The 42962-nt window shown below is 66.0% G+C and carries 37 protein-coding genes; 19 read left to right on the forward strand and 18 right to left on the reverse strand.

From position 1 onward, the window contains the following. Positions 1–24: 24 nt before the first annotated feature. The gene (locus tag SGR02S_RS09010; RefSeq protein WP_067108234.1) at positions 25–822 is read right to left on the reverse strand and encodes a response regulator; all 798 of its coding nucleotides are present in this window, start codon (positions 820–822) and stop codon (positions 25–27) included. A gap of 210 nt (positions 823–1032) precedes the next feature. Between SGR02S_RS09010 and SGR02S_RS09015 the strand changes: the two genes are divergently transcribed. Both SGR02S_RS09015 and SGR02S_RS09020 read left to right on the forward strand, forming a co-directional pair. After that, positions 1033–2571, forward strand: a complete 1539-nt coding sequence (locus SGR02S_RS09015) for a sensor histidine kinase (RefSeq protein ID WP_082797062.1) — start codon at positions 1033–1035, stop codon at positions 2569–2571. Positions 2572–2885: 314 nt separating this feature from the next. Next, positions 2886–4754 carry an arylsulfatase gene (locus tag SGR02S_RS09020; RefSeq protein WP_255211430.1) on the forward strand — a complete coding sequence of 623 codons (1869 nt, stop codon included), beginning with the start codon at positions 2886–2888 and terminating at the stop codon, positions 4752–4754. Here the strand turns inward: SGR02S_RS09020 and SGR02S_RS09025 are convergent. Further along, positions 4674–5627 carry a formylglycine-generating enzyme family protein gene (locus tag SGR02S_RS09025; RefSeq protein WP_067108235.1) on the reverse strand — a complete coding sequence of 318 codons (954 nt, stop codon included), beginning with the start codon at positions 5625–5627 and terminating at the stop codon, positions 4674–4676. The genes SGR02S_RS09020 and SGR02S_RS09025 overlap by 81 nt on opposite strands. After that, entirely contained in the window at positions 5624–6256 is a 633-nt protein-coding gene (locus SGR02S_RS09030) for a TetR/AcrR family transcriptional regulator (RefSeq protein WP_067108236.1), read from the reverse strand. Before SGR02S_RS09030 ends, SGR02S_RS09025 begins: the two co-directional genes overlap by 4 nt. Before the next feature lie 127 nt (positions 6257–6383). Between SGR02S_RS09030 and SGR02S_RS09035 the strand changes: the two genes are divergently transcribed. Both SGR02S_RS09035 and SGR02S_RS09040 read left to right on the forward strand, forming a co-directional pair. Continuing rightward, the gene (locus SGR02S_RS09035; protein WP_067108237.1) at positions 6384–7028 is read left to right on the forward strand and encodes a hypothetical protein; all 645 of its coding nucleotides are present in this window, start codon (positions 6384–6386) and stop codon (positions 7026–7028) included. Positions 7029–7042: 14 nt separating this feature from the next. Next, entirely contained in the window at positions 7043–8677 is a 1635-nt protein-coding gene (locus SGR02S_RS09040) for a sulfatase-like hydrolase/transferase (protein WP_067108238.1), read from the forward strand. Between the two features lie 12 nt (positions 8678–8689). On the opposite strand, the gene SGR02S_RS09045 is transcribed toward SGR02S_RS09040, so the two are convergent. After that, positions 8690–9304, reverse strand: a complete 615-nt coding sequence (locus SGR02S_RS09045) for a TetR/AcrR family transcriptional regulator (protein ID WP_067108239.1) — start codon at positions 9302–9304, stop codon at positions 8690–8692. A gap of 226 nt (positions 9305–9530) precedes the next feature. Here SGR02S_RS09045 and SGR02S_RS09050 point away from each other — a divergent pair, with 226 nt between their 5' ends. Genes SGR02S_RS09050 through SGR02S_RS09065 form a run of 4 tightly spaced genes read left to right on the forward strand, consistent with a single transcriptional unit; the run spans position 9531 to position 14896 of the window. Further along, positions 9531–11861 (forward strand): TonB-dependent receptor, encoded by a 2331-nt coding sequence (locus SGR02S_RS09050; protein ID WP_082797064.1) that lies wholly within the window; start codon positions 9531–9533, stop codon positions 11859–11861. Further along, a complete protein-coding gene (locus tag SGR02S_RS09055; protein WP_156483025.1) occupies positions 11861–12211 on the forward strand; it encodes a c-type cytochrome in 351 nt (116 codons plus the stop codon). Before SGR02S_RS09050 ends, SGR02S_RS09055 begins: the two co-directional genes overlap by 1 nt. Then, positions 12211–13626, forward strand: coding sequence for a D-arabinono-1,4-lactone oxidase (locus tag SGR02S_RS09060; RefSeq protein WP_067108248.1), 1416 nt, complete (start codon positions 12211–12213; stop codon positions 13624–13626). Before SGR02S_RS09055 ends, SGR02S_RS09060 begins: the two co-directional genes overlap by 1 nt. Beyond that, positions 13619–14896: an alanine racemase gene (locus SGR02S_RS09065; RefSeq protein ID WP_067108252.1), complete on the forward strand. Its 1278-nt coding sequence runs from the start codon at positions 13619–13621 to the stop codon at positions 14894–14896. The genes SGR02S_RS09060 and SGR02S_RS09065 overlap by 8 nt, the downstream gene beginning before the upstream one ends. A 143-nt stretch (positions 14897–15039) precedes the next feature. Here SGR02S_RS09065 and SGR02S_RS09070 read toward each other — a convergent pair whose 3' ends face one another. The 14 genes from SGR02S_RS09070 to SGR02S_RS09135 all read right to left on the reverse strand — a co-directional run bounded on the left by SGR02S_RS09070 (position 15040) and on the right by SGR02S_RS09135 (position 29977). Continuing rightward, on the reverse strand, positions 15040–16317 hold the full coding sequence (locus tag SGR02S_RS09070) for a M20/M25/M40 family metallo-hydrolase (RefSeq protein ID WP_067108255.1): 1278 nt from the start codon (positions 16315–16317) through the stop codon (positions 15040–15042). 149 nt (positions 16318–16466) lie between these two features. Then, positions 16467–17654, reverse strand: coding sequence for an acyl-CoA dehydrogenase family protein (locus SGR02S_RS09075; protein WP_067108258.1), 1188 nt, complete (start codon positions 17652–17654; stop codon positions 16467–16469). After that, entirely contained in the window at positions 17651–18712 is a 1062-nt protein-coding gene (locus tag SGR02S_RS09080) for an acyl-CoA dehydrogenase family protein (RefSeq protein WP_067108260.1), read from the reverse strand. Before SGR02S_RS09080 ends, SGR02S_RS09075 begins: the two co-directional genes overlap by 4 nt. Beyond that, a complete protein-coding gene (locus SGR02S_RS09085; protein WP_255211431.1) occupies positions 18709–20313 on the reverse strand; it encodes an AMP-binding protein in 1605 nt (534 codons plus the stop codon). Before SGR02S_RS09085 ends, SGR02S_RS09080 begins: the two co-directional genes overlap by 4 nt. Before the next feature lie 28 nt (positions 20314–20341). Next, on the reverse strand, positions 20342–21475 hold the full coding sequence (locus SGR02S_RS09090) for a nitronate monooxygenase (RefSeq protein ID WP_067108263.1): 1134 nt from the start codon (positions 21473–21475) through the stop codon (positions 20342–20344). Positions 21476–21534: 59 nt separating this feature from the next. Beyond that, complete coding sequence (locus SGR02S_RS09095; RefSeq protein WP_169799663.1) at positions 21535–21930, reverse strand: MarR family winged helix-turn-helix transcriptional regulator; 396 nt, start codon at positions 21928–21930, stop codon at positions 21535–21537. 127 nt (positions 21931–22057) lie between these two features. Continuing rightward, on the reverse strand, positions 22058–23266 hold the full coding sequence (locus tag SGR02S_RS09100) for an NnrS family protein (RefSeq protein WP_218000124.1): 1209 nt from the start codon (positions 23264–23266) through the stop codon (positions 22058–22060). 214 nt (positions 23267–23480) lie between these two features. After that, entirely contained in the window at positions 23481–24338 is an 858-nt protein-coding gene (locus SGR02S_RS09105; protein WP_067108269.1) for an SMP-30/gluconolactonase/LRE family protein, read from the reverse strand. Further along, positions 24311–25126 carry a meso-2,3-butanediol dehydrogenase gene (budC, locus tag SGR02S_RS09110; RefSeq protein ID WP_067108272.1) on the reverse strand — a complete coding sequence of 272 codons (816 nt, stop codon included), beginning with the start codon at positions 25124–25126 and terminating at the stop codon, positions 24311–24313. Before budC ends, SGR02S_RS09105 begins: the two co-directional genes overlap by 28 nt. Before the next feature lie 5 nt (positions 25127–25131). Beyond that, positions 25132–26130, reverse strand: coding sequence for a transketolase family protein (locus SGR02S_RS09115; RefSeq protein ID WP_076074233.1), 999 nt, complete (start codon positions 26128–26130; stop codon positions 25132–25134). After that, positions 26127–26981, reverse strand: a complete 855-nt coding sequence (locus SGR02S_RS09120) for a transketolase (RefSeq protein WP_199775056.1) — start codon at positions 26979–26981, stop codon at positions 26127–26129. Before SGR02S_RS09120 ends, SGR02S_RS09115 begins: the two co-directional genes overlap by 4 nt. A gap of 25 nt (positions 26982–27006) precedes the next feature. Then, positions 27007–27792 carry an SDR family NAD(P)-dependent oxidoreductase gene (locus tag SGR02S_RS09125; protein WP_067108275.1) on the reverse strand — a complete coding sequence of 262 codons (786 nt, stop codon included), beginning with the start codon at positions 27790–27792 and terminating at the stop codon, positions 27007–27009. Positions 27793–27854: 62 nt separating this feature from the next. Next, on the reverse strand, positions 27855–29162 hold the full coding sequence (locus tag SGR02S_RS09130; protein WP_067108278.1) for a cytochrome P450: 1308 nt from the start codon (positions 29160–29162) through the stop codon (positions 27855–27857). 155 nt (positions 29163–29317) lie between these two features. After that, positions 29318–29977 (reverse strand): TetR family transcriptional regulator, encoded by a 660-nt coding sequence (locus SGR02S_RS09135; RefSeq protein WP_067108281.1) that lies wholly within the window; start codon positions 29975–29977, stop codon positions 29318–29320. A gap of 175 nt (positions 29978–30152) precedes the next feature. Between SGR02S_RS09135 and SGR02S_RS09140 the strand changes: the two genes are divergently transcribed. The 11 genes from SGR02S_RS09140 to SGR02S_RS09190 are packed head-to-tail and all read left to right on the forward strand — an operon-like array spanning position 30153 to position 42959. Then, positions 30153–32567: a TonB-dependent receptor gene (locus tag SGR02S_RS09140; RefSeq protein WP_067108283.1), complete on the forward strand. Its 2415-nt coding sequence runs from the start codon at positions 30153–30155 to the stop codon at positions 32565–32567. Positions 32568–32614: 47 nt separating this feature from the next. Then, entirely contained in the window at positions 32615–33742 is a 1128-nt protein-coding gene (locus SGR02S_RS09145) for an NAD(P)-dependent alcohol dehydrogenase (RefSeq protein ID WP_067108285.1), read from the forward strand. Next, the gene (locus tag SGR02S_RS09150) at positions 33735–35168 is read left to right on the forward strand and encodes an aldehyde dehydrogenase family protein (RefSeq protein ID WP_067108287.1); all 1434 of its coding nucleotides are present in this window, start codon (positions 33735–33737) and stop codon (positions 35166–35168) included. The genes SGR02S_RS09145 and SGR02S_RS09150 overlap by 8 nt, the downstream gene beginning before the upstream one ends. Further along, positions 35165–35977, forward strand: coding sequence for an enoyl-CoA hydratase-related protein (locus tag SGR02S_RS09155; protein WP_067108289.1), 813 nt, complete (start codon positions 35165–35167; stop codon positions 35975–35977). The genes SGR02S_RS09150 and SGR02S_RS09155 overlap by 4 nt, the downstream gene beginning before the upstream one ends. Then, positions 35974–36762: an enoyl-CoA hydratase/isomerase family protein gene (locus SGR02S_RS09160; protein WP_067108291.1), complete on the forward strand. Its 789-nt coding sequence runs from the start codon at positions 35974–35976 to the stop codon at positions 36760–36762. Before SGR02S_RS09155 ends, SGR02S_RS09160 begins: the two co-directional genes overlap by 4 nt. Next, positions 36759–37574, forward strand: a complete 816-nt coding sequence (locus SGR02S_RS09165; RefSeq protein ID WP_067108293.1) for a VOC family protein — start codon at positions 36759–36761, stop codon at positions 37572–37574. The genes SGR02S_RS09160 and SGR02S_RS09165 overlap by 4 nt, the downstream gene beginning before the upstream one ends. A gap of 1 nt (position 37575) precedes the next feature. After that, positions 37576–39123, forward strand: coding sequence for an acyl-CoA synthetase (locus SGR02S_RS09170; protein ID WP_067108296.1), 1548 nt, complete (start codon positions 37576–37578; stop codon positions 39121–39123). Positions 39124–39126: 3 nt separating this feature from the next. After that, the gene (locus SGR02S_RS09175) at positions 39127–40227 is read left to right on the forward strand and encodes a phosphotransferase family protein (protein ID WP_255211432.1); all 1101 of its coding nucleotides are present in this window, start codon (positions 39127–39129) and stop codon (positions 40225–40227) included. A 56-nt stretch (positions 40228–40283) separates the two neighbouring features. Beyond that, positions 40284–41564, forward strand: a complete 1281-nt coding sequence (locus SGR02S_RS09180; RefSeq protein WP_156483027.1) for an acyl-CoA dehydrogenase family protein — start codon at positions 40284–40286, stop codon at positions 41562–41564. Then, entirely contained in the window at positions 41564–41857 is a 294-nt protein-coding gene (locus SGR02S_RS09185; RefSeq protein WP_067108298.1) for a putative quinol monooxygenase, read from the forward strand. The genes SGR02S_RS09180 and SGR02S_RS09185 overlap by 1 nt, the downstream gene beginning before the upstream one ends. A gap of 37 nt (positions 41858–41894) precedes the next feature. Further along, positions 41895–42959 carry a zinc-binding dehydrogenase gene (locus SGR02S_RS09190; RefSeq protein WP_067108300.1) on the forward strand — a complete coding sequence of 355 codons (1065 nt, stop codon included), beginning with the start codon at positions 41895–41897 and terminating at the stop codon, positions 42957–42959. Positions 42960–42962: the final 3 nt, after the last annotated feature.

Consider the following 42962-nt stretch of genomic DNA (forward strand, 5'->3'; position numbering starts at 1 on the left):
TTGCAAGATGAATCCCCACACGCCTTAGGCCGCGAGTTGCGGCGTGAAGAGTAGGCTCTGGCTGATCGCGGCGCGCACCGTATTCTCGCGGAAGGGCTTGGAGATCAGGAAGGTCGGTTCGATGCGGTTGCCGGTGAGCAGCCGTTCGGGAAAGGCGGTGATGAAGATCGCCGGAACCGGCGCGATCGCCAATATGTCCTGCACCGCATCGATCCCCGAGGACCCGTCGGCAAGCTGGATGTCGGCGAGCACCAGCCCCGCCTCGCTGCGCTCGAACGCCGCGACGGCGTCGTCGTGGGTCGTCGCGATCCCGGCGACCCGATGGCCGAGGTCGCGGACGATCTGCTCCAGCTCCATCGCGATCAGCGGCTCGTCCTCGATGATCAGGACCGAGGTGCGCGATTCGCGGTCGAGGTCGGCGACCGCTTCGTCGAGCAGGCTTTCGACCGTCGCGACGTCGGTGCCGGTGACGATCGCCGCCTCTTCGACCGAAAATCCCTCGAGCGCCGTCAGCAGCAGAATCTGGCGCCCCAGCGGCGTGATGCGCGCGAGGCGGCGATTGGCGGCGCGAACGAGCGGGTCCTCCGCGGCGTCGCCGTCGACCTCGCCATCCTCGATGAAGGCGCTTTCCCAGATGCGGTGGAAGCAGCGATAAAGGTCGATGCGGATGCCCTGGCCCGACCGGATTTCGTCGGGCGCGGCGACGATGACTTCCAGCAAGGTATGGACGAAATGGTCGCCATGCGACTGGCTGCCGGTGAGCGCGCGCGCATAGCGGCGCAGGAAGGGCAGGTGCCCACGGATTTCTTCGCCCAATGGCATGTTGGAAGCTCCCTCTTTGAGCGAGTCATACGCGGCTCGCCCGCGCAGGTTCCGCTTTTCGCGCGCAAAAAAGCATGGCGCCGCGCTGCAACTTGTCGCGTCGCGATGCGTAGACATAGCCGGGACGCGACATGGGTTCGGCGCAAGCGGGTGAATTTGCGACCTTTTTGCGATTTCGGACCCCCAGGCTTTGATTTGGGAACCGGATTCATGGCAAAGCGGCCCGGGGTGACAAACGGCGCGGACACGCCGGATCGCAGCAAGGGACAGGCATTGGCCGACGGTGGGGACAGCGAGGCAGTGCGCGACGAACGTCGCCGGCTCGACACATTGCGCGAATATCACATTCTCGATAGCGGCCCCGACCCCGCTTTCGACCGGGTGACGAAGCTGGTCGCCGACCTGTTCGACGCGCCGATCGCGCTGGTCTCGCTGCTCGACGACCGCCGGCAATGGTTCAAGTCGGCGCACGGGCTCGACCTCGCCGAAATCCCGAGCGACATCGGCTTCTGCCGTCATGTCGTCGCCGACCAGCAGGCGCTGATTGTTCCCGACGCGGCGCTCGACCCGCGCTTCCGCGACGATCCGCTCGTCACCGGCGAGCCCGGCATCCGCTTCTATGCCGGTGTGCCCTTGCTGGCCCATAACGGGGTCGCGCTTGGAACGCTGTGCATCATCGACCGCAAGCCGCGCCCTGCGCTCGACGCGCGTTTGCTCGGCCGGCTGCGCGATTTCGCGGCGATCATCATGGCCGAGGCCGAACTGCGCCGCACCGCCGCCGAGCGCGACGCGGCGCGCCGCATGCTCGAACGCGCGCTCGATTTCTCGTGCATTGCCACCTGGCAGCTCGATGCGCGCACCGACCAGCTGCGCTGGCGCGGCGCGACCGCCGAGCTGTGGGGGGCCGATTTCCAGACCGCGCTGTCGACCGGCGAGGGATTCTTCGCCCGGGTCCATCCCGACGACCGCGCGGCGGCGCGCCGCGTTCTCGACGAATCGATCGACACCGGCGATCCCTATGCGACCGAATATCGTATCTGCCATCCCGAGCGCGGGGTGCGCTGGATCGCGGCGCGCGGCGACTGGGACGTGCGGGCGGACGATGCGATGCTGACCGGGATCAGCGTCGACATCACCGAACAGAAAAGCCGGCAGGAAAACGCCAACCTGCTGATGCGCGAGCTTCATCACCGGATGCGGAACCTGTTCGCGACGGTCGGGGCGATCATCTCGCTGACGCGCCAGTCGGCGCGCGACGTCGACGATTATGTCGACCGGATCAGCAGCCGGCTCGACGCGCTCAACCGGGCGCAGAATGTGCTGCTGGGCGCCAATTTCATGACCGGGTCGATGCATGCGCTGCTGCGCGAGGTAGAGGCATCCTTTCCGCGCATCCGCTGGTCCGGACCCGATCTGCTTCTCCCCGAAAATGCGCTGGTGGCGATGGCGCTGCTGTTCAACGAACTGGCGACGAACGCCGCAAAACATGGCGCGCTGTCGGCCGAAAAGGGCCGCGTCGATATCGAATGGACGCAGGACGACGAGGACGCCGACCCGCGCCTGCTGCGCCTGACCTGGACCGAATCGGGCGGCGTGGGCGCCGTCGCCCCGCCCGAACGGACGAGCTTCGGCACGCTGCTTATGGAACGCAGCGTGCGCAACAATCTGGGCGGCACGATCGAGCGTCGCTGGGAACCCGGCGGCCTGATATGCGAGATCACGCTGCCGGCGCGGTGGCGCGAGGCATAGAAATCGTCGGCTGAATTACCGACTTTCCCCGTCCGGAATGGAAGTAACGCGTTTGCTCTCTATGTTTTGTCACCCTGAACTTGTTTCAGGGTCCGCGGTCTGCCCTTGAATAGAAGGCAGCGCAGTAGGGAAGGCCGGGCCATGGATGCTGAAACAAGTTCAGCATGACGACGGGAGGATAAGCGTGCGGAAACCGAATCTCCGCTAGCCCTAACCCACGTCGCTCCATCTGCACCTCCATCTTGCGACGCCCCCTTGCGCATGCGTCGATATATTGGCATGGATAGTGCCAATATAACAGCAGGGAGGGAGCGATGGCTGTGCGCGTGGAAACCGGCGGGGGGCCGGACCGCATGGCCGTCGTTCGCCGCGCCGGACTTTTGGCTGCCGGCGCCCTGCTCGCGGCGGTGCCGGCTGCGGCGCAGCGTGCCCCGGCACCGCCGCGCCATCCCAATATCGTCATCCTGCTCGCCGACGACTGGGGCTTTTCGGACGTCGGATCGTTCGGCGCCGGCTATGCGACGCCGAACATCGATGCGCTCGCGAAGGCGGGGGTGCGCTTTTCCAACTTCCATGCCGCGGGCTCCTGTTCGCCGACGCGCGCGATGCTCCAGACCGGGGTGATGAATCACCGCGCCGGGCTCGGCAATATGCCCGAGACGATCCCCGACGCGCATCGCGGCAAGCCCGGATACGACACGGTGATGAATCACAGCGTCGTCACCATCGCGCAGATGCTGAAGGCGGCGGGCTATCGCACGTACCTGACCGGCAAATGGCATTTGGGCAGCGACGCGACGCGGCTGCCCGAGGCACGCGGGTACGACCGCGCCTTCAGTCTCGCCGATGCGGGCGCCGACAATTTCGACCAGCGCCCGATCGAGGGAATGTACGACAAGGCGAACTGGACCGACAACGGCAAGCCCGGCAAGCTGCCCAAGGATTATTATTCGTCGCGTTTCGTCGTGCAGACGATGATCGATTATATCGAGGCCGACCGCGTGAGCGGCAAGCCCTTCCTCGCCTCGGTCAACTTCCTGGCCAACCATATCCCGGTGCAGGCGCCCGACAGCGACATCGCGCGCTATGCGGGTCTGTATCGCGACGGCTGGACGGCGCTGCGCGAGGCGCGGGCCCGGCGTGCCGCCGCACTCGGCATCGTGCCCGCGGGCGCGCCGATGGTGACGATGGCGACCACCCGCGACTGGAAGGCGCTCGACGCCGACGAGCGCAGGGCGGCGACGCGCACGATGCAGGCCTATGCCGGCATGGCGACCGCGATGGACCGCGAGATCGGTCGCCTCGTCGCGCATCTGAAGGCGAGCGGCGATTACGACAACACGATCTTCGTCTTCCTGTCGGACAACGGACCCGAACCGCTCGATCCCTATAACCGGCTGCGCAACCGGCTGTTCCTGGGGATGGAATATGACACGTCGATCGCGAACATCGGCCGTCGGCACAGCTTTGCCGCCATCGGTCCCGGCTGGGCGAGCGCGGCGGCGTCGCCGCTGTCGGGCTACAAGTTCAGTGCGACCGAGGGGGGGCTGCGCGTGCCGCTCATCATCGCTTGGCCCGGCCATCCGCAGGTCCGTGGGGGCGCGATCAGCGACGGGCTGGCGCACGTCACCGACATCGTGCCGACGCTGACCGAACTCGCCGGCGTCCCGGCGCATGGCGGGACATGGGAAGGCCGGCGGGTCGAACCGCTGGCCGGACGCAGCCTGGTTCCGGTGCTCGCCGGCGCGGCGGGCAGTGTCCATGGCGACACGCCGATCGGCTATGAACTGTCGGGCAATGCCGCCCTCTTCCGCGGCGATTACAAGCTGGTGCGCAACCTGCCGCCGACCGGCAACGGGCGCTGGCAATTGTTCGACATCCGCACCGACCCCGGCGAGACGCGCGACCTGTCGCGGACGATGCCCGACCGCTTCGCCGCGATGCGCGCCGATTACGCGGCCTTCGCCAAGGCGAACGGGGTGCTCGAAATGCCGGCGGGCTACACCGCCGACGATCAGATCAACCTCTATGCGTGGCGCAAGCAGGGGCGCAAGCGCGCGATCCAGGCGGCACTGGTGCTCGGGGGCGCGCTCGTCGCTTTCTCAGCGCTGGGCTGGCTGCTGGTCCGGCGGCGGCGGGCGCGTCGTGTCGATCAGGCGAAAGCCGATGTGATCGGTGCCTAGCGAGCGTTCCTGAAACTGGCGCGCCGCGGGGCGGTAGCGCGCGCAATAATTGGCCGCGCACAGGAAACTGCCGCCCTTGATCACATTGCGGTCGGGATCGGGGCGGTCGGTGTCGAGAGCGCTGGTCGTCCATTCCCAGACATTGCCGATCAGGTCGTGGACCCCGTGGCTGTCGGCGGGAAAGCAGGCGACTGGCGCCCGGCCCCTGAAACCGTCGGTGCCGAGATCGCGGACCGGAAACACCCCCTGATAATAGTTGGCGAGCGGCCGGCCGTCGGCATCGACCGGCACGTCGCGCGGTGCGCCGCCCGTCGCCGCCGCCAGTTCCCATTGCTCCTCGCTCGGCAGCGCCTTGCCCCTCCAGCGCGCATAGGCGAGGGCATCGTCGTAGCCGACCTGCACCACCGGGTCGCGGTCGCGATCGGCGATGCCCGTCTTCGGCCCTTCGGGATGGCGCCACTCGGCCCCGACCACCCAGCGCCACCAATTGGGGTTGCCGTCGGTCGGCGCCGCGAACACCGCCGAACCGGGAACCAGCATTTCGGGCGGCGCGCCGGGCAGCCTGGGCGGGTCCTTCTCGGCCAGCGTCTTGTAGCCGGTGGCCTTCACGAATTCGGCGAATTCGGCGTTGGTGACTTCGTGCGTCGCCATCCAGAAGCCCTTGACCGTCACGGTGCGCGCCGGCGCCTCCTCGGGCAGCGTCGCGTCGGCGCCCATCGTGAAGGTGGCGCCGGGAATCCAGACGTAATCGGCCGCAGGCATCGCAGGACATTCGGGCGGCTGCGCCTCGGCGAGTTGTTCCGCTTTCGGCTTGCCGCAGGCGGCGAGCACGGCCAGCGCGCCGAGCGACAGCAGCGCGGCGCGGCCGATCACCGGTTTTCTCCCGCGGGAGCGGCGGCGAGCAGCGCCTCGACCATATGCGCCATCACCGTTCCCGCCTCCTCGGCGGGCAGGCCCTGGTCGTGGCGCATCGCGCGCCAGGTCTGGAACGACAGCGCGGCGCACAGCGCCTCGCTCGCGATCCGGTCGGCGGCGACGGCGTCGGGCAGCAGACGGAGCACCAGTTCGCGCTCGACGGTGATCACCCGGCCATATTCGGCCATCAGGAACGGCGACTGATAGCGCTTGATGTTCGCGGCGAGGCGGAAGGGCAGCATCGTCTCGAACACCCGCACCCGGCGCCGGACCAGATCGCGGACATGCGCCCGCCAGTCCTCGCCGCGATAAGGCGCGGTGACGATCGGCATCACGCGCTCGGCAACGGTCGCCGAAATCTCGCTGTAGAGCGAATCCATGTCGTCGAAATGGCGGAACACGGTGCGCAGCCCGATCCCCGCTTCCTCGGCGACACGCGCCGCGCTCGGCATCAGGTCGCCGCCGGCGATCAGTTCCATCATCGCCTCGACGATGCGCTTGTGGCTCGACCGGCTGCGCTCGCGCCGCCCGTCGATGCGCTCCGGCCGCGCCGCCTTCGTCTCCCGCTTCTTCGTTCGCGTCGCCATGCCGCCTCCGCTGGCCCAGCTTGCCGCCGGGGTCAATGGGTGACGCCGAACCGTCTTGCGTCGCCATGAATATAATGACACATAGAGTGTCAATTGTTTCGGGGCAACCGAAGAGAGGGGAGAGGCGATGACCGGACCGGAGACGGCGCTGGCGGCGATCTGGGCGGGCGCGCTGCTCCTCTGGCTTGCCTTCCTGCTGTTCTACGACGGTATCCGCCGCCCGCTGCGCGGCGAGGAGATCGAGGCTTTCCTCGCGACGCTGGGGCCGCGCATGGCGGAAACCGGCAACGATGCCGAGCGGCTGCGCGCCTTTCTGGAAGCCGACGACGGCCGCGAATTCGTGATGGTCAACCTCGTGCGAACCCGGCCCGGCCTCGTCACCGACCCGGCGAGCGGCACGGCGCGCGAGGGCAGCGAGTGGCTGCGCCGCTATTCGCGGCCGTTCGTGCGCGGCCTGATCGCGCGCGGCGGTCATCCGCTGTTCGTCGGGCGCAAGGTCGGCGGCTATATTGACGCGTGGAATACGCCCGCCGATCCCGGCTGGTCGCTCGTCGGCACGATGCGCTATCGCAGTCGCCGCGATCTGGTCCGCATGGCGGCAGACCCCGCTTTCCGCGCCGCGCATCCGAACAAGACGCTGGGGATCGAATCGACCTTTTCCTTCCCGACACAGCGCCAGATCGGCTTTTGCGCCAGCCCGCGCGTCACCGTCGGGCTGGCGCTCGCGCTCGCGGCGGCCTTCGGCCACATCGCGGTTCTGACATTCGGATAGGTGGGGAGGGCAGGATGCGAAAGAGATGGGTGGCGCTCGGCGTGCTCGCGCTGGCGGGGGCGGGCGGTTATTGGGCGTTCGAGGCGAACAAGTTCCGCCTACCGGGGCTGATCCAGGACTGGCGGGACCCGGTGCAGCCCAATCGCGCGGTGTCGTGGCAGCAGGGGCCGGAGGCGCCGCCGGCAGGCGAGCGGCCCCCCAACATCATCCTGATCGTCGCCGACGACATGGGTTTCAACGACATCAGCCTCAACGGCGGCGGGGTCGCGGGCGGGATCGTCCGGACGCCGAACATCGACGCGATCGCGCGCGAGGGGTTGAATTTCACCACCGCCTATGCCGCCAACGCGACCTGTTCGCCGTCGCGCGCCGCGATGATGACCGGGCGCTATCCGACGCGGTTCGGCTTCGAATTCACCGCCGTTCCCACCGCTTTCGCGGAAAACCTCGCGCATGGCGACGGCGTCGGGCCGCTGAAGGCGATATTCCACAAGGATCTGATCACCGACGATATTCCCGACTATCCGGACATGGGCGTTCCGTCGGGCGAGGTGACGATCGCCGAGGCGGTGAAGGCGGCGGGCTATCACACCATCCATATCGGCAAGTGGCATCTGGGCGAATCGCCCGCGCTGCAGCCGCAGGCGCAGGGCTTCGACGAAAGCCTCGCGATCCTGGCCGGTGGGGCGAAGTTCCTGCCCGACGACGACCCCGATACGGTCAACGCCAAGCTGCCGTGGGACCCGATCGATCGGTTCATCTGGGCCAATCTGCGCCACGCCGTGACCTTCAACGGCAGCAAGCGCTTTCATCCCAACGGGCATATGACCGATTATTTCGCCGCCGAGGCCGAAAAGGCGATCGCGGCGAACCGCAACCGGCCCTTCTTCCTCTATCTCGCCTTCAATGCGCCGCACACGCCGTTGCAGGCGACGAAGGCGGACTATGCGAAGCTGCCGCAGATCAAGGACCACAAGACGCGCGTCTATGGCGCGATGATCGCGCAGCTCGACCGGCGCATCGGCGACGTGATGGCGGCGCTGAAGAAACAGGGGATCGACGACAACACGCTCGTCATCTTCACCAGCGACAATGGCGGCGCCTGGTACAACGGCATCCCGCGGCTCAACGCGCCCTATCGCGGGTGGAAGGCGACCTTCTTCGAGGGAGGCATCCGCACGCCGCTGTTCATGCGCTGGCCGGGGCATATCGCGCCGGGATCGACGCGCGCCGACATGACGGGGCATCTCGACCTCTTCGCGACCATCGCCGCGGCCGCGGGGGCGAAGCTGCCGTCCGACCGCATCATCGACAGCGAGGATATCCTGGCCGGGCCGGCGAAGCGGCAGGCGATGTATTGGCGGTCGGGCGCCTATCGCGCGGTGCGCATGGGCGACTGGAAGCTGCAGGTGACGAAGCGCCCCGAAAAGGCGCGCCTCTACAATCTGGCCGCCGACCCGACCGAACGGCACGACCTGTCGGCGCGCGAGCCGCAGCGCGTCGCGCAGCTTGCCGCGATGATCGCGCAGCAGAACAGGGACATGGCGAAGCCGATCTGGCCGGGGCTGATCGAAGGGCCGGTGCGGATCGACGTGCCGCTCGACGCGCCGTGGCGCGACGGGCAGGATTATGTCTATTGGACCAACTGAGGCCGGCGGGGATCAGTCGACGAGGTCGAGAATGACGAGCCTCTGCATCCGCGCCGTTTCGGCGAGGATGGCGTCGCGCGCGATTCCGCTTTCGGCGTGGAGCAATTCGGTCGCGACATAGCCGAACTCGACGAGCATGCGCATGCGCAGCCAGACTTCGTCGCGGGTTCGGTCGGGCAGGAACGGCTGGAAGCCGTCGGTCAGCCGGTCGGTGACATAGCGGTGCGATTTGATGCGGACATGTTCGAGCCGTGGGCTCGAATGCAGCGCGCGTTCGATCCAGACGCCCCCCGGTTCGGCCTCGGTGATCTCCGCCGTCTCGCGGAGCAGTTCCTCGTTATTCTCGGCATAGGCGTGAATGCCCGCGCTCGCGTAGCGGTCGAGCCAGCGGACCAGCGCCGCATTCTGGCGATCCATCAGGCGCTCGCCGAGCGCGACGATCACCTCGAACTTGTCGGCGAAGTAATAATAAAGCGCCGGCGGCGTGAGCCCGGCGCGCTCGCAGATCAAATTGGTCGAGATGCGGTCCATCCCGACCTCGGCCAGCAACTCGCCCGCCGTGTCGAGCAGCCGCTCGCGCGTCGATCGGCGGGGCCGTCCGGCCGCGTCCTGCCTTGGTATCGCCATTGCTCCCCGTATCTCCATCGCTCCCTGCGCGGCCGCATCGGCCTGGGTCCTGACCCGAGGGTTGACCGACCCATAACCCGTTCGCCCGCGCGCGCCAAATCGTCCGCACGGCAAAGCCGCCACTCCAGGAGACAACCGTATCGACCTGCGCACCGTGAATATTGACCCATTATAGCGATTGCTATAATATAGCGATAACTACATTGTCGTTCTCGGGAGGAATTCGATGGGTTTTCAGGGTAAGACGGGGCGTCGTGCGTTGTTGATGCTGACGGGTTGCGCGCTGGTCGTTCCGGCGATCGCATCAGCGCAGGACGCGGTGCCCGCCGACGAAGGCATCGGCGACATCGTCGTCACCGCGCAGCGGCGCGAGCAGAATCTTCAGGACGTTCCCGTTGCGGTCACCGCCTTTGCCGGCGACGCGCTGGCCGACCTTGGCATCCAGTCGAGTTCCGACATCGCCGGGGTGGTGCCAAACCTCGAGATCGGGCTTCCGGGCGGCGCGGGCAACCAGCCGCTCATCTATATTCGCGGCGTCGGGCTCAGCGATACCAACCGCAACAACTCGGGCCCGAACGGCGTCTATATGGACGAAGTCTATATCAGCTCGCCGAGCGCGCAGACCTTCCAGCTTTTCGATCTCGAGCGCGTCGAGGTGCTCAAGGGGCCGCAGGGCACGCTGTACGGCCGCAACGCGACCGGCGGCGCGATCAACTTCATCGCGGCGAAGCCGAGCCGCGATTTTCAGGCGCAGGCGTCGCTTTCCTATGGTTCGTTCGACACCATCACCGGCGAGGCCGCGATCGGCGGTCCGATCTCGGACAGCGTCCGCTTCCGCATCGCGGGCACCGGCACCCATGCGAACGGCTATATCCACAACCTGCTGACCGGCCGGCGCGAGAACGGGCAGGGCAGCTTCGCGCTGCGCGGCCAGCTCGCGGTCGACGTCACCGACAATTTCGACGCGCTGGTCAACGTCCACGGCGGCCGCGTCGACGTGCGCTCGCCGCAATTCCGCAGCCTCGGCCTGCTCGATCCCGACACCGGCTTCACGACGCCCTGCGCCGCCGACGCGATCATGGCGAACCAGTGCGGCAACGTCCTCGGCTATGTCAGCCCCGAAGGCTTCTACGACGGCAATTACGACCGCAGCGACCGGCTGAAATCGAAGAGCTGGGGCACCGCGGTACGGCTCAACTGGGATCTGGGCGACGTGACGCTGACCTCGATCTCCGCCTATGATTTCGACGACAAGCTGCACCAGGAGGATTCGGACGCCAGCCCCGCCGCGCTGCTCCACCTCACTTATGGCGTGCGGTCGAAGACCGTCACCCAGGAACTGCGCCTGTCGGGATCGACCGGCAGCGTCACCTGGGTCGCGGGCGGCTATTATCTGCACGAGGTGCTGAAGCAGGATCAGACGGGCGACCTGTTCCGCGACCTGCGCGTGCTGACCCCCGACGGCGGCGCCGATCCGGAAGGCCTGACGACCGGCGGCGCGCCGGTGCTCTTCTCGCGCACGCTCAACCGCCAGACGACCGAGGCCGCCGCTATCTTCGGCCAGGCCGAGATCGAGCTGGCGCCGTCGCTGCGTGCGACCGTCGGCGGCCGCTACAATTACGAGCGCAAGCGCTTCCGCGCCGCGGCGCAGTTCGAGGACGAGATCATGACCTTCTCGGACGAGGATGGCAATATCGTGACCGCGCCCGTCCCCGGCGGCATCCTGCCGCTCTATGCGTTCGACAATCGCAAGTCGTTCGACAATGTCTCGTTCAAGGTCGGCCTCGACTATGACATAACCGACGACGTCATGGCCTATGCCACCATCTCGACCGGCTTCAAGAGCGGCGGCTTCAACGGCGGCTATCTGAGCTTCGATCCCGTCGAGGCGGAGGAACAGGCGAAGCCGTTCAACGAGGAAACGCTCACCGCCTATGAAATCGGGCTGAAATCGACGCTGCTCGACCGGCGCCTGCGCTTCAACGCCGCGGCCTTCTATTATGATTACAAGGATCTTCAGCTCTACACGCTGATCAACACCGGCGCGATCCCGGTTTCGCTGCTTGCCAATGCGGCGAATGCGACCATCTATGGCGCCGAGTTCGAGATGATCGCGCGGCCCGTCGACCGGCTCGACATCACGCTCAACCTCGGCCTGCTCGATACCGAGATCAAGGATTTCGTCAGCGCCGGGACCGACTATTCGGGCAATCGGCTGGCGCTGTCGCCCAAGGTCAATTTCAGCGGCGTCGCCAATTACGAGATCCCGCTGTCGAACGCCGTCGCGCTCGCGCTCCAGCCGTCGGCATCTTATCGCAGCAGCCAGTTTTTCTCGACCGACAACAATCCGCTGCTGAAGCAGAAGGGCTATTGGCTGCTCGGCGGCCGTATCGCGGTCAAGGACGAGGACGGGCGCTGGGAAGCGGCGCTTTTCGGGCGGAACCTGACGCGGAAGAAATATATCAATTTCGCCGTGGACCTCGCCGATTTCGGGTTCGTCGAGCAGTTCCAGGGACAGCCCCGGAGCTTCGGCGTCGAGTTCCGGGTCAAATATTGATGCGCAGGCTGCTGTTGGTCCCGGTGGTGCTCCTGCTGGCGGCCTGCCAGTCGGAGCCGCCGCCGGCGAAGCCGCTGACGCCCGAGCAGAGCGCGGCGCTGAAGCCCGCCGGCGTGCGCCTCGCCGGGCTTTACGAGCAGGCGTGCAAGTCGTGCCACACGGTTCCGGACACCGGCGCGCCGCTGACCGGCGACCGCACGCAGTGGGACGCGCGCTGGGCAAAGGGCGAGGCGGCGTTGCTGGAAAGCACGATTCGCGGGCTGAACGGCATGCCGGCGGGCGGACAATGCTTCGCCTGCTCGCCCGACGACTATACGGCGCTCATTCGGTTCATGGCGGGGAGGGATTGATGGGTAAGGTAACGCGGCGCGCGCTGCTGGTCGGCGGCGGCGTCATCGGAGCGGGCGCGGTCGGCGTCGGCGGTCTGGCCGGACGCAACTGGCTGCGCGACCGCGAGCCGGCATCGCTCGCGGCGCAGAATGCCGAAGGCCGCCTGCTGTGGAGCAACTGGTCGGGGATCGCGCACAGCTATCCTGAAAAGCGCGGCGCGCCGAAAAGCGAGGAGGAGCTGCTTTCCATCCTGACCCGCGCCCCCGCACCGGTGCGTCCGGTCGGGTCGGGGCACAGCTTCACCGCGCTGGTGCCGACCGACGGCACGCTGCTGACCCTCGACGGCATGGCGGGGCTGGTCAGTCATGACGCCGCGACCAATCGCGCGACGGTGCGCGGCGGCACCCGGCTCGCCGACCTGGGCCCCGCGCTCGCCGCGGTGGGGCAGGAGATGGTCAACCTGCCCGACATCAACAAGCAGTCGATCGCGGGGGCGATCGGCACCGGAACGCACGGCACCGGGCGCGGCATCCAGGCGATGCATGGATCGGTCGTCGCGATGCGGATCGCGACCCCGACGGGCGAGGTCATCGACTGCGATGCCGTCACCCGCCCGGAGGTGTTCAACGCCGCGCGCGTCGGCCTCGGCGCCTTCGGCGTCGTGACGCAGGTCACGCTCCAGAACCAGCCGCTCAACCGCATCCTCAAGCGCACCGAGGTGCGCCCCACCGAAGAGGTGCTGGAGGATTGGCCGGCGCTGCGCCAGCGGCACCGCAACGTCGAATTCTATGTCCTGCCCTTCACCGGCCATTCGGTGGTGATCTCCAACGACGTCACCGACAGGCCGGTCAAGCCGCGCGGTCCCGACGCCGACACCGAAACGCTGATGGGGCTGAAGCAGCTTCGCGACTGGTTCGAGTTCGCCCCGTCGCTGCGGCGCAAGCTGGCCGCCGAGGAACTGGCGAAGATCCCGCCCGAGGAGGTCGTCGACGAGGGATGGAAACTGCTCTCCAACGAACGGCCGGTGCGGTTCAACGAGATCGAATATCACCTGCCGATCGAGGCGCAGGTCCCGGCGCTGCGCGAGGTGCTGACCGCGATAGAGACACACCGCAAGGACGTCTTCTTCCCGATCGAGGTGCGCGTGATCGCCGCCGACGACGCATGGCTCTCTCCCTTCTACGGCCGCGAGAGCGGGTCGATCGCCGTCCACGCCTATTATCGCGAGGAGCATGATTTCTTCTTCAGCATCGTCGAGCCGATCTTCCGTCGCCACGGCGGCCGCCCGCACTGGGGCAAGCTGCACAGCCTGAAGGCGCGCGACCTCGCGCTGCTCTATCCGCGCTGGAAGGAAGCGGGCGAGGTGCGCCGCGCGCTCGACCCCGAGGGGCGGATGCTCAACGACTATCTGAAGGGAATCTTCCTCGATGGCTGAGGCTGGACGGACGAGGCGCTGGACGCGCCGGGCGGCGATTGTCGGCGGCGGCGCAGTCGTGCTCGGCGGCGCGGCGGTGCTGGCGTCGCGCAAGGGCGACCATGGTGGCGCTCACGACCGCTATTTCCTCGCGCTGTCGGCGGCGCTGCGCAAGGCGGGGATCGCGCATCCGGTGCTGGTCGTCGACCAGCAGCGGCTCGACCGCAACATCGCCGCGGCGCGCGCGACGCTGAAACCCGCCGGACTGCCGCTGCGCGTCGTCGTCAAGTCGCTCCCCGCGACCGGCCTGATCGACCATGTCGCGCGCGGCCTCGCCACCAACCGCTTCATGGTCTTCAACGGCGCGATGCTCGACAGCATGGCGGGGCGCGCCGATGCCGACCTGCTGCTCGGCAAGCCGCTGCCCGCGATGGAATATGCCGAATTCGTCGACCGGGCGGGCGCGGAAGCGGCGGGCCGTGTCCAGTGGCTGATCGATACGCCCGCGCGGCTGCGGCAATATGCGGAGATCGCGGCGGCGCGCGGGGCGAAGCTGCGCGCCAATATGGAAATCGACGTCGGCCTGCATCGCGGCGGCTTCGCCGACGGCCGGACGCTGGCCGAGGCGGTCGAGCTTGCGCGCACCTTTTCGCACGTCGCGGTCGGCGGCCTGATGGGCTATGACGCGCATGTGCCGAAGATGAGCGATCCCGACGCGGCCTACGCCGCCTCGCAAAAGCTCTATCGCACCGCGATCGGCGTGCTGCGCGACAAGCTGGGCGTCGATCCGGCGACGCTGACGCTCAACGGCGCCGGCAGCCCGACCTATGCGCGCCACGCGCAGGGCACGGTCGCGAACGAGGTGTCGGTGGGGTCGGCGTTCGTCAAGCCGGTCGATTTCGACCTCGCGTCGCTTGCGCGGCATGTCCCCGCCAGCTTCATCGCGACGCCCGTGATCAAGGCGGGCCGCATGGAACTGCCGGGCAACGAGTGGCTCACCGGCCCGCTGACCTTCATGGACCCGAATGCCGCGCGCGCCTTCTTCATCTATGGCGGCCACTGGCTCGCGACACCGGTGTCGCCGCCGGGGTTGCAGTTCAGCGACCTGTACGGCCGGTCGAGCAATCAGGAGATGCTGACCGGGTCGACGCGGGTCGCGCTGAAGCCCGACGATCATGTCTTCTTCCGCCCCAACCAGAGCGAAGCGGTGTTCCTGCAATTCGGCGACATCGCGCTGTTCGACGGCGAGGCGATCAGCGGCTTCTGGCCGACCTTTCCGGTCTCCGCCTGATCGCCGCGGGCGGAGCTGCTTTGACTTAACCTGATATCGTCATTGCGAGCGAAGCGAAGCAATCCAGGGCGGTTTACGCCACTCTGGATTGCTTCGCTTCGCTCGCAATGACGGTTATGGCAACGCCGGTCTGTCGCCGCCGCTTATTGCAGCCCCGCCGTCGCGAGCAGGATGCCGAGACCGACGCTGGCCCCGTCGAGGCTCTTGGTCTTTTCGACGTCGATCCACTCGTCGAGCGAGTGCCCGCGTCCGGCTTCGCCGCCCGACCCGATGGTGATCGCCGGGATGCCCAGGCTCATCGGGATGTTGGAATCGGTTGATGAAAAGCTTGCGCGCGGGGTCAACCCTTTCGCGCGGATGATCGCCTCCGCGGTGCGCGCGATCGGCGCGGTCAGGGGCGTCTGCCCGGCCGGCCGGTCGCCGATCAGCTTGATGTCGGTGGTGATCGGGCCTTCGCGGGTCGAGCGCGCGGCATTTTCGCCTTCGACGCTCTTGTCGACGATCGCGAGGAAGGCCTTCTCCACCTTGGCGAGTTCCTCCGGGCTTTCCGACCGCATGTCGAAGTCCATATAGACCTCGTTCGGGATCGAATTGACCGAAGTGCCGCCGCCGGTGACGCTGGCGGAATAGGTGGTCTTGGGCGTCGCGGGCACCGGAATCCGATAGAGATCGAGAACCGTCTGGCTCATCGCCACCATCGGGTTGACGAGGCCGAAGGCGCCGAAGCTGTGCCCGCCCGGCCCCTTGTAGGTGATGCGATAGCGTTTCGATCCGACGCCGCCGTTGACGAAGCGCGACGGATCGGTCCCGTCCATCGAGAAGAAGGATTCGATCCGGTCCTTGTACTTGCCCTTCGCCATCATGTAGCGGACGCCGCGCAGGTCGCCCGGCCCTTCCTCTCCGACATTGCCGACGAAGACGATGTCGCGGCGCACCTTGATGCCGCTTTCCTTCATCGCACGCGCATAGGCGAGCAGCACCGCCAGGCTGCGCGTGTCGTCGCCGATGCCGGGGGCGTGGAGGCGCGTGCCTTCGCGGCGGACCTTGATCGGCGTACCTTCCGGAAACACCGTGTCGAGATGCGCCGCGATCATCACCACGGGTCCACCCGCCGGGCCGGTGCCGCGATAGACGCCCATGACATTGCCTTCGTCATCGGTTTCGATGTCGGTCAGCCCCGCATCGCGCAGCATCTCGCGATAGGCGGCCGCGCGCGCCGCTTCCTTGAAGGGCGGCGCCGGAATCTCGGTCAGCGCGATGATCTCCGCGACCATGCGGTCGTGGTCGCGATCGAGAATCCGGACCGCGGCGTCATAGGCCTTGCTCTTCAGAACCGCCTCGGGCTTCGGGGCGGGCGCCGCCATGGCCGCGCCGGCAGAAAGCATCAGCGCCGCCAGGGGCAGAAAGGCGATATGTCGCATGAAAAATCCTTTTGCTGAACAGGGTCCCGCATCCTCTGGATGCGCCGCCGCGCCCGATGTCAAGAGACGTCCGCCCCGGATGGCGATGCCGTTCGAAAAAGCAGCGCGTGATTTTGCTCGCCTCGTCGCCCCGTCCCGCCCGGCGTGACCTAGCCTGCCCGCACCTCGCGGAACGGAATGGTGCGGTCGATCTCGGGCTCCTTCGGCAGCCCCAGCACGCGCTCGCCGATGATGTTGCGCTGGATCTGGTCGGTGCCGCCGCCGATCGAGGTGAAATAGGCGTTGAGCGACAGGAAATTCGCATCCTCGGCGCGCGGGTGATCGGGGCCTTCGAGCAGGCTTTCGGGACCGAGCAATTCGGTGCGCAGGCGGCCTTCCTCGTGCAGGATGCGGCTCATTGCGAGCTTGCCGAGCGACATGATCGACGACGACGTGCCCTGCGCCAGCTCCGCCTTCGCGCGCTGGGTGTTGAGCTTGTTGAGGACGCGCCATGCGATCACCTGCGCGACGTCCTGCCGTACCACCGGATCGTCCAGCTTCCCGGCCTCGCGCGCCAGTTCGAGCATGGCATGATCGCCCTTCGCCCCGGCGGCGCCCGACCGCGCGCCGCGCGCCATGTCGCCCATCACCGACCGTTCATAGGCGAGCGCGGTCTGGAGCACACCCCAGCCGCCGTTCAGCGGCCCCAGCAGATTTTCGTCGGGGACGAAGGCGTCGGTGATGAACACCTCGTTGAAATGCGATTCGTCGGTGATCTGGCGCAGCGGCCGCACCTCGACGCCTTCCTGTCGCATCGGCAGGAAGAAGAAGCTGATGCCGCGATGTTTGGGCACGTCCCAGTCGGTGCGGGCGATCAGCATGCCATAATCGGCGATCATCGCGCCGGAGGTCCAGATTTTCTGCCCCGTCACGCGCCAGCCGCCCTCGACCTTCTCGGCGCGCGTGCGGATCGCGGCGAGGTCGCTGCCCGCGCCCGGTTCCGAATAGAGCAGGCACATGCCGACTTCGCCCGCCAGCAGCTGCGGCACGATCACGCGCTTGAAACTGTCGGTCGCGTGGGCGAGCGCGGTGTTGGCCCACAGGTTGCTGCGGTCCTGTCCGGCGCCGGGGGCCCCGGCCGCGGTGAAGGCGCGCTCGACGATCTTCGCCTGCTCGGCCGACAGTTCGCGGCCGTACCAGTCGCGCGGCCAGCGCGGGACGGCCCAGCCCGCGTCGCGGACCTGCGCCAGCCATTCGGCGCGCGGGTCGCGCCCGAAACTTTCCTCGCGCGGCGGCGCGCCGCGCCAGTTGGCGGCCAGCCATGCCTCGACCTCGGCCTGCAAGTCCGCGTCGGTCATGCCGCCATCTCCTTCTGCATCGCGTCCAGCGCCGCAACATAGCGGTCGCGCCAGATGTTGCTGTCTCCGAACAACTGCACCCCCGACCGCGCGCGGCGCAGGTAGAGATGCGCAGGATGGTCCCAGGTGAAGGCGATGCCGCCGTGCATCTGGATGCCGTCCTTCGCACAGCGCAGGAAGGCATCGGCGCAGGCGAAGGCGGCGAGCGCGACCGCCGCATCCTTGCCCACCGCGCCCTCCGCCACTTGCCGCGCCGCGTCGCGCGCCGCGCTCGTCGCGCTTTCGGCCTCCAGCAGCAGGTCGGCCGCCATATGCTTGATCGCCTGAAAGCTGCCGATCGCGCGGCCGAACTGGTGGCGCTCGCGGGCGTAATCGACGGTGATGTCGAAAATGCGCCGCGCCCCGCCGGTCTGTTCGCCCGCCAGCGCGACCAGCCCGATGTCGCGCGCGCGCCGGGCCGCGGCACCGTCGCCGATGCGCGTCGCGGCGCCGTCGAAGCGGACGTCGGCCATGCGGCGGGTGCGGTCGAAGGTGGGCAGTGGCGTGATCCCGGCGCTCGCCCGCTCGACGAGATGGACGCCCTCGTCGCTGGCGAGGAGGAAGATATCGGCGATACCGGCATCGGGAACGAAGCGCGCCGTGCCCTGTGCCCGGCCGCCCTCGATCCGCACGTTGCTGTCGCCCGTCCAGTCGAGCGCGCCGAGCAGCGCGACCGCCGCGATCGTCCGCCCTGCCGCCAGCGCTTCGGCCAGTTCGCCGTCGAGCAGCACCGATGCCATGGCGGTTGAAATCAGCGGCACGGGCGCGAGCGCCGCGCCCGCTTCCTCCATCACCAGTTCCAGTTCGACGGCGGAAAGCTGCGATCCGCCCGCGTCGGCCGCGACCAGCAGCCCCGCAATCCCAAGCTCGGCAAGGCTGCGCCACAGCGCGGGGTCGTGGCCGCTGTCGCTCTCCATGATGCGGCGCACGTCGCTTTCGGTGCACTGGTCCGCGAACAGGCGGCGCACCGTGTCGCGCAGCGCGGTCCGTTCCTCCTGATTCATCGTCGCGTCGGTCATCGGGCGGTCGCTCCTTCTGCGATGGCGCGGGCGGCGCCGTAGTCGGCCTTGCCATTGGCCGCGCGCAGCGGCCGGTCGGCGACCAGCAGCCGTTTCGGCACCTTGTATCCGGCGAGCTGCGCACGGACATGATCGCGCAGCGCTTCGGCGTCGAACGCGGCATCGGCGTGCAACGTCACGACGCCGACGATCGCCTGCCCCCATGTCGGATCGGGCACGCCGACGACCAGCGCGTCGCTGATGCTGTCGTGCCGTTTCAGCGCCTCTTCGACCTCTTCTGCGAAGACCTTCTCGCCGCCGGTGTTGATGCAGCCGCTGCCGCGGCCCAGGAAGGTCAGCGATCCGTCGGCCTCGACGCGCACCCAGTCGCCGGGGATGCAATAGCGCACGCCGTCGATGACGCGGAAGGTCGCGGCCGATTTCTCCGCGTCCTTGTAATAGCCGAGCGGGTTGGGCGGGCCGAGTGCGAGCCGCCCGACGCCCCCCGAGCCCGCGAGGACGGGGCGGTCGGTTTCGTCGAAGACGCGGCAGCGCTCGCCGAGCGTGAAGCTCGCGGTCTTCACCTCGCAGTCGCGCGTCATCACCGACGCGCCGAGACCCAGCGCTTCGGAGGAGGAGAGCACGTCGTTGAGCACCGCGTCCGGCATGTGCCGCAACAGCCCGCGCTTGATGTCCGCGCTCCACATCACGCCCGATGAGGTGACCGACAGCACGCTGCCGAGGTCGTGCGCCTGCGCGCCGCTCTCCAGCTCGGCGAGCAGCGGCCGGCCAAAGCTGTCGCCGACGATCACCAGCGCTTGCGGGCGATGCCGCTCGATCGCCTCGATCGCCTCGCGCGCGTCGAAGCTACGGTGCGTCAGCGTGACGATGCTGCCGCCCGCGACCATCGTCGCGATGGCGGGCAACAGGCCGGTGCCGTGCATCAGGGGGCAGGCCGGCAGGATGCGGGGGCCCGGCCCCAGCTCGCGGATCGACGCCGCAAGCTCGTCGGGGGTGTCGGGAACCGGTTGTAGCGCGCGCGCCGCGCTCACCAATATCTCGCGCAGCTCGCCATGTTCCCACATCACGCCCTTCGGCATGCCGGTCGTGCCGCCGGTATAGATGAAGAGGATGTCGTTCGGCGATCGCTCGATGTCCAGCGGCGCGCCGTCTCCGCTTTGCGTCAGGACTGCGAAATCCTCTGCAAAGCCGGGTGCTGGGGCGCCGTCCGTCACCTCGATCCAGCGCGTCACCAGCGGCAGGTCGGCGCGGATCGCCTCGACATGGTCGCGGAACTCCGCGGCATAGACGACCGCGCGCGCGTCGCTGTCGTTCAGCAGGTAGCGAAGCTCGGCGTCGGTATAGCGATAGTTGACGTTGACCGCCGCCAGCCGCGCCTTGAAGGCGGCGGCCAGGCCGAGGATATATTCGGGCCCGTTCCGCAGGTAGATGGCAAGCGAATCGCCGGCCTTCAGCCCGCCCTCGCGCAGGCTGCGCGCCAGATTGTTGGAGAGGCGGCCGGCTTCGCCCCAGTCGATCCGCCGGTCGCCGTGCAGGCACAGCGGCGCGTCGGGGGGCAGGTTGCGCTCGACGATGTCAAGCATGTCGCCGAAATTGAACACCGCGCTCTCCCCTGTGGATGTGCTGATCCTAATCGGCGAGCAGGCTGTTCATCCGCTCGACGGCTTCGAGATACTCTTCCTTGAAATCCTGCACCACCGCGCCGGCGCCGCGCACCGAGTCGACGAGCCCGACGCCCTGTCCGACGAAATAGGTCACCATGTCGCGCGCCTTGCCGTTGCCCGCCTCGGCCGCGCGGTCGGCGGCGCGCAGCGACTTTTCGCTGATCAGGCTCATCAGCGGCATCGGCAGCGCGCCGGGGCTGTCCGGGCTCTTCTCCCAATTCTCGGTCCACGTCGACTTCAGCTGGCGCGCGGGCTTGCCCGTGCGGCTGCGCACGCGCACCGCGTCGCGGCTGCTGGCGGCGATCATCTTCTCGCGGAACACCGGAGAGGTCTCGCTCTCGGGCGTCGCGAGCCACACCGATCCGGTCCAGGCGCCCGCCGCGCCCATCGCCATGCAGGCGGCCATCTGCTGCCCCGTCATGATGCCCCCCGCGGCGAGCACCGGCACCTCGCGGATCGGCCGGATCGCCTTGATGACCTCGGGCACCAGGACGAGCGTGCTGACCTCGCCGCAATGGCCCCCGGCCTCGGTCCCCTGCGCGACGATGATGTCGACGCCGGCCTCGACCTGCCGGATCGCATGTTCGCGCGCGCCGACCAGTGCCGCCACGGGAACGCCGTGCTGCTTGCCCATCGCGATCATCTCCGGCGGCGGCACGCCCAGCGCGTTGGCGATCAGCCGGATCGGATGCTCGAAGGCGGCCTCCAGCGTCCGCAGCGCCGTTTCGGGGTCGAAGGGCTGGGCGCGGTTCCGGCTGACCGGCTCGGCGGGCGGCGGCACGTCGGCATCGGCGAGCAGGCGTTCGGCAAAGTGGCGATGCGCTTCGGGAATCCGCGCCTCCAGCGCGGCGGCGGTCACGCTGCCTTCGCCCCGCGTCGCCATATTCTCCGGCACCAGCACGTCGATGCCATAGGGCTTGCCGTCGACATGATCGTCGATCCACTTGAGCTCTTCGCGCACCGTTTCGGGGGTATGCGCGGTCGCGCCGAAGACGCCGAAACCGCCCGCGCGGCTCACCGCCGCGACGACGTCGCGGCAATGGCTGAACGCCAGCAGCGGAAACTCGATGCCGAGCATGTCGCAAAGCTGTGAGGTCATTGCTCTCTCCACCCTTGTAATTGGTTCGTCAAACGAACTAACTTTGCGAAGCAGGGCTGTCAATCCCGCAGGGTGGGCGTCCGGTTGCGGTCGATGACGTGGGCGAGCTCCTCGATCCGGTCGAGCAGGCCTTCGGGCTCGTCGATCGCCAGATAGGCGGAGAGGTCGCGGGCGAGCGCGCGCTCGAAGGCCGCATATTCCGCCAGCCCGGCGTCGGTGAGGCGCAGCATTTCCGCGCGGCCGTCGTCGGGGTCGGTATAGCGTTCGATCATGCCGCGCTTCGCGAGCCCGGTGACCAGCGCGGAGGCGGCGGGCCGGCCGATGCCGGACATGGAGGCGAGGACGCTGGCGCGGCGCGGCTCGCGCTTCAGCGTCAGCAGGAATCGATATTGGGCGATGGTCAGCTCCGCCCCCTGGGCAAAGCGCTCCAGCAGCCGGTGCAAAACCACGACCACCCGCGTCAGCAGGATCCATCGTCGATCCGTGTCCAATAGTCTTCTCGCCATCTCTCGAAAGCCGGCCCCCGGTTAGGGACAGTCGGCCGCTCGCGTCAACCGGCGAGGAAGGAGGCCCGCTGCGCGCTCATCCGGCCCGGCGCATCATAAGCATCGGGCCGTAGGCCCAGGTGAAGAGGCCGAAGGCGCCGCTCCACAGCAGCGCGGAGAGCATCAGCAGGTCGGCGTACAGGTCGGCCGCAAGGGGCGCGGCAACGCGCACCAGCGCGGCCGCGTGGACGAGCAGCAGCGCGGCCGCCGCCGCTGCGCCGCCCGTGCGGGCGCGCCCGGTGTGGCTGAGCGTGGTGCGCGCCATCATCGCCAGCGTCATCGCGCCGATCGCGCCGGCGGTCAGCGCGTGGATCGCACTGGTCGCGGGAACATGCTGCGGAAAGCCGATCGCGGCGCCCAGCAGCACGAAGCCGACCGCGAGCCATAGATAGGCGAGATGAAGCCCCCAGACCAGCGGCTCGCGCCACGTTTCCCAGCCGCGCCACCGCGCGAGGCGCAATCCCGTGCCGATGCCGGCGGCGGCGAGGAGTAGGCTCGTCATCGGCGCGTCGGGAAGCGCGAGCCATGCCAGCAGGGCGCCCGCGGTCAGCCATGTCGCTGCCCGGTCGAGGCGGCCGTGCGGCGCGGGTTCGCGCGGCGCCTTGCGCTGGGCCAGCCAGTTGCGCGTGAAGCTGGGTACCAGCCGCCCACCCATCACGGCGATCAGCAGCGCGATCATGCCCAGCGCCAGCCGCTCCGCCACCGGCCCCGCCGCGGGCCATGCGAAGCGGAGGTGGAAGGCGATATTGGCAAGCGCGAGCGCGGTCACGACGAGGCACGGCACCAGCCCCTTGCCGTTGCGCGCGGCGATCTGCTCGCGCCACAGCGCCGCCGCGAAGACCGGCAGGAAGGCGGCGTCGATTGTGATCGCCACGCCGTTCCCGGGCTCCGCCAGCAGCATCGCCGCGCGCCCGGCGAGCCACAGCGCGGCAAGCGCCGCGACCGGCGCCCCCGCGACCGGATAGCGTCCGGTCCAGTTCGGCCCGGCGATGATCATGTAGCCGGCGATGACCGCGGCGGTATAGCCGAACAGCATCTCGTGGACGTGCCAGTCGCGTGTGACCGCGCCCGCCAGCGGACCACCTCCCGACAGCACAGCGATCCACAGGGGCACCGCAAGCGCGGCAAAGACCCCGGCGAGCAGGAAAAAGGGGCGGAAGCCGAAGCTGAACAGCGCCGGACCGCTATAGGCGCGAATGATCTGCGCGGTCGTCCGCATCGTCTCGCGCGCGCGGCTCTGTCCCATGTCGCCCCCTTGTCGTTCCGGACGAAGGATAGCTTTTTCCGGCGCGAAGGGAAACGCGCAGGGTGAACTTATGCGCGAGCGATGCTCGCTCCGGTTCCTGATCCATCGGTGCTTGAAGCCAGGCTTCGGTCTTCCAGCCGATAAGAAGCCGTCACGCCCCTTGAGCTGGTTTTTCAGCCGACGGCATTTGGAGCGAGGATTCCGAGAGGCGGCATCACTTTGATCCGATAGTCAGATCGATCCATTTTATCGTTCCCGGACGCGTCGTCATTCGGGACGATGCATGAGAAGAGAATGGCGAAGAACAGCCGATAAAAAGTATGGTCTTCTTTGGGCCGCCAATGGCGACGGAATAGGCGGTGCATCCGGCCGGCAAGGAAATCCGCTGAATGGCGCCACGGTTCCGGATGCAACGGATGGCGCTTCCCGAAGAAGCTCCAGCGACCCAGAGCGCTCCTGTTTCCTCGATCGCGATCCCGTCCGGCGTCTCGCCGTCCATCGTTGCCCAGATTCGCCTCGACCGAAGGTCGCCATCGGCAGCGATGTCGAATGCCGTCAGCTTCCCCGCGACGCTTTCTGCGACAATCAGCGATCGGTCGCTGTCGATCGCCATGCCGTTCGGGAAAGCCAGGCCGTCCGCCGCCACAAAGGCGGATCCATCGGGCCGGACGGCACAGATATTGCCGGGCCTGAAGCGTTCACCCGCCCATATGTCGTACCCCATCGAGCCCACATAGGCGCGGCCCTGGGCGTCGACGATCATGTCGTTGGCATGCGCGAGGGCCAGCCCGGTCAGGTCGGCATGCAAAACGGGCCGTCCCTTGACGACGGCCAGGATTTGCTGCCGTCGCATCGACACGACGAGCAAGGTTTTGTCGGGCAGCCAGCCCAGCCCCGATGGATTGTCGTCGAGCTCCAGCTCGATTCTCATTTTTCCTTCGAGATCGACCGAACACACGCGCTTGGCTTCGATGTCGGAAAACCACAGCCGGTCATCATGCCAGCGGAGTCCCTCGGGAAGGATCAGGCCGGCCGCGAGCTCGTTCAGCTGCGCAGTATCTTCTTGTCCCATCCACGCTGCCTGTAGAGACGATCGAAATTGGGTTGTCCGGTCTGCGCCGTCACGCCGCCATCGATCGTCAGCGTCGTTCCGGTGATGTAGGAGGCGTCGCTCGATGCCAGAAAGGCTATGCCGGCCGCCATTTCGTCGGCGGTTCCGACACGGCCCATTGGAACAAGCCGCTCATAATCCTCCATGATCGCGGCATCGCGAAGGTGCGATTTCAGCATGGCGGTTCCGACACCCCCGGGACAGATGCAATTGACCCTTATGCCTTCGCCGGCGTGATCGACCGCCATGTTGCGCGTCAGGTTGACGACGCCCGCCTTGGCGACATTATAGGCGGCGAGCCCCGGGTCGGCGAACAGTCCGGAAATCGAAGCCGTGTTGACGATGCAGCCCCCTGCGGTGCGCAGATAGGGCAGGGCCGCCCGACTGCCGAAGAAGACGGCATCGAGGTCGACCGCCATCGTCCGGCGCCACTGTTCGGCAGTGATCTCGTCGACATGGCCGAAGCAGCCGATACCCGCGTTGTTGACCAGCACGTCGAGGCGGCCGAGCGATTGCGCCGCATCGTCGATAAAGCTGCTGATCGCGTCGATGTCGGAGACATCCACCGCGCGCAGGGTCCTGGCGGATTCGGCAATGCCGGTGCGCGTCACCATCTGCGCGAGCGCATCCTCGCTGAGGTCGCAGAGCGCGAGGATCGCGCCTTCGGCGGCGAAGCGACGCGCCGTCGCTTCGCCGATCCCCGATGCCGCGCCGGTGATGGCGACGACCATGCCCTCGAAACGTCGCATGGCCTTCACCGACCGATCAGGGTGCGGAGCGCCGTCGCGATGCCATCTCCGGTCAGGCCGTAATGGCGGTAGAGATGGGTCGGGGGCGCGACGAGGGCATATTCGTCCGGCAGCGCGTGCCGGGCGAAGCGCACGGCAATGCCGCCTTCGGCCAGTATTTCGGCGACCGCGCCGCCCAGCCCGCCGTGCGGATTATGTTCCTCGACGGTCAGGATCGCTCCGGTCTCCCGCGCTGCGGCGCGGATCGCATCGGCGTCGATCGGCTTGATATAGGCGGCGTCGAGGACGCGAACCGAAAGCCGGGGCGCCGTATCGGCGAGAATGTCGGCGGCGTCGAGCGCGGCCTTGACCCCGATCCCCGTCGCGATGATCGTCGCATCCCGTCCATCACGCAATGTCCTGAAGCGGCCGTGGGTGAAGTCGGGCACGTCGTCGTAGACGGGCTTTTCCGCGCCGCGACCGATGCGGATATAGACCGGGCCGTCGATATCGATCGTGCTGCGGATCAACCCGCGGATCGCGTTTCCGTCGCACGCCGAGACCACTGTCATATGTCCCATGGCGCGGGTTATGGCGATGTCCTCCACCGCATGGTGCGACGTGCCGTAAAAGCCCATCGAGATGCCCGCATGGTGCGAAAGGATGCGGACTTTCTGCCGGGTGTAGGCCAGGTCGGTCCGGACCTGCTCGGCACACAGAAGCGAGGCAAAGGAGGCGAAGGTCGAAACATAGGCGATATGACCCGACGCGGCGAGCCCCGCGGCGATCGACATCATATTCTGTTCGGCGATACCGGTATTGATGAAGCGGTCCGGAAAACGGCGCTGAAAGGAATCGAGGCCGTTCGACGACGCCAGGTCGGCCGTGAGCACGACAAGTTCGGGCCGCCTTTCCGCCAGTTCTTCGAGTTCGGCGCTCATCGTCAGCGCCGTCAGTTTCGGCATCGATGTCTGGATATTCCAGCTTGCCGGGTCGAGCGGCTTTTCGAGTTCGGCGATGGTCATGCGTCGAGCCTTTCCTGAATTTCGGCGACCGCCACCGCCTTGTCGGCGGGCCCAAGGAATCCGAGATGCCAATAGGGGGTGGTTTCCATGAACCCGACGCCCTTGCCCTTCTTGGTGCGGGCGACGATCATGTGCGGCCGGTCGCTTTGCTGGGCGCGGTCGAAGGCCGCGAGGACGGCCTGCATGTCGTGCCCGTCGATCTCGTTCGTCGACCAGCCGAAGCTCTCGAACTTCGCCGCGATCGGTTCGATGTTCATCACATCTTCAGTGTTGCCGTCGAGCCCCATGCCGTTCGCATCGACGATCCCGATCAGGTTCGACAGGCCGTAGTGCCCGGCAGCCATCGCAGCCTCCCAGACCTGACCCTCCGCCAGTTCGCCGTCGCCGATCATGACCCAGGTCAGGAAATCGCGCTGCTGCAGTCGCGCGGCCAGCGCCATGCCGACGCCGACGGACAGATTGTGACCGATCGATCCCGAGGAGAAATCGCAGCCCGGAACCTTGTTCATGTCGGGATGATCGCCGAGCGGCGAGCCGAGGCGGGTATAGGTGTCGAGCCAGTCCTCGGGAAAATAGCCCAGTTCGGCAAGGATCGGATATTGGCCGATCGCGGCATGGCCCTTGCCCAGCAGGAAGCGATCGCGATCCGGCCACCGCGGATCGGCCGGCTTGAGGCGCAGCGTGTGATAATAGAGCGCTGCGAACATTTCCGCGCAGGAAAAGACGCTCGAATAATGGCCGCTTTTGGCGATCTCGACGAGCCGGATCGTTTCCAGGCGAATCCAGTCGGCCTTTTTTTCGAGCATGCGGGGGTCCGCTGCCCGGTTACGGGGCAGGATGGCGTTGTCCATGATGAAATCCTTGGCTGGCGAAAGATCAGTCGGAGAATGCACCGGGCATCATGCCCACCGACTGGCCGCCATCGACGACGATCATCGCGCCGCTGGTGTAGGTGGCGATATCGCTGGCGAGGTAGAGCGCGGCGCCGACGATCTCGGGCGGATCGCCCGCCCGGCCGAGCGGGATCGACTTTTTCGCGTGGCGGGTAAAGGCTTCGGAACGCGACCAGGCCTTGCTCACGTCGGTGTGAAACGGACCGGGCGCGATGGCGTTGACGCGCACTGTGGGGCCATATTCCTGCGCGAAGGTGGTCGTGAAGATATTCACGCCCGATTTTGCGGCATCATAAGGTGCGGCACCGAACTCGGGGCGCAGCGAACCGGTCGACGAGATGTTGATGATGCACCCTCCGCCGCGCCCGACCATGTCCGCTCCGAACAGGCTGCAAAGTCGAAAGGGCCCTTTCATGTTGACCGATATGATCTTGTCGAACAGCTCTTCGCTCGTCTCGACCGAGGAGGGCGCGATCGGCGACATGCCGGCGTTGTTGATCAATATGTCAGCCCCGCCCCAGTCGCGCTTCACCTCTTCGAACAGGCGGTCGCAGTCTTCCCAGCGTCCGGCATGCACCTGGTGAGCCGAGGCTTTTCCTCCGCGATCCCTGATCGATCGGGCGACCTCTTCGCAGGCGTCGAGCTTGCGGCTCGCGATCGCCACCGTCGCGCCCGCCTTGGCGAATCCCTCTACCATCGCGAGGCCGAGCCCGCGACTGCCGCCCGTCACGACGACCACCTTGCCGGTGAAATCAAATGTAGCGTTCATGTTCGAAAGTCACTCCCGTCTCGCATGTCGGAAAAAGGCAATCGCCTTGCGCGGAGGGCCGGTCAGGCCGTCTGGTAGCGGATCGGCAATGATTTCAGGCCGCCCACGAAAATGGCTTTGGTATATTTGGGGGGGGCGGCGGGCTCGATCGCGTCGAGATTCGCAAGCAGTTCTTCGAGCAGGATGCGGATTTCCAGCTTTGCCAGATGCTGGCCGAGGCAGACGTGGGCACCATAGCCGAAGGCGACATGCTTGTTCGGCGACCGGCCGGGCTGGAACTGCTGCGGATTTTCGAAAATCTCCTCGTCCCGATTGCCCGAAGGATAGCAGAGCATCAGCCAGTCGCCCTTGCGGATCAGCTGTCCGCGCAATTCATAATCCTCGGTGGCGCTGCGCATGAAATGGCGGACCGGCGTCGTCCATCGCAACGCCTCGTCGATCAGCGCCGGAATGCGCGACGGATCTTCCTTGAGTTCGCGGAACAGCTCGGGCGACCGCGACAGGGCCCAGAGCGCGGTGGCCGAAGTCGACGAGGTGGTGTCGTGGCCGGCCGTCGCCACCGTGACGTAATAGCTCAGGGCCTCGATCTCGGGGACCGGCTGTCCATCGATCTGGGCATTGGCGATGATCGACAGGACATCGTCGCGCGGATTGACTTTGCGATCCTCGTGGAAGGGACGAAGGAAGGCATTGAAATCCCGGAAGACATTGTCCGATCCGAGGGAGAAGGTATCGTCGCCTTCGCGCCCCAGTTCCTCATCGGCGACCGAGAAGACCTCCTGCGTGAGACGAAGTACGCGGGAATAATGCTCGTCCGGGATGCCGAGGATGTTCATGATCACCTCGAGCGGATAATGCACGGCGATGTCGGAGACGAAATCGCATGTCCCGCCGGCGGCCCGCATGCGTTCGACGGTCTTTTTCGCGATGGCGCGAATCTCTTCTTCGCGCTTCCTGACGCTGCCCGGCTGGAACCATGCTTGGGTGAGCATCCGATACCGGCCGTGTTCGGGCGGGTCCATATAGACGATGCTACGGTGGACCTTCTCGGCGTCTTCGCCGCCTCCAGCGAGCTTTTGATACTCCTCTTCGGGCATCAGAACGGCGGACAGGTCGCCGCTGTGAAAAAGGCTGTTCTGCCGGCTGATCTCCATGATGTCCTGATATTTGGAGACGACCCAGAAGGGACGAAAACCGGGGACGTCCGCAATGGCGAGCGGATATTGCGCGCGGATCGTCGCCAGCAACTCGTGCAAGCCCGCCTCGTCCGCCCAGACAGCGGGGTCGGTCAGCCGGCTCGCCATGTCTGCCGGCAATTGCGGCGCATTGCCTTGCTCTTGGGGCTGCGTGACCAGATTTTGCGCCGACATCTCCCAACTCCTTTTCCTGTCGTGACGATTGGCGCCGCCTCGTTCCGTCATGGCGAATCTCTTTTGCGGCGCCGCCTATCCTTTACACCTTACACGTGTAAGTAACAATAGGCTATGCGAAGTTTCCGCAGATTTTAAGCGAGGTTTCCGGATTGCTATCCGGCGACGTCGGCCTGCAGCCCGGCGCGCACGAAATTCAGGACATGTTCGGTGTAGCGCTGGCGCATTTCGTCGCTCACTTCGGATGCGTGAAGGCCCAGGCGATGCACATAGGAAGCCGTGAACATATAGTCGCACGCGCCCGTGAGCGTGAAATAGCTGAATGTCGGGTCGACGTCGCGAAACTCGCCGGATTCGACGCCTTGCTGGATGATCGCGCGCTGGGCGATCAGGAGTGGTTCGACGCTGCTGGTGTAGACGTGTTTCGCGATCTCTTCGTCGGTCCCGTTGATCAGATAGGCGACCAGCTCGTTCATATAGGGATAGCGGTAATGGGTGTTGATCAGGCCGCTCAGATGCCGCTTGAGCTTTTCCCATGGCGTAATCGGCGCGTCGATCAGCGCCCGCAGGTTGCGGATGGGCAGGTTCACGATGCGGTCCAGCAGCGCGACGAGCATGCCGTTCTTGCTTTTGAAATAATAGCGCACGAGTCCCGTATTGAGGCCGGAGCGTTCGGAGATGTCGGCGATCGCCACATCGAGCCCGCGGCGTTCGATCATCAGCGAATGCAGCGCGTCGAGCAGGGCTTCGGGCGAGCTTTGCGCCCCTTTCGCGCGCGTGGCGCGCGTCGTTTTCTTCATTGCCAGATCGGCCATCCCGTCAAAATCCCCATGCTTTGCCCGTGCAAGTGAGCTTGCTCCATCCTGTCTGGCATTTTGCCTAACTCGACTCAAGTTGTCTTGACAATCATGTTTACATACACAAGTAAGTTATTAATGTCGAACCCGAGTCGGGATATCGATGCGATAAGGCAAATGGGAGGGTTGGGTGATGAGCACGCGTTTTTCGGGATGGTCCAGGGCCGCCGCCGTATCGTTGGTCGCCGTCGCGGCGATGTCAGCCGGGGATGCCGCCCACGCGCAGGACGCGGCGGCGCAGAAGGAGAGCGCGTCGGGCGGTGCGCCGGGCGTCGGCGAAATCATCGTGACGGCGCAGCGCCGCGAGGAGTCGGTCAACAAGGTCCCCATCTCGATCACGGCGCTGTCGGGTGATCAGTTGCGCGACATGAATATCCGCGACGTCGCGGACCTGACGCGCGTGGTCCCCGGTTTCACCGAGGCCAAGTCGGCGGGCGGCACGCCGATCTATACGATCCGCGGTATCGGCTTCAACACCGACTCGATGTCGGCGACGTCGCCGGTCGGCATCTATGTCGACGAGGTCGCCTACGCCTATCCCTACATGAGTACCAATATCCTCTTCGACATGGAGCGGGTCGAGGTTCTGAAGGGGCCGCAGGGGACGCTCTATGGCCGCAACACGACGGGCGGGCTCGTCAATTTCGTGCCGGCGAAGCCGAGCGACACGTTCGAAGCGGGCGTGGCGGTCGAGGCGGGCAATTTCCTGGCCTATGACGCGACCGCCTATGTCACCGGGCCGCTTGCCGAGGGGCTGAGCGCGCGCTTGGCGCTTCGCGTCAATGGCCGGGCCGATGAATGGCAGCGCAGCGTCACCCGCGACGATGAACTCGGCAAGGCCGCGCAGCAGGCGGGACGAGCGATTCTGGCGTGGGACGGGGGTGGCGTGAAGCTCACGCTGACCGGCAGCTTCTGGCGCGACCGATCGGATACGCAGGCCCCGCAGGCGATCGCCTATGACCCGCAGCAGCCCGCGTTCGGCAACCCGCTGGGGTCGGCGTCCGTGATCACGGGCAAGTCGAACCGCGATGCCGACTGGACGCCGCTCGACTATCCCGGCCCGTTTGCCAACGGATATGAGCGTCCGCCTTACCGCGTCAGCGCGAACTTCCAGGCCCTGTCGGGCCGCGCCGAATTCGATCTCGACGACAATCACCAGTTCATCTCTTTGACCGGCTTCAACCATGTCGATCGCGAGCAGATGACCGACAAGGGCGGCACCCAGCTCGAAACGGCCGGCCGCTATGCCATCGGCAAGATCAATTCCTTCTCGCAGGAGTTCCGGATAACCGGACAGGATGGCCCCGCGACCTGGCTCGTCGGCGCCTATTATGGCGTGGACAAAGTCCAGGACGAGCTTGTCGGGTTCGACACCGACATGTCGATCATCGGCTTGCTGCGCTCCGTGGCCGCCAGCGTGCCCAGCAGCTATACGCCCGACGAGATCGCGGACGGTTTCCGTGCCTATCGGGCGCTCATCGCGATCCGCGACAAGACCTTCGGCGTCTTCGGCAATGTCGATCTGGAACTGAGCGACCAGTTCAAGCTGATCGTCGGCGCGCGCTACACGAAGGAAAAGCAGCGGTTCGAAGGATGCTCGGCCGATTTCATGGGCAATACGGCTCCCATCTGGAACACCGCGCTTGCAGCGATCACGGGGACCAATGTCAATCTGCAGCCGGACCAATGCCTGACCTACAAGGATGATTTCAGCGGATCGTCGGGACTGGTCACCATTCCGCTGAACGAGGATAATTTCTCCTTCAAGGGCACGCTCAACTGGACGCCGCAGCCGGGCACCCTGTTCTACGCGTCTTTCTCGCGCGGCTACAAGGCGGGGGCGTTCCCGTTCAGCTCCGCCAATGTCGAGCAGCAACTGCTTCCCGCGAAGCAGGAAGAGGTGCTCGCCTATGAAGTCGGCACCAAGCTTTCGCTCGCCGATCGCAAGCTGCAGCTCAACATGGCCGGCTATTATTACGACTATCGCGACAAGCAGCTTTCGGCGCGTGTCTTCGACCCGGTGTTCGGGACCTTGCAGCGGCTGGTCAATATCCCGAAATCGGTCGTCTATGGCTTCGAAGCCGATCTGACCGGGCGGGTGGCCGAAGGACTGACCTTCCGCCTCTCTGGCAATTATCTGCATACCGAGGTCAAGGATTTCACGGCCTTCACGCTGGCCGGAACACCCGCCAATTTCGACGGCGAAGCCTTCCAGCTCTCGCCCAAATGGATGGGTACGGCCTCGGTCGACTATGAGACGCCCGTATCCGATGCGCTGGGCGCGGGCTTCTCGGTCGGCGTGAACTATCAGTCGGGTTCGAAGGGGCAACTCGAATCGAATCCGTTGCTCGCGATCAACGCGCGCGCGCTGGTCGATGCGTCGATTTTCCTCTTCGGCAACGACAGCGACTGGAAGTTATCGCTGTGGGGCAAGAATCTGCTCGACAAATATTATTGGACCAACACCGACAGCGAACAGGACAGCTATATCCGCTTCACCGGAATGCCGCGCACCTTCGGCATTTCCTTCTCGACAAAATTCCGGTGACCGGCCCAGATCGAGGCAGGTGCCGCAATCATGAAGAGGTATGACCGATGAAGTGCAAGGCTGCGATCGCGCGTGAGGATGTTGCCGAATTCGGCTGGAGCGAGGTCGAACTGGACGAACCGCGCGCCGACGAGATCCTCGTCCGCATTGCGGGCGTCGGCCTGTGCCACACCGACCTCATCGCCCGCGACCAGTTCATCCCGATCGGATCGCCCGCCGTACTGGGGCACGAGGGCGCGGGCGAAGTGGTCAAGGTCGGGTCCGCCGTGACGAAAGTGGGGCCCGGCGACCGCGTCGCCCTCAGCTTCCGTTCGTGCGGGGCGTGCCGCAGTTGCGCCGATCACATGCCCAGCTATTGCCAGCATTTCGGCGGTCTCAACATGAGCGGCGCGCGTCCCGACGGCAGCAAGGCGGTGCGGCTCGACGGTCAGCCGATCTCGTCCAACTTCTTCGGCCAATCCTCCTTCGCCGAATATGCGCTCGCTTATGAAAGCAATGTCGTGCGTATCGACGACGACGAGGTTCCGCTCGAACTGCTGGGGCCGCTCGGCTGCGGTATCCAGACCGGGGCGGGGGGCGTGATGCGTTCGCTTGCCTGCCCCGCGGGCTCGTCGCTGCTCGTCGTCGGCGGGGGATCGGTGGGGCTGGCGGCGGTGATGGGTGGCGCGGTGCAGCGGTGCGGCACGATCATCGTGGTCGAGCCGCATGCCGCGCGCCGCGATCTCGCGCTCGAACTCGGCGCGACGCATGCGATCGATCCGATCGGCAACGACGTGGCGGCCGCGGTGCGGGATATCCTTCCCGATGGGGTCGAATATGCCTTCGACACCACCGGCCGGCCGGACTCGTTCGCCGCCGTGCTGGCATCGCTCGCCGTGCGCGGTCATTTCGGCATGGTCTCGGCGCAGGCGGCCGACACGACGATCACACTGGACGTCAACAGCTTCATCCTGGCGGGCCATCATGTCCAGGGCATCATCGAAGGCGACAGCGATCCCGACGTCTTCATTCCCGAATTGATCGCGCACTACAAGGCCGGGCGCTTTCCATACGACCGGCTGGTGACGACCTATCCGCTGGCGGACATCAACCGCGCGATCGAAGACCAGCATGCGGGGCGCTGCATCAAGGCGGTCCTCATTCCCGATCACGGCAAGGGGGAAGCCAATGACTGAACCGGGCGCTTTCGCCATGACCATCGGCGGCCGTCCGGTTGCCGGCACCGCATGGTTCGATGTCCTCAATCCCGCGACCGAGGAGGTCGTCGGCCGCGCACCCGATTGCAGCCGCGCTCAACTCGACGAAGCGGTCGAGGCGGCGCGGGGGGCATTTCCGGCTTGGCGGGCGACGCCGCTTGCCGAACGGCAGCGGCTGGTGGCGAGGATCGGCGAGGTGATCCGCGAGCTGGCGGGCGACCTGAAATACCTCCTCACGGCCGAACAGGGCAAGCCGCACGCGGCCGCGGAGGCCGATCTGCTCGACGGCGCGCGTTGGTGCGAAGCGGTGTCGACGCTGTCGCCGCCGGTGATCGTCAACGAGGATGACGCGGAACGACGGTCCGAAACGCATTTCGTGCCGATCGGCGTAGTCGGCGGAATCGCGCCGTGGAACTTCCCGATCGCGCTGGCGATGTGGAAGGTCGCACCGGCACTGGTCGCCGGGAACACGATGGTGCTGAAACCGTCGCCCTTCACGCCGCTGACGACGCTTCGCATCGGTGAGGCGTTGCAGGCGGTACTGCCGCCGGGCGTGCTCAACATCGTGACGGGGCAGGACGAACTGGGCCCGTGGATGACCGCGCATCCGGGTATCGACAAGATCAGCTTTACGGGCTCGACCCAGACAGGCCGCAAGGTGATAGCGTCGGCGGCCGCCACGCTGAAACGTGTGACGCTTGAGCTTGGCGGCAACGATGCCGCGATCGTCCTGCCCGATGTCGATGTCCGTGACACTGCCGAGAAGCTGTTCTGGGCGGCCTTCTTCAACGCCGGGCAAATCTGCATCGCGACCAAGCGCGTCTATATCCATGCGGATATCTATGACGAACTGCTCGACGCCTTGACCGCCTATGCCGCGACGGTGAAGGTCGGGAACGGCGCGCATCAGGGCGTCGACCTCGGGCCGATCCAGAACCGGCTGCAATATCGGCGGGTCGTCGATCTGATAGAAGACGCCCGGCAGCAAGGCTATGCGCTGCGCACGGCGGGCGAAGTGCCGGACGGGCCCGGCTATTTCGTTCCGATCACCTTCGTCGATAATCCGCCGGATGACGCCCGGATCGTCGCGGAAGAGCAGTTCGGTCCCGTTCTGCCGCTGATGAAATTCGACTCGGTCGACGAAGCCGTCGCGCGTGCCAATGCGTCGGACTATGGTCTGGCGGGATCGGTCTGGTCGAAGGACGAGCAAGCCGCGCTCGCTATTGCAGGGCGGCTAGAGACCGGGACGGTGTGGATCAACGAGGCGCTCCATGTGACGCCTTTCGCTTCCTTCGGCGGACATAAGCAGTCGGGCATGGGGGTCGAAAATGGCATCGACGGCATGCTCGAATATACCAATCCGCAGACGATCGTCCTGCGCAAGGCCGGCGGGGGCGAAGCGTGAACGACGATATCCGTTATGAGGTGAAGGGCAGGGTGGCGATTGTCCGCCTGAACCGGCCCGACAAGCTGAATGCCTTCACCTACGACATGCTGGCGGCCTTTCGGGATCGGATCGACGAGGCGGTACGGGACAGCGCGGTTACCGCGATCGTCGTCACCGGAACGGGGCGTGCCTTCTGCGCCGGAATCGACGTGAGCCTTCTCGAACAGAGCGTGACCGAGGGGCGCGAGAGCGAGGGCCGCGACCATATCCGCGATGGCGACCTTCCGGCGCTGTTCAGTTTCCTGCTGCGCGTTCCCAAGCCGGTAATCGCAGCGGTCAACGGAGTGGCAGCCGGTGGTGGTTTCGTGCTCGCCATGATGTGCGACATGCGCGTCGTCGCCGACGATGCCTATCTGGCGACGATCTTTTCGCGGCGCGGCCTGATCGCCGAACATGCGATGAGCTGGATATTGCCTCGCCAGATCGGCACCAGCCGCGCGCTCGACCTGCTGTGGAGTTCGCGCAAGGTGGGCGCTCGCGAAGCGCTGGCGATCGGGCTCGCCGATCGTATCTCCAACCCCGAAGCGCTGCTCGACGATGTTGCGGCTTATGTGGAGGAACTCGCCGCCAGCGTATCTCCGCGCGCGATGGCGGTCATCAAGCGGCAGGTCTATGCCCATTGGTCGGCCGCCCTGCGCGAGGCCTCGATCGAGTGCGAATGGCAGATGAACGAAGCACTCGCCCATTCCGACGCCGAAGAGGGCGCGCGCAGTTTCGTCGAACGCCGCGAGCCGCGTTTCGGGTCGCTGGAGGTGCGGTTGCCATGAGCGATTATCGCACGATCCTCTTCGATCGCCGGGATGCGGTCGCGCAGATACAATTCAATCGGCCCCATGCCCGCAACAGCCTGACCGACGAAACCTCCGCCGAATTCGCCGACGCGGTTGAGCGGACATCTCGGGACGCTTCGATCCGGGTTTTGCTGATCCGCGGCAACGGCAAGGATTTCTGTCCGGGTGCCGATGTGAAGGCTTATCATGGCGATCCCGATGTTCAGGCGGGGCATGATGATGCCAGGCCCGAAGATTTCCGATCGAGCATTCTGCTCCATGAAATGCCCGCCGTCACGGTCGCCGCGATCCGGGGCGGATGCGCCGGGGCGGGGTTCGGATATGCGTGTGCGTGCGATATTCGCGTCGCCGACCGCAGCGCTCGTTTCAACACGGCGTTCCTCGATGTCGGGGTTGCGGGCGACATGGGCGTTCCCTGGTCGCTTCCCCGACTGATCGGCGCGGCGCGCGCGCGCGATCTGTCCTTTCTGCCGCGCAAGTTCGACGCCGCAGAGGCCCATGCGATCGGACTGCTGGCCAGGCTCTTCCCCGACGAAGTTTTCGAGGCCGAAGTCGAAGCTCTCCTTGCACGGCTCTGCGGAATGGCGCCGCTGGCGCTCCGGGGATTGAAGGCCAATTATCTCGCCGCCGAGAGAATGGATTTCGCGGATTATGTCGCGCTGGAGACGGAGCGCCATCTGGAACTGTTCGACAGCGAAGACAGGGCGGAGGCTTTCGCCGCCTTTGCCGAGAAGCGCCCCGGCAGGTTTCAGGGACGATGACGCCGGTCGCCGACAATGGCCGCGCGGACTATCGGCTGCGACAGGTCGCCTTCGCGTCGACCGATCTCGAGCCGGTGGCGGACGATTTCGAAGCCGTGTTTGGACTGAAAATCGCCTTCCGGGACCCCGAGATCATTCACTATGGCCTCAAGAATATCGTGATGCCGGCGGGCTCCGATTTCATCGAGGTGGTCCAGCCCGTTCAGTCGAACACCTCGGCCGGCCGCTATCTGGCGAAACGCGGTGAAGATGGCGGCTATATGGTCATCGTGCAGGCGGCCGACGCGCTGGCGCATCGCGCGCGTCTTCAGGCGGCGGGGGTCGAGATCGTCGATGTCATGGATGTCGAGGACCACCAATGTTCGCATATCCATCCGCGCGAGTTCGGGGGCATATTGGCGTCGATCGATTCCACGCCGATCGCTCCGGACTGGCGCGATGCCGATAGCCACTGGTATCCGGCGGGCGGCGCGAACTGGCCTGCGGCGCGCACCGCGGACGTTCAGGGTATCGCTGCCGTCGCGATCCAGTCGGCCGATCCCGTCGACACGGCGGGCCGCTGGTCGCATGTCCTCGCGGCGCCGCTCCGTGACGAGCCGCCGCGGATCGAGTTGCTGCGCGGTGCCGAGATTCGTTTCGTGACCCCGACCGACCGGCATGGACGGGGTATCGCCTATACCGCCCTTGCGATGCGCGAGCCGGGCCTCGCGATCGAGCGTGCCCGAAGTCGCGGGCTGCCGGTCGAGGATGGGGCCGTCTTGATTTGCGGCGCGCGTTTTCTGCCTGTGCCGATGACCGGGGAGTTGGGCTGACATGCATCCGTTCGTTCATGCCCGCGCGACGCCCGACAAGCCCGCCTATATCATGGCCGGTTCGGGCGAGGCGGTGAGCTATGCCGAACTGGAAGCGGCAGCCAACCGTGCAGCGCATCTTTTCCGCCGCCACGGCCTTCGCCGCGGCGACAATGTCGCGCTGCTGATGGAAAACGGCGTGCACTATTATCCCATCTTCTGGGCGGCGCAGCGTGCGGGTCTCTATCTTACCGGGATTTCGACCAGGCTGACGGCGGGCGAGGCCGAATATATCGTTCGCAATGCCGGGGCAAAGCTTCTGGTCACGTCCGCGGCGCTGAAGACGGTCGCGCTTCCGCTGGCCGATCGGCTGGCGGACATCGCGCTCTATATGGCCGGCGGGATCGAGTCGCCCTTTCGGTCGTGGGAAGATGCCGTCGCGGCGATGCCTTCGGAGCCGGTGGCCGACGAATCGCCGGGCGCGCTGATGCTCTATTCGTCGGGAACGACGGGACAGCCGAAGGGCGTCAAGCATCCCTTGCCGACCGGCCCGATCGACGAGCCCAATTACCTCGTCGAATTGATGCTCACGCTCTACGGCGGTTCGCGCGACATGGTCTATCTGTCGCCGGCCCCGCTCTATCATGCCGCGCCGCTGTCCTGGTCGACGATCGTCCATCGTCTGGGCGGCACGGTGATCCTGATGGAGCGTTTCGACGAGGAGCGGGCGCTCGAATTGATCGACCGCTATCGCGTGACGCATTCGCAATGGGTACCGACCCATTTCTCGCGGATGCTGAAGCTGCCGGAAGCTGTTCGGGCGCGATACGACATGTCGTCGATGGTCACGGCCATTCACGCCGCGGCGCCCTGCCCGGTTCCGGTCAAGGAAGCGATGATCGCGTGGTGGGGGCCGATCATCCACGAATATTATGGCGGCACCGAATCCTGTGGAACGACCCATTTGTCGACCGAGGAATGGCTTGTGAAGAAAGGCTCGGTCGGCCGCGCGCGGCTCTGCGAGGTCCATATCTGCAACGATGAAGGCGAACCACTGCCAGTGGGCAAAGAAGGACTTGTCTACTTCGCGGGCGGCAATGATTTCGAATATCATCTCGATCCGGAGAAAACGGCGGCAAGCCGCAACAGGCTGGGCTGGAAGACGCTCGGCGACATCGGGCGGCTCGATGAAGACGGCTATCTTTTCCTGACCGACCGAAAAAGCTTCACCATCATTTCGGGGGGCGTGAACATCTATCCGCAGGAGATCGAGAATCTGCTCGTCACGCACCCGAAGGTGGCGGATGCAGCGGTGATCGGCGCACCCGACGAGGATATGGGGGAGCGCGTGGTCGCGGTAGTGCAGCCGCTCGACCCCGCCGACAGCGGCGAAGCGCTCGCTGAGGAACTGAAGCTGTTTTGCCGCGCGAGCCTCAGTGGACTCAAGGTGCCGCGGCAAATCGATTTTCGGGACGAACTGCCGCGCCAGCCTACCGGAAAACTCTACAAGCGCCTGCTTCGCGACGAATATCGGCAACGCGCCGACCAGGCGACGACGGCAGGGACGTAGCAGATGATGTCGGACTCTTTTCTCAGCCATGCCGGAGCCGATCGGGACGCGAGCCGTCTGGTGGATCTTGCGCGTCTGGAACAATGGCTCGACGATGCCGGCGTCGGATCGGGGCCGCTGGAAAATGTCGTGCCTCTGGCGGGGGGAACCCAGAATATCCTGCTGGCGTTCGATCGCGAGGGCGAGCGTTATGTTCTTCGCCGACCGCCGTTGTTTCCCCAATATGACGGAAATGCCACGATCCGGCGCGAGGCGCGCTTTCTGACCGCGTTGCGCGGCAGCGATGTTCCGCACCCGCCGATCGTCGCCGATTGCCCCGATCACGACGTGCTGGGCGCATCCTTTTTCGTGATGAAGCGGATCGACGGCTTCAACGCGCATGACCGTCTGCCGCCCCTTCATGCCGAAAGCGCGCGCATCCAGCGCGCGATGGGCTTCGCGCTCGTCGACGGCATCGTGGCGCTCGGCCGTATCGATCCCTTTGCGGTGGGCCTCGGCGATATCGGTCGGATCGACGGCTATCTCGATCGCCAGGTGCCGCGCTGGCTGAAGCAACTCGACGACTATCGGCAGTATGAAGGATGGCCGGGTGCGAGCGGTCTGCCGGGCGTCCAGACGGTCGCCGACTGGCTCTCGGCCCACAAGCCCCAGGGTTTTACGCCTGGCATCGTGCATGGCGACTATCATCTCTCCAACGTCATGTTTCGCCCCGATGGCCCCGAACTGGCGGCCATCGTCGATTGGGAACTCGCGAGCATCGGGGATCCGCTGGTCGATCTCGGCTGGGTGGTGGCGACCTGGCCCGGTGCCGAAGGCCCGGTTTCGGGCACGGTCGGCGCGCATCCGTGGATCGGTTTTCCAACGGCCCAGGAACTGGTCGAGCATTATGGACGCAACAGTTCACGCGATCTGTCGCACATCCGCTGGTACGCGGTGCTCGGATGTTTCCGGCTCGGAATATTGGTCGAGGGAACGCATGCGCGGTCGTTTGCGGGCAAAGCCGATCCTGCGATCGGCGATCGCCTTCATGCGCAGGCGGTTTTCCTTTTCGATCGCGCATCGAAACTAATCGCGGGTAACCCTCCGCTTTCCACTATCGATTGAGCACAGGCCGCCAAAAGGCGCAACTTGTGATATATTTACTTACTTATATATGTAACATGGAGGCAGATTTGGGCTGGGACTTTGAAACCGATCCTGATTTTCAGGCGGAACTCGACTGGATGGCGGCGTTCGTGCGCGAAAAGGTGGAGCCGCTCGACCATGTGCTCGACAATCCCTATGATGTGACCAACCCGCGAAACATCAGGTTGGTCCGTCCGCTGCAACAGCAGGTGAGGGATCGTGGACTGTGGGCCTGCCACCTGGGGCCCGAACTCGGCGGCAAGGGTTTCGGGCAGGTCAAGCTCGCGCTGATGAACGAGATATTGGGCCGGTCGAAATTCGGATCGGTAGTCTTCGGATGCCAGGCTCCGGACACCGGCAACGCGGAAATCCTCGCGCATTACGGCACACCCGAGCAGAAGGACCGCTTCCTGAAACCGCTCCTCGAGAATGAGATCGTCTCCTGCTTCTCGATCACCGAGCCGCAAGGGGGCGCCGATCCGACGCTGTTCACGACGAAAGCGGTCGAAACGGACGGTGAATGGGTAATCGACGGCGAAAAATGGTTCGCCTCGAACGCAAGCTGCGCCGCCTTCTTCATCGTCATGGCGGTCACCGATCCCGACGCGCCGCGCCACGAGCGGATGTCGATGTTCATCATCCCCGCGGGAACGCCCGGCCTGGAGATCGTCCGCGACGTCGGCCACGTCGGCGAGAAGGTTCCGATGCATGCCTATCTGCGTTTCAATGGCGTCAGGGTTCCGGCCGGGAACATGCTCGGGAAGCGCGGACAGGCGTTTGCGGTCGCGCAGACGCGGCTGGGCGGAGGTCGGATCCATCATGCGATGCGGACGCTCGGCGAGGCGCGCAAGGCGTTCGAAATGATGTGCGAACGTGTCGTGTCGCGGCAGACGCGCGACGGTCTGCTCGCCGAAAAGCAGACCGTGCAGGAGAAGATCGCCGATAGCTGGACCGAACTCGAGCAGTTCCGCCTGCTCGTCCTGCGCACCGCGTGGCTGATCGACAAATATCAGGACTATCGGATGGTGCGGAAGGATATCGCCGCCGTGAAAGCGGCAATGCCGCGCGTGCTGCACGACGTTGCGAGCCGGGCGCTGCATTTGCATGGCTCGCTCGGCGTGAGCCATGAAATGCCGTTCATGGACCAGATCGCCATGTCCTATGTCCTCGGGCTCGCCGACGGACCGACGGAAGTGCACAAGGTCACGGTCGCGCGGCAGATTCTGCGCGACGTCGTGCCGTCGACGGACCTGTTTCCCGCCTATCACATCCCGCGGCTGGAAGCGGAGGCGCGTGCGCTGGTGGGGGAGGTCTGATGGCGCAGGTCGCGACGATCGTCACGCTCGATATCCTGCCCGACAAGGACGCGGAGTTCCGATCGATTATCGAAGCGATGATTGCGGACGTCCGGGCGAACGAGCCCGACACCTTGCTCTATTGCCTGACGCGCGACGCCGAGGGCGGCCGCTACCGCATGCTCGAAATCTATGCGTCCGCGGATGCCGCCGTGGCGCATGGCAAGCGCGAGACGATCCGCGCGCGAGCGCGGCTCATTGGCCCATGCCTTGCCACGCCCGTCACGATCGAGAAACTGGAAGGCATATTATGATCGCAAATTATCACTATGCCGCGGCGGGGAAAGGCTGATGCGCGCGGTTGTCCTCCGAAACGGCGAACTCATCGTCGCCGAGCAACCCGAACCGGCTCCGGGTGAAGGTCAGGTGCTCGTGCGGACCCGCACCTGCGGGATCTGCGGCACCGATCTGCACGCACGCCATCATCTGGCCAATTTCCTGGATGGGATGACGCGCTCGGGCTCTCACCTGCCGACCGATCCCAGGGCGGATGTCGTGTTCGGGCATGAGTTTTGCGGGGAGATACTGGATCATGGTCCGAACACGGACCAGCGGCTCGCGCCGGGGACGCTGGTGGTCGGCCTGCCCTATATAACCGGACCTGCCGGCGCGGAATATGTCGGCTATTCCAACCGCTTCCCCGGCGGGTTTGCAGAGCGGATGGTATTGACGGAACGTCTGCTGTTTCCCGTCGGCAACGGATTGTCGGCCGATCACGCCGCGCTGACCGAACCCTTCGCGATCGGCGAGCATGCCGTGGCGCGTGCGCGCGTCCCCGAAGATGCCCGTATCATGGTCGTCGGCTGCGGTCCCATCGGTCTTGCCGTGATCGCGGCGCTCAAGGCTCGCGGGCTGGGCCCGGTGATCGCCATCGACTTTTCACCGGCGCGGCGCCGCTTCGCGGAGGCGATGGGGGCGGACATCGTTGTCGATGCTGCTGACGAGACGCAGGCGTCCGTCTGGGCGCGGATCGGCAACAGGAAGCAGCGCGCGGTTGCGTTCGAATGTGTCGGCAGGCCGGGCGTCGTACAGCATATCATCGAAGAGTTGCCGCGTAACGGATTTGTCGTCGTCGTCGGCAACGTCCTGGAACCGAGCTCGATCGATCAGGTGATCGCCTTCAACAAGGAAATCGATATCTGCTTTGCGCAGAATTACACCTCGGGCGAATTCCGCTCCACGCTCGACAATATCGCCGAGGGTCGGATCGACGTGACACCCGTCCTGACCGGAATCGTGCCGCCCGAAGGGGTCGCAGCTGGTTTCGATGCGCTCGCGGATCCCGAGAAACATGCCAAGATCATCGTGAGCTTTGACGTGCCGGCGCCTGACATTTCGGGTCACATATCCGCTTGAGCG

It is taken from the genome of Sphingopyxis granuli NBRC 100800, from assembly GCF_001591045.1.
Lineage (GTDB): Bacteria > Pseudomonadota > Alphaproteobacteria > Sphingomonadales > Sphingomonadaceae > Sphingopyxis > Sphingopyxis granuli.

Excerpts from the sequence above, each read along its gene's own strand:
- SGR02S_RS09030 (WP_067108236.1), bottom strand. The coding sequence starts at position 6,256 with ATGGCGACGCGAACGAAGAAGCGGGAGACGAAGGCGGCGCGGCCGGAG.
- SGR02S_RS09065 (WP_067108252.1), top strand. The coding sequence starts at position 13,619 with ATGGCTGAGGCTGGACGGACGAGGCGCTGGACGCGCCGGGCGGCGATT.
- SGR02S_RS09185 (WP_067108298.1), top strand. The coding sequence starts at position 41,564 with ATGGCGCAGGTCGCGACGATCGTCACGCTCGATATCCTGCCCGACAAG.
- SGR02S_RS09150 (WP_067108287.1), top strand. The coding sequence starts at position 33,735 with ATGACTGAACCGGGCGCTTTCGCCATGACCATCGGCGGCCGTCCGGTT.
- SGR02S_RS09160 (WP_067108291.1), top strand. The coding sequence starts at position 35,974 with ATGAGCGATTATCGCACGATCCTCTTCGATCGCCGGGATGCGGTCGCG.
- SGR02S_RS09090 (WP_067108263.1), bottom strand. The coding sequence starts at position 21,475 with ATGACCTCACAGCTTTGCGACATGCTCGGCATCGAGTTTCCGCTGCTG.
- SGR02S_RS09180 (WP_156483027.1), top strand. The coding sequence starts at position 40,284 with ATGGAGGCAGATTTGGGCTGGGACTTTGAAACCGATCCTGATTTTCAG.
- SGR02S_RS09015 (WP_082797062.1), top strand. The coding sequence starts at position 1,033 with ATGGCAAAGCGGCCCGGGGTGACAAACGGCGCGGACACGCCGGATCGC.
- SGR02S_RS09135 (WP_067108281.1), bottom strand. The coding sequence starts at position 29,977 with ATGGCCGATCTGGCAATGAAGAAAACGACGCGCGCCACGCGCGCGAAA.
- SGR02S_RS09105 (WP_067108269.1), bottom strand. The coding sequence starts at position 24,338 with ATGGGACAAGAAGATACTGCGCAGCTGAACGAGCTCGCGGCCGGCCTG.
- SGR02S_RS09075 (WP_067108258.1), bottom strand. The coding sequence starts at position 17,654 with ATGACCGACGCGGACTTGCAGGCCGAGGTCGAGGCATGGCTGGCCGCC.
- SGR02S_RS09190 (WP_067108300.1), top strand. The coding sequence starts at position 41,895 with ATGCGCGCGGTTGTCCTCCGAAACGGCGAACTCATCGTCGCCGAGCAA.
- SGR02S_RS09130 (WP_067108278.1), bottom strand. The coding sequence starts at position 29,162 with ATGTCGGCGCAAAATCTGGTCACGCAGCCCCAAGAGCAAGGCAATGCG.
- SGR02S_RS09145 (WP_067108285.1), top strand. The coding sequence starts at position 32,615 with ATGAAGTGCAAGGCTGCGATCGCGCGTGAGGATGTTGCCGAATTCGGC.
- budC (WP_067108272.1), bottom strand. The coding sequence starts at position 25,126 with ATGCGACGTTTCGAGGGCATGGTCGTCGCCATCACCGGCGCGGCATCG.
- SGR02S_RS09125 (WP_067108275.1), bottom strand. The coding sequence starts at position 27,792 with ATGAACGCTACATTTGATTTCACCGGCAAGGTGGTCGTCGTGACGGGC.
- SGR02S_RS09175 (WP_255211432.1), top strand. The coding sequence starts at position 39,127 with ATGATGTCGGACTCTTTTCTCAGCCATGCCGGAGCCGATCGGGACGCG.
- SGR02S_RS09045 (WP_067108239.1), bottom strand. The coding sequence starts at position 9,304 with ATGGCGATACCAAGGCAGGACGCGGCCGGACGGCCCCGCCGATCGACG.
- SGR02S_RS09115 (WP_076074233.1), bottom strand. The coding sequence starts at position 26,130 with ATGACCATCGCCGAACTCGAAAAGCCGCTCGACCCGGCAAGCTGGAAT.
- SGR02S_RS09010 (WP_067108234.1), bottom strand. The coding sequence starts at position 822 with ATGCCATTGGGCGAAGAAATCCGTGGGCACCTGCCCTTCCTGCGCCGC.
- SGR02S_RS09070 (WP_067108255.1), bottom strand. The coding sequence starts at position 16,317 with ATGCGACATATCGCCTTTCTGCCCCTGGCGGCGCTGATGCTTTCTGCC.
- SGR02S_RS09100 (WP_218000124.1), bottom strand. The coding sequence starts at position 23,266 with ATGGGACAGAGCCGCGCGCGCGAGACGATGCGGACGACCGCGCAGATC.
- SGR02S_RS09060 (WP_067108248.1), top strand. The coding sequence starts at position 12,211 with ATGGGTAAGGTAACGCGGCGCGCGCTGCTGGTCGGCGGCGGCGTCATC.
- SGR02S_RS09080 (WP_067108260.1), bottom strand. The coding sequence starts at position 18,712 with ATGACCGACGCGACGATGAATCAGGAGGAACGGACCGCGCTGCGCGAC.
- SGR02S_RS09140 (WP_067108283.1), top strand. The coding sequence starts at position 30,153 with ATGAGCACGCGTTTTTCGGGATGGTCCAGGGCCGCCGCCGTATCGTTG.
- SGR02S_RS09120 (WP_199775056.1), bottom strand. The coding sequence starts at position 26,981 with ATGGACAACGCCATCCTGCCCCGTAACCGGGCAGCGGACCCCCGCATG.
- SGR02S_RS09040 (WP_067108238.1), top strand. The coding sequence starts at position 7,043 with ATGCGAAAGAGATGGGTGGCGCTCGGCGTGCTCGCGCTGGCGGGGGCG.
- SGR02S_RS09165 (WP_067108293.1), top strand. The coding sequence starts at position 36,759 with ATGACGCCGGTCGCCGACAATGGCCGCGCGGACTATCGGCTGCGACAG.
- SGR02S_RS09050 (WP_082797064.1), top strand. The coding sequence starts at position 9,531 with ATGGGTTTTCAGGGTAAGACGGGGCGTCGTGCGTTGTTGATGCTGACG.
- SGR02S_RS09170 (WP_067108296.1), top strand. The coding sequence starts at position 37,576 with ATGCATCCGTTCGTTCATGCCCGCGCGACGCCCGACAAGCCCGCCTAT.
- SGR02S_RS09055 (WP_156483025.1), top strand. The coding sequence starts at position 11,861 with ATGCGCAGGCTGCTGTTGGTCCCGGTGGTGCTCCTGCTGGCGGCCTGC.
- SGR02S_RS09020 (WP_255211430.1), top strand. The coding sequence starts at position 2,886 with ATGGCTGTGCGCGTGGAAACCGGCGGGGGGCCGGACCGCATGGCCGTC.
- SGR02S_RS09035 (WP_067108237.1), top strand. The coding sequence starts at position 6,384 with ATGACCGGACCGGAGACGGCGCTGGCGGCGATCTGGGCGGGCGCGCTG.